General features: G+C 42.8%; 46 protein-coding genes and 16 tRNA genes (1 of these 62 running past the window's edge). 6 read left to right on the top strand and 56 right to left on the bottom strand.

Annotation, left to right across the window (positions count from 1 at the left end; all coding sequences use genetic code 11):
• Window positions 1-141 carry the 5' portion of a YqgQ family protein gene (locus RsY01_RS04060; protein ID WP_094784286.1) on the bottom strand. The gene continues 90 nt to the left of window position 1, outside the view, so 141 of the gene's 231 nt are visible here — the first part of the coding sequence; the start codon lies at window positions 139-141; the stop codon falls past the left edge of the window.
• 124 nt (window positions 142-265) lie between these two features.
• Window positions 266-805: a Dps family protein gene (locus RsY01_RS04055; protein ID WP_432205769.1), complete on the bottom strand. Its 540-nt coding sequence runs from the start codon at window positions 803-805 to the stop codon at window positions 266-268.
• 133 nt (window positions 806-938) lie between these two features.
• Here RsY01_RS04055 and RsY01_RS04050 point away from each other — a divergent pair, with 133 nt between their 5' ends.
• A complete protein-coding gene (locus RsY01_RS04050) occupies window positions 939-1,595 on the top strand; it encodes a prepilin peptidase (protein ID WP_094784284.1) in 657 nt (218 codons plus the stop codon).
• Window positions 1,596-1,597: 2 nt separating this feature from the next.
• Here the strand turns inward: RsY01_RS04050 and dinB are convergent, their stop codons facing one another.
• From dinB to RsY01_RS03975, 15 genes are all read right to left on the bottom strand, one after another.
• On the bottom strand, window positions 1,598-2,659 hold the full coding sequence (gene dinB / locus RsY01_RS04045; RefSeq protein ID WP_094784283.1) for a DNA polymerase IV: 1,062 nt from the start codon (window positions 2,657-2,659) through the stop codon (window positions 1,598-1,600).
• Between the two features lie 83 nt (window positions 2,660-2,742).
• Window positions 2,743-4,680 carry a DNA topoisomerase (ATP-hydrolyzing) subunit B gene (gene gyrB, locus RsY01_RS04040; RefSeq protein WP_094784664.1) on the bottom strand — a complete coding sequence of 646 codons (1,938 nt, stop codon included), beginning with the start codon at window positions 4,678-4,680 and terminating at the stop codon, window positions 2,743-2,745.
• Window positions 4,681-4,917: 237 nt separating this feature from the next.
• A complete protein-coding gene (locus RsY01_RS04035) occupies window positions 4,918-6,585 on the bottom strand; it encodes an FAD-dependent oxidoreductase (protein WP_094784282.1) in 1,668 nt (555 codons plus the stop codon).
• Window positions 6,586-6,788: 203 nt separating this feature from the next.
• Entirely contained in the window at window positions 6,789-8,438 is a 1,650-nt protein-coding gene (locus tag RsY01_RS04030; RefSeq protein ID WP_094784281.1) for an ATP-binding cassette domain-containing protein, read from the bottom strand.
• Window positions 8,435-10,144, bottom strand: a complete 1,710-nt coding sequence (locus RsY01_RS04025; RefSeq protein ID WP_094784280.1) for an ATP-binding cassette domain-containing protein — start codon at window positions 10,142-10,144, stop codon at window positions 8,435-8,437. The genes RsY01_RS04030 and RsY01_RS04025 overlap by 4 nt, the downstream gene beginning before the upstream one ends.
• 221 nt (window positions 10,145-10,365) lie before the next feature.
• A complete protein-coding gene (locus RsY01_RS04020; protein WP_094784279.1) occupies window positions 10,366-10,965 on the bottom strand; it encodes an HAD-IA family hydrolase in 600 nt (199 codons plus the stop codon).
• Window positions 10,962-11,867, bottom strand: a complete 906-nt coding sequence (locus RsY01_RS04015; RefSeq protein WP_094784278.1) for a DMT family transporter — start codon at window positions 11,865-11,867, stop codon at window positions 10,962-10,964. The genes RsY01_RS04020 and RsY01_RS04015 overlap by 4 nt, the downstream gene beginning before the upstream one ends.
• 33 nt (window positions 11,868-11,900) lie before the next feature.
• Complete coding sequence (gene abc-f / locus RsY01_RS04010) at window positions 11,901-13,379, bottom strand: ribosomal protection-like ABC-F family protein (RefSeq protein WP_094784277.1); 1,479 nt, start codon at window positions 13,377-13,379, stop codon at window positions 11,901-11,903.
• 276 nt (window positions 13,380-13,655) lie between these two features.
• A complete protein-coding gene (locus RsY01_RS04005; protein WP_031365240.1) occupies window positions 13,656-13,958 on the bottom strand; it encodes a PTS sugar transporter subunit IIB in 303 nt (100 codons plus the stop codon).
• 108 nt (window positions 13,959-14,066) lie between these two features.
• On the bottom strand, window positions 14,067-15,308 hold the full coding sequence (locus tag RsY01_RS04000; protein WP_094784276.1) for an FtsW/RodA/SpoVE family cell cycle protein: 1,242 nt from the start codon (window positions 15,306-15,308) through the stop codon (window positions 14,067-14,069).
• A 112-nt stretch (window positions 15,309-15,420) separates the two neighbouring features.
• Window positions 15,421-17,523: a heavy metal translocating P-type ATPase gene (locus RsY01_RS03995; protein WP_094784275.1), complete on the bottom strand. Its 2,103-nt coding sequence runs from the start codon at window positions 17,521-17,523 to the stop codon at window positions 15,421-15,423.
• A gap of 71 nt (window positions 17,524-17,594) precedes the next feature.
• The gene (locus RsY01_RS03990; protein ID WP_094784663.1) at window positions 17,595-17,795 is read right to left on the bottom strand and encodes a CopZ family metallochaperone; all 201 of its coding nucleotides are present in this window, start codon (window positions 17,793-17,795) and stop codon (window positions 17,595-17,597) included.
• Window positions 17,795-18,259 carry a CopY/TcrY family copper transport repressor gene (locus tag RsY01_RS03985; protein ID WP_094784274.1) on the bottom strand — a complete coding sequence of 155 codons (465 nt, stop codon included), beginning with the start codon at window positions 18,257-18,259 and terminating at the stop codon, window positions 17,795-17,797. The genes RsY01_RS03990 and RsY01_RS03985 overlap by 1 nt, the downstream gene beginning before the upstream one ends.
• Window positions 18,260-18,328: 69 nt before the next feature.
• Window positions 18,329-18,985, bottom strand: coding sequence for a thiamine diphosphokinase (locus tag RsY01_RS03980; RefSeq protein WP_157905775.1), 657 nt, complete (start codon window positions 18,983-18,985; stop codon window positions 18,329-18,331).
• A 44-nt stretch (window positions 18,986-19,029) separates the two neighbouring features.
• Window positions 19,030-20,994, bottom strand: a complete 1,965-nt coding sequence (locus tag RsY01_RS03975; RefSeq protein ID WP_094784272.1) for an NAD(P)/FAD-dependent oxidoreductase — start codon at window positions 20,992-20,994, stop codon at window positions 19,030-19,032.
• A 399-nt stretch (window positions 20,995-21,393) separates the two neighbouring features.
• On the opposite strand from RsY01_RS03975, the gene RsY01_RS03970 reads away from it, so the two are divergent.
• Entirely contained in the window at window positions 21,394-22,503 is a 1,110-nt protein-coding gene (locus tag RsY01_RS03970) for a lactate oxidase (RefSeq protein ID WP_094784271.1), read from the top strand.
• A 38-nt stretch (window positions 22,504-22,541) separates the two neighbouring features.
• Here RsY01_RS03970 and recQ read toward each other — a convergent pair whose 3' ends face one another.
• Complete coding sequence (recQ, locus tag RsY01_RS03965; RefSeq protein ID WP_094784270.1) at window positions 22,542-24,341, bottom strand: DNA helicase RecQ; 1,800 nt, start codon at window positions 24,339-24,341, stop codon at window positions 22,542-22,544.
• Window positions 24,342-24,464: 123 nt separating this feature from the next.
• Between recQ and RsY01_RS03960 the strand changes: the two genes are divergently transcribed.
• Window positions 24,465-24,815: an iron-sulfur cluster biosynthesis family protein gene (locus tag RsY01_RS03960; protein ID WP_094784269.1), complete on the top strand. Its 351-nt coding sequence runs from the start codon at window positions 24,465-24,467 to the stop codon at window positions 24,813-24,815.
• Between the two features lie 262 nt (window positions 24,816-25,077).
• Here RsY01_RS03960 and RsY01_RS03955 read toward each other — a convergent pair whose 3' ends face one another.
• The 12 genes from RsY01_RS03955 to metG form a co-directional block, all read right to left on the bottom strand.
• Window positions 25,078-26,013: a glycosyltransferase family 2 protein gene (locus tag RsY01_RS03955; protein ID WP_094784268.1), complete on the bottom strand. Its 936-nt coding sequence runs from the start codon at window positions 26,011-26,013 to the stop codon at window positions 25,078-25,080.
• Between the two features lie 188 nt (window positions 26,014-26,201).
• Entirely contained in the window at window positions 26,202-28,697 is a 2,496-nt protein-coding gene (leuS, locus tag RsY01_RS03950; protein ID WP_094784267.1) for a leucine--tRNA ligase, read from the bottom strand.
• A 77-nt stretch (window positions 28,698-28,774) separates the two neighbouring features.
• On the bottom strand, window positions 28,775-29,521 hold the full coding sequence (locus RsY01_RS03945; protein WP_133063188.1) for a helix-turn-helix domain-containing protein: 747 nt from the start codon (window positions 29,519-29,521) through the stop codon (window positions 28,775-28,777).
• Window positions 29,522-29,549: 28 nt separating this feature from the next.
• On the bottom strand, window positions 29,550-30,533 hold the full coding sequence (locus RsY01_RS03940) for a ribose-phosphate diphosphokinase (RefSeq protein ID WP_094784265.1): 984 nt from the start codon (window positions 30,531-30,533) through the stop codon (window positions 29,550-29,552).
• A 154-nt stretch (window positions 30,534-30,687) separates the two neighbouring features.
• Window positions 30,688-31,821 (bottom strand): signal recognition particle-docking protein FtsY, encoded by a 1,134-nt coding sequence (gene ftsY / locus RsY01_RS03935; RefSeq protein WP_094784264.1) that lies wholly within the window; start codon window positions 31,819-31,821, stop codon window positions 30,688-30,690.
• Complete coding sequence (locus RsY01_RS03930; RefSeq protein ID WP_094784263.1) at window positions 31,822-32,628, bottom strand: Cof-type HAD-IIB family hydrolase; 807 nt, start codon at window positions 32,626-32,628, stop codon at window positions 31,822-31,824.
• Between the two features lie 16 nt (window positions 32,629-32,644).
• Window positions 32,645-36,181 (bottom strand): chromosome segregation protein SMC, encoded by a 3,537-nt coding sequence (gene smc / locus RsY01_RS03925; protein ID WP_094784262.1) that lies wholly within the window; start codon window positions 36,179-36,181, stop codon window positions 32,645-32,647.
• Window positions 36,172-36,903: a ribonuclease III gene (rnc, locus tag RsY01_RS03920; protein WP_094784261.1), complete on the bottom strand. Its 732-nt coding sequence runs from the start codon at window positions 36,901-36,903 to the stop codon at window positions 36,172-36,174. The genes smc and rnc overlap by 10 nt, the downstream gene beginning before the upstream one ends.
• 63 nt (window positions 36,904-36,966) lie before the next feature.
• The gene (yqeK, locus tag RsY01_RS03915; protein WP_094784260.1) at window positions 36,967-37,593 is read right to left on the bottom strand and encodes a bis(5'-nucleosyl)-tetraphosphatase (symmetrical) YqeK; all 627 of its coding nucleotides are present in this window, start codon (window positions 37,591-37,593) and stop codon (window positions 36,967-36,969) included.
• Window positions 37,590-38,048, bottom strand: a complete 459-nt coding sequence (locus RsY01_RS03910; RefSeq protein WP_094784259.1) for a GNAT family N-acetyltransferase — start codon at window positions 38,046-38,048, stop codon at window positions 37,590-37,592. The genes yqeK and RsY01_RS03910 overlap by 4 nt, the downstream gene beginning before the upstream one ends.
• Window positions 38,049-38,084: 36 nt before the next feature.
• Complete coding sequence (locus RsY01_RS03905; RefSeq protein WP_094784258.1) at window positions 38,085-38,420, bottom strand: DUF1622 domain-containing protein; 336 nt, start codon at window positions 38,418-38,420, stop codon at window positions 38,085-38,087.
• A gap of 5 nt (window positions 38,421-38,425) precedes the next feature.
• On the bottom strand, window positions 38,426-40,423 hold the full coding sequence (gene metG / locus RsY01_RS03900; RefSeq protein ID WP_094784257.1) for a methionine--tRNA ligase: 1,998 nt from the start codon (window positions 40,421-40,423) through the stop codon (window positions 38,426-38,428).
• Window positions 40,424-40,678: 255 nt separating this feature from the next.
• On the opposite strand from metG, the gene RsY01_RS03895 reads away from it, so the two are divergent.
• Both RsY01_RS03895 and RsY01_RS03890 read left to right on the top strand, forming a co-directional pair.
• A complete protein-coding gene (locus tag RsY01_RS03895; protein ID WP_094784662.1) occupies window positions 40,679-41,506 on the top strand; it encodes an exodeoxyribonuclease III in 828 nt (275 codons plus the stop codon).
• Between the two features lie 15 nt (window positions 41,507-41,521).
• Window positions 41,522-41,989 (top strand): NUDIX hydrolase, encoded by a 468-nt coding sequence (locus RsY01_RS03890; RefSeq protein WP_094784256.1) that lies wholly within the window; start codon window positions 41,522-41,524, stop codon window positions 41,987-41,989.
• Here the strand turns inward: RsY01_RS03890 and RsY01_RS03885 are convergent.
• The 7 genes from RsY01_RS03885 to uvrB form a co-directional block, all read right to left on the bottom strand.
• Window positions 41,981-42,337 (bottom strand): arsenate reductase family protein, encoded by a 357-nt coding sequence (locus RsY01_RS03885; protein WP_094784255.1) that lies wholly within the window; start codon window positions 42,335-42,337, stop codon window positions 41,981-41,983. The two genes, RsY01_RS03890 and RsY01_RS03885, sit on opposite strands and share 9 nt — an antisense overlap.
• Window positions 42,334-43,515 (bottom strand): 3-phosphoglycerate dehydrogenase family protein, encoded by a 1,182-nt coding sequence (locus RsY01_RS03880; RefSeq protein WP_094784254.1) that lies wholly within the window; start codon window positions 43,513-43,515, stop codon window positions 42,334-42,336. The genes RsY01_RS03885 and RsY01_RS03880 overlap by 4 nt, the downstream gene beginning before the upstream one ends.
• Window positions 43,516-43,564: 49 nt before the next feature.
• Window positions 43,565-44,662 (bottom strand): 3-phosphoserine/phosphohydroxythreonine transaminase, encoded by a 1,098-nt coding sequence (serC, locus tag RsY01_RS03875; RefSeq protein ID WP_094784253.1) that lies wholly within the window; start codon window positions 44,660-44,662, stop codon window positions 43,565-43,567.
• A gap of 156 nt (window positions 44,663-44,818) precedes the next feature.
• On the bottom strand, window positions 44,819-45,643 hold the full coding sequence (locus RsY01_RS03870; RefSeq protein WP_094784252.1) for a transporter substrate-binding domain-containing protein: 825 nt from the start codon (window positions 45,641-45,643) through the stop codon (window positions 44,819-44,821).
• A 128-nt stretch (window positions 45,644-45,771) separates the two neighbouring features.
• Window positions 45,772-46,581, bottom strand: coding sequence for a transporter substrate-binding domain-containing protein (locus tag RsY01_RS03865; RefSeq protein WP_094784251.1), 810 nt, complete (start codon window positions 46,579-46,581; stop codon window positions 45,772-45,774).
• A 186-nt stretch (window positions 46,582-46,767) separates the two neighbouring features.
• The gene (locus tag RsY01_RS03860; protein WP_157905773.1) at window positions 46,768-47,247 is read right to left on the bottom strand and encodes a GNAT family N-acetyltransferase; all 480 of its coding nucleotides are present in this window, start codon (window positions 47,245-47,247) and stop codon (window positions 46,768-46,770) included.
• Between the two features lie 91 nt (window positions 47,248-47,338).
• Window positions 47,339-49,327, bottom strand: coding sequence for an excinuclease ABC subunit UvrB (gene uvrB / locus RsY01_RS03855; protein WP_094784249.1), 1,989 nt, complete (start codon window positions 49,325-49,327; stop codon window positions 47,339-47,341).
• A 71-nt stretch (window positions 49,328-49,398) separates the two neighbouring features.
• Between uvrB and def the strand changes: the two genes are divergently transcribed.
• Window positions 49,399-50,019, top strand: a complete 621-nt coding sequence (def, locus tag RsY01_RS03850) for a peptide deformylase (RefSeq protein ID WP_094784248.1) — start codon at window positions 49,399-49,401, stop codon at window positions 50,017-50,019.
• Window positions 50,020-50,105: 86 nt separating this feature from the next.
• Here def and RsY01_RS03845 read toward each other — a convergent pair whose 3' ends face one another.
• The 19 genes from RsY01_RS03845 to RsY01_RS03755 form a co-directional block, all read right to left on the bottom strand.
• Complete coding sequence (locus RsY01_RS03845; RefSeq protein WP_094784247.1) at window positions 50,106-52,394, bottom strand: ATP-dependent Clp protease ATP-binding subunit; 2,289 nt, start codon at window positions 52,392-52,394, stop codon at window positions 50,106-50,108.
• A 207-nt stretch (window positions 52,395-52,601) separates the two neighbouring features.
• On the bottom strand, window positions 52,602-53,702 hold the full coding sequence (gene rpoD / locus RsY01_RS03840; protein ID WP_432205768.1) for an RNA polymerase sigma factor RpoD: 1,101 nt from the start codon (window positions 53,700-53,702) through the stop codon (window positions 52,602-52,604).
• A 32-nt stretch (window positions 53,703-53,734) separates the two neighbouring features.
• Window positions 53,735-55,588 (bottom strand): DNA primase, encoded by a 1,854-nt coding sequence (gene dnaG, locus RsY01_RS03835; protein ID WP_094784245.1) that lies wholly within the window; start codon window positions 55,586-55,588, stop codon window positions 53,735-53,737.
• Between the two features lie 95 nt (window positions 55,589-55,683).
• Window positions 55,684-55,771: transfer RNA gene (locus RsY01_RS03830), tRNA-Ser, on the bottom strand.
• A 66-nt stretch (window positions 55,772-55,837) separates the two neighbouring features.
• Window positions 55,838-55,911, bottom strand: a tRNA-Ile gene (locus RsY01_RS03825).
• A gap of 191 nt (window positions 55,912-56,102) precedes the next feature.
• Window positions 56,103-56,173 (bottom strand) — tRNA-Gly (locus tag RsY01_RS03820).
• Between the two features lie 25 nt (window positions 56,174-56,198).
• A tRNA-Phe gene (locus tag RsY01_RS03815) sits at window positions 56,199-56,271 on the bottom strand.
• 23 nt (window positions 56,272-56,294) lie between these two features.
• Window positions 56,295-56,384, bottom strand: a tRNA-Ser gene (locus RsY01_RS03810).
• 9 nt (window positions 56,385-56,393) lie between these two features.
• Window positions 56,394-56,467: transfer RNA gene (locus RsY01_RS03805), tRNA-Ile, on the bottom strand.
• Window positions 56,468-56,483: 16 nt separating this feature from the next.
• Window positions 56,484-56,557 (bottom strand) — tRNA-Met (locus RsY01_RS03800).
• Window positions 56,558-56,586: 29 nt separating this feature from the next.
• Window positions 56,587-56,660: transfer RNA gene (locus RsY01_RS03795), tRNA-Pro, on the bottom strand.
• 183 nt (window positions 56,661-56,843) lie between these two features.
• Window positions 56,844-56,917, bottom strand: a tRNA-Arg gene (locus tag RsY01_RS03790).
• Window positions 56,918-56,951: 34 nt separating this feature from the next.
• Window positions 56,952-57,037: transfer RNA gene (locus RsY01_RS03785), tRNA-Leu, on the bottom strand.
• A 14-nt stretch (window positions 57,038-57,051) separates the two neighbouring features.
• Window positions 57,052-57,123 (bottom strand) — tRNA-Gly (locus RsY01_RS03780).
• A 20-nt stretch (window positions 57,124-57,143) separates the two neighbouring features.
• Window positions 57,144-57,216, bottom strand: a tRNA-Thr gene (locus RsY01_RS03775).
• A gap of 47 nt (window positions 57,217-57,263) precedes the next feature.
• Window positions 57,264-57,345, bottom strand: a tRNA-Leu gene (locus RsY01_RS03770).
• A gap of 4 nt (window positions 57,346-57,349) precedes the next feature.
• A tRNA-Lys gene (locus RsY01_RS03765) sits at window positions 57,350-57,422 on the bottom strand.
• A gap of 54 nt (window positions 57,423-57,476) precedes the next feature.
• Window positions 57,477-57,549, bottom strand: a tRNA-Asp gene (locus tag RsY01_RS03760).
• A 3-nt stretch (window positions 57,550-57,552) separates the two neighbouring features.
• Window positions 57,553-57,625: transfer RNA gene (locus RsY01_RS03755), tRNA-Val, on the bottom strand.
• Between the last annotated feature and the right edge of the window lie 46 nt (window positions 57,626-57,671).

Here is a 57,671-nt window from a genome sequence, read left to right as displayed (position 1 = left end):
GTTCTGATCTGGAATTAAGCCGGCATCATATAAAGTTTTCAGCTCTTGTGCCATGAAAAAAATAGCATCAAGTCGATTGCTAAACAGATTGATATAACCATGCTTTTTTAAAAATTCCTGAACATCATATAAAGTTTTCATCCTCTCACATTTTATCATATTTTGAAAACATTTTCAAACATGAATTGGCTGATTGATAGCGCTTTTTTTTAATATCAACAAGCACAAAAAAACTCGCCAAATGGCGAGTCAACTCATTCATGTCTTACAAACCCGGTGCTAAACCAAGTTCAGATTCTAACATCCAAATTGTTTTTTCAATGTCACCCTTAGCATCGGCAAAGAGACCATTTGTCACATCATCATCTTCTTCATCTGTCGCATGAACACCGTCTTGGAAAAGGTCTGATAGATATTTATAGGCTTTGACAACTTCCGTCAAACGCGCTTCCGTCGTTTTATCCCAAGTCGCTGTTTCAAGCTTGATATTTGACAACTCATCAAATTCCTTCAAAGTCGAAACTGGTGAGCCACCGATGGTAATCAAGCGTTCTGATAATTCATCTAAATGGCTGTTAAGGCTATCCATCAATTCATCCATTTTAGGATGTAATTTCATGAAACCGGGGCCACGTAGGTACCAATGGACTTGGTGCACCAAAGCTGCTGCTTTTGATAAATCGGCAACGGATTGATTTAACACTGCTTTTGTTTTTTCTCTTGACATTTTCTCTCCTCCATTAGGACTGATAACTACTTTTCTTATAGGACTGATAACTACTTTTCTTAGAAAAATGTTAATCAGCCAGTTGCTTAAACCAGAAACATTGCTCAAGGTAAGCACCAACCTAAATGATAGCGTTTACCTCAACAGTTTCATTATAGAAAAAAAGCGATAAATTATCAAATATTTAAGTTCTTTTTTCGTATAGATAAGTATGACAATTTTTTTAATTTTTACACTCGGCACCGTTTGGGGCTCATTCTTTGGTTTGGTAATTGACCGTTGCCCAGATGCTTCCATCATCAGTCCCAGATCTCATTGCGGGCAATGTGGGCAAACATTACGTTGGCGGGATATGCTGCCGATTTTATCACAGCTGCTTAGCCACTCCGAATGCCGCTATTGTGGGATTAAACTCCCCTACTGGTATGGCATTTTAGAGTTACTCTGTGGCGGACTGTTTGTTATCGCTTGGCTGGGAAAAATTGACCTGACAGTTTGTTTGATTTGCCTTGCGTCTGTGTTAATGGTTGGCTTTGACCTTAAAAGCCATGCTTTTCCATTGTGGGTCTGGCTTGTCTTTTTTCTGCTGCTTAGTTTCACGACGCCTTGCAATCCATGCGTTTTTGGCTGTCTCATCATCGCAATCCTGACTGAAATTTTAGACCTCAAAATGGGCAGTGGTGACTGGCTTTATCTAGGTTTGCTCTCTTTTTCTATTGACTTTTTTTACTTAACGCTTTGTCTATTGCTCGCAAGTCTAGGCGGGCTCCTTTATTACGCTTTAAATCCCAAGCAAAAAAAGGCAGAAATTCCTTTCCTACCTTTTTTATTGATTGGCTATCTGTGTACCTTATTTATTTTTAATTAACTTCAAAAACCAGTCACCGTCACACCTAAAAGTCGAATGCCGACAGTGTCACGCAAGGTTTCGTCTAATAACTTTTGCGCACATTGATCAATGGCATCAGCATCATCCACCTTATCATCCAAAGACAGGCGCTTGGTCAATGTCGTAAAGTCAGCATAGCGAATTTTGATGACGATAATATGGCCTTTCAACTTTTTATCTTGTAAACTGGTTGCTACTCTTTGGGATAATTTGCTGACTTCTGCCTTGATATCAACCTCCAAGTAGAGCAATTTGCCGTAAGTTTTTTCTTTACCGACTGACTTTCGAATGCGATTCGGTTTGACGGGAGACTGGTGGATGCCATTAGCTTTGAGATAGAGCTGCCAGCCAAAGACACCCAATTTTTCCGCTAGAAATTGAGGAGAAGCATTTTGAATCTCGCTTCCTTTGGTAATGCCTAAAGTTTCCAATTTTTCTGCGGTTTTAGCTCCAACGCCATGAAATTTTTCAACTGGTAAATCGGCTAAAAAAGATAACGCGTCCTCAGGCGGGATCAAGGTCAAGCCTCTCGGTTTCTCAATATCAGAGGCGATTTTAGCTAGAAATTTGTTATAGGAAACACCCGCCGAACTGGTCAACTGCAATTCCGTAAAAATATCATGCTGAATCATTTTGGCAATCTTGACAGCACTAGTGGCATTGATTTTATTGACCGTCACGTCCAGATAAGCCTCATCCAGCGCCATGCCCTCAACCTCATCCGTATAGCGATGAAAAATGTCATGCATCTGGCGTGACACCTCTTGATAATGGGCGTAGTTACCGGATACAAAAATCGCTTGCGGACAAAGTTCGTAAGCCTCTTTAGCTGACATGGCAGAATGAATGCCGTATTTTCTCGCTTCATAGTTAGCCGTTGAGACGACACCACGTCCGCCTGTTTCTAAAGGATTTCTAGCGATGACAACAGGTTTGCCTTTTAATTCTGGATTGTCCCGCTCCTCAATTGACGCAAAAAAGGCATCCATATCAATATGAATGATTTTACGACTGGTATCATTGATGAGTGGGAAAACTAGCATACTTTATTTTACCATTTTTCGTTAGTCAAAACAACTAACACGATATTCACCTAGCAAAAAATGACCTCAAAAGGTCATTCTCATTAAATATCAATCGTTGAATATTGCGCATTGGCTTCAATGAAATCACGACGTGGTTCGACACGGTCGCCCATCAACATGTCAAAGATTTGATCCGCTTCTGCGGCATCTTCGACGCTGACTTGCGCCATCGTCCGATGGTCTGGATCCATGGTCGTTTCCCAAAGTTGATGGTCATCCATTTCCCCAAGCCCTTTATAACGTTGAACGATTGGCTTACGATTACCTGTTGCCATCTCGACAACAGCATCTTGCAATTCCGTTTCCTGATTCACACCCGGCTGGATATAGGTAATCTTATCGCCTAGCTTAACCCCGTAAATCGGTGGCTGGGCAATGTAGACATAACCCGCTTCAACGACTGGTCGCATGTAGCGATAAAAGAGCGTCAAAAGTAGCGTTCTGATATGTGCCCCATCGACATCGGCATCGGTCATGATGACCAATTTTTGATAGCGTGCCTTAGTGACATCAAAATCGGCACCAAATCCTGTCCCCATCGCTGTGAAAAGGGAGCGAATTTCTTCATTGGCAAGAATTTTTTCCATGCTGGCTTTTTCAACGTTGAGAATTTTACCACGGATAGGCAAAATGGCTTGGAACTCCCGATTTCGACCAGACTTAGCTGAACCACCGGCCGAGTCTCCCTCGACGATGAAAATTTCAGTTTGTGTTGGATCATTTGATGAACAGTCCGCTAATTTTCCGGGTAGGTTTGAAATTTCAAGACCAGATTTTTTCCGTGTCACTTCACGCGCCCGTTTGGCTGCGATTCGCGCCTTGCTAGCTAAAATACCTTTTTCCACGATGCGTCTTGCGACCTGTGGATTTTCCAAAAGGAAAGTGCCGAACTCTTCACTAAAGAGTTTGTTGACAATCCCTGAGACTTCAGAATTGCCAAGTTTTGTCTTGGTTTGACCTTCAAACTGTGGATTCGGGTGTTTAACCGAAATGACAGCTGTCAAACCCTCACGTACATCATCACCAGTCAGATTTTCTTCGTTTTCCTTGAGGAGTTTGTTCGATTTAGCGTAGTTGTTAATCACGCGCGTCAAGGCTGTTCTAAAGCCTTGCTCATGCGTCCCGCCCTCGTGAGTACTGATGTTATTGGCAAATGACAAGACCATCGAGTGGTAGCCACCTGTGTACTGCATGGCAACTTCGACAGCGATGCCGTCCATTTCACCTTCCGTGAAAATGGCGGGTTCAAATAAGACCGGCTTTTCTTCATTGAGATACTCGACATAGGACTGAATCCCACCCTCATAGTGATAGTGGAGACTTTCAGCCTCGTCTGGGCGTTTATCGGTGATTGAAATGCGCAGACCACGGTTCAAGAAAGCCAACTCACGGACACGTTTGGCTAATTTTTGAAAATCAAATTCAGTCGTTTCCGTGAAAATCGTTGGGTCTGGTGTAAAGTGAACCGTTGTCCCATGACGATCTGTTTCGCCAATCATAGCCAAATCACCACCAACGACACCGCGATGGTATTCTTGGTAATATTTTTGACCTTGTTTGAAAACGGTCACATCGAGCTGGGTTGACAAGGCATTGACGACAGATGAGCCGACGCCATGCAGACCGCCTGAAACTTTATAGCCGCCACCGCCAAATTTACCACCGGCATGAAGCACGGTGAAAACAGTTTCGACGGCTGGACGACCCGTTTTTTCTTGGATATCAACTGGAATACCACGACCGTCATCCACAACGGTAATCGAATTATCAGGCTCAATAAACACCTCGATATGCGTCGCAAAGCCTGCCAAGGCCTCATCAATCGAGTTATCCACGATTTCCCAGACCAAGTGGTGCAGCCCCTCTGATGAGGTCGAGCCGATATACATCCCCGGACGCATCCGAACGGCTTCAAGACCTTCTAAGACTTGAATCTGGCTGGCATCATATTCCGCTGCTTTTTCTTTTTTATCTTGTATTGCTCGTAATTCTTCTGTTGTCAACTCTCGCCTCTTTCATTATATTTAATCCCTTTAAAAGTAACATCTAGCCATTTCAATCATGAAACTCAATTTGTGTTCAAATGACCTAAAGATGTCTAGCTTTTAAGGGATTCAAGATATAACACATTACTATAATTGTACCACAATTTACGATTTTTTGCTTGATTGACCGTTAATCATAGCTACCTTTAAAACAGAGGCGAAATAGCTTTCTTAATGCTCACGCTTGGCTTGCTTCGCAATCTCCTGATACTGTTCATGTCCCCCTGTTAAATTATAGACCGTTTTAAAGCCCTCATGTTGCAAGATATTTTGCGCCGCATTGCCCGCGACGCCTTTGTAACAATAAACAATGGTCAATTTATCTTTATCAAGGCTGGCAGATTCCTCCCGAAGAGCAGACACAGAGATATGAATGGCACCAGGAATATGTCCTTTCGCATAACTTTCAGCTGTCCGCGCATCAATCAGCGTCATCTCAGTCTGATTATCTTGTAAAGCTAGCAACTCTTGAGCTGTCATCAATGGCGCAGCATTTAAAGCATTGGTCAGCGCCATACCTGTATAGGCAACCACATCTTTTGTCGTTGAAAAAGGTGGCGCATAGGCCAGATCCATGTGGAATAAATCTTCGGCTTTTACGCCCAACGTCATGCTTGCCGCGAACACGTCAATGCGTTTATCGACACCTTGTGTGCCCATGATTTGAGCGCCTAAAATCCGATGAGACACCTTATCCGCAACCGCTTTAATGACCATGTCTTGCCCCGCCATATAGGCTGGCTTATCAGGCTTGATGTTAAATAAAACCGCCACATCATAGCCTTCATCTAGCGCCTCTTTTTCAGTCAAACCCGTTTGAGCAATGGTTAAGTCAAAAAAGCGTAGAATACCTGTTCCGAGAATGCCCTGAAAACGTAGCGCCCCACCTGTCATAGCATCGCCAGCAATTCTGCCCATTTTATTAGCCGTTGTCGCCATCGGCCGATAAATCGGCTTCCCTGTGATGACATGAAAACTCTCAGCCACATCACCGACCGCATAAACGCCCTCAAGATTGGTTTGCATAGTCTTGTCTGTCACAATCGCACCCGTTTCTCCCAGGGTCACACCGATAGAGGTGGCAAGCGCTATATTCGGTCGAACGCCTGTTGCGAGAATGTAGAGGTCAGCTTGAAGGACATTCCCTTTGGTCGTGACAGCTGTTTCAAGCCGCGTCGTCCCTCTAACTTCAGCAATCGTTTCTTCCGCTCGAAACTGAATGCCTTGCTTTTGCATCTCGTCTTCAATCCGAATCGCCATATCCCAATCCAAATGGGGCATAGGATGCTGACTGCGTTGCAAGACGGTCACATCAAGTCCTTGCTTTTTTAGCTGTTCTGCCATTTCAAGCCCAATATAGCCAGCCCCAACAACGACTGCCGTTTTAGGCTGTTGCCGATCGATAAATGACTTGATGACTTTACCACTGTGAATGTTTCTAACCTGAAAAACATTGTCAAAGGTTTGATTTTGAAAGACTTCTGGGGTCTGATAGCTGGCACCTGTCGCAAAAACCAGCACATCATAGTTATCCTCAAAAATCTCATCTGTCAAAAGATTTTTAACCAAGACAGTTTTAACCGAGTGGTCAATACTTAAAACTTCATGTGACGTGTGAACGTCAACGTTATGACGTGCCTTAAACCATTGGGCATCGCGCGGGGTCAACTCATCAAAGTCGCCAACTTCTCCACCAATGGCATAAGGAATGCCACAGACGGCATAGGAAATGTCGGTATCTTTGTCGTAGAGCGTAATCGTCGCACTTTCAGAATTGCGGCGCGCCTTGGTCGCGACGCTGGTGCCTGACGCAACAGAGCCAATAATGATAATTTTCATAGCTGTTCCCTTTCTTTTTCTTGTCTTTATCTCCAATGTAACCAATTACCGTAGGCTTGTCAAGAATTAAAATCCCCACAAACAGATGCCTTACACACGAATTTATTTTGTAGGACATACACATTGCTAAACCCAATTTTGTATGCTTCAACACTCAATTTACCAACTGAATATTATTCTAAAACGTGTATGAACTGGCTTCCTTACAGTAACTCTAAATTTATCTTATGTTCGACAAATTGAAGTGTGTCCTTCCTATGACTGACAACCATAATGGTCTTTTTCCCTGCATAAGAAGATAGCTTGTTAACAATTAGTTTCTCGTTATCCTTATCTAGCGCCGCAGTAGGTTCATCTAATAACATGATAGGTGAATCAGAAAGTATCGCTCTGACAAATGATAACCTCTGTTTTTCTCCACCAGATAAAAATTTCCCATTTTTGCCAGTCTTTTTTTGTAAACCATCCGGACCCTCTTTGGCATATTTGCCAAGTCCTCCTTGACGACAAGCGTTTATAATTTCTTCATCGGTAAAATTAGGATTTATCATCAATAGATTTTCTTTAATCGTGCCATCTACTATTAAGGGCTCTTGACTAACATAACTTATTATTTTAGCTAAACTATCTGGATCTATTTCTGAAGGATGCCAGTTGCCAATAGATAGTTTCCCGCTAGTTGGTAATAGTTTCCCTCTAATCATATTTAGTAAAGTAGACTTTCCAGAACCACTGCTGCCATAGATACCAATTGATTGACCAAAAGGTATTTTCAAGTTGACTGATTTAAAAATTTCTTTGTTTAGCGCATTTTTATAAGCTACATTGTTTAAAATAATATCTAAATCGGCCCCATCTTTGCTAATCGTAGTTTTTTCTTCAATGCCAGAAAACGCCATCTGGCTATGAGCATCCAGATAGTCTATTAAATCCTTTAAATATGGTGCTATGTTTGCTCTGTAGTCTATCAGATAATTTCTGATATTGTTAATTAAACCATTACACAAAATATAGTAATTAGAAAACAAAATCAATTCTGCTATGTTCAATTGTCCGTTAAGTACAAAATAACCCCCAATTAAATAGATAAACATTAGCTCTAAAAGAAATTTATCCGTAGCGTTTTGTATTGTAAAAAAAAGTTCTATTTTTTTCAAATTTGCAAAAGCATGATTCTGTCTTTCCCAAATACTGTTTTGTTTATCAATAAATTCCGATTGTAGATGACTTATTTTAAGCTCCGCATAGTTATCTAAAATATCCAGTTCACTTTTTTGAACTTCTTTATCTAAATTTCTGTATGCCTCCCCCACCTTGCTTAACTTTTGGGAAACCATTTTTAAAAGTAGAAATGATGTAAAAGAAATAATGATTGAAACAACTGTTAATTGGGGTTGTATCTTAAAAAGTAGAAACAAGATACAGATTAATTCTAAGCATTCGATAAATAAACGCGATAGAATTTTTTCCAACCAATTATCAACTGCAACTATATCTCTAGAAAGTAAATAGTTAATATCAATACTTTTCTTATCGTCATCAGTCAAATACAGTTGATTCAATAATCTTTTTCTCAACGATTGATGGTATTTTTTCTCAATTCTGACCATTACGATTTGTGAAAGATAGTTAATGCCAGATTGTATTGATAATAAAGCGATTAACCCCAACAGAATTAGAGATAGAATTTTCATTGTCAAATGACCATCTGTCAGATAATGAATAAAGATATAATTTAAATATGGAAATATCAAGGAAATGAGCATGGCTAGTAAATTAAAGCCAAACAAAGATAGCGCAGTCTTCTTATTGAAAAAGATATCATTTCCTAAAAAAGCGATTATTTTTTTCATATTATAGATGCCTCATCAACTATTTTTCCTTCACTCATGTGAAATAGCCTTTCTCCATTTTGGATAATTGATTGTTCATGTGTACACAAAATCACAATTTTCTCTTTTGATTGACGCTTAATGAAGTCTAAAACAATTTGTTGATTTTGGGCATCTAAACCGGCCGTAATTTCATCCAGTAGAAAAATTTTTGCTTTTTTTAAAAACGCCCTAGCAATAATTAATCTACGCAATTCTCCTCCTGAAAATTTCTTCTTTATATGGTTCAAGTGTTCATCCAAACCATGTTCGAGTAGCCGTATTCTTTCACCTAAATGTAACTTTTCTAGAAGTTGAAAGATTTCTTCATCAGAAATTGACTTATTTCCCAGGGTCATGTTAAAGCGTAGTGATTCATCAAAAAAATAATTATTTTGATGGGCGAAACTCAATAAACCTCTATAAGCAACAATATTGTCGCTATCAATCAGACAATTATTATAGTAAATACTCCCTTCATGATTCAATAAGCCAGATAAGCCAATGAGTAAGGTAGATTTGCCACTGCCACTCTCACCAAATAAAATATTTAAGTTGCCTGAACTAAATTGCGTACTGATATGATCTAGTATTTTGGAAGAGTTCCGAATAACGGTAAAGTTGCATACCTGTAAGCATTGTTTTTCACGCTCTTCTATATTTAGATGATGGCTACTTTCAAGAGGTTCCTGATCTAATTCAATTAAAGCATTGACTCTCTTTTTTTCAGCAGTAAATTTTCCAATTAGACTTGATTGCGTATTAAGATCGGAAAAAATTTCAATCGCTGATTCCATATAGGCAAATACTGCAACAAATTCACCTAAAGATAAAGCTTTAAATCTAAATAATAGGAATGATGTTCCCATATACAGAATTCTTAACAAGGCTGATAACAATTGCGTTAGACTCTTTTGGATCCAATCTGCTTTGACTTTTTGCTCTTTTACATCGAAGTACTCATTTGTCGTGTTTCTAGTCTTACCTAATATATAGGCTTTGACTCCCAAATCTCTTAAACCTTCAATAGCATCTGAAAATTCAATTATCCAGTTCATCAATTTGTTGTTTTTCTCGATAAATTTTGTTTCAAATACACTTAGAATTTTTTCTGTCTGTTTATTGATTAAAAGATAAAAAGGGAATGTCACGACCGTTACGACTAGATACCAAGGATTAATAAAAGTGATAAACGCAAGTAAAACGATAAACTCAACATAATCGCTGACCCTATATATTTTGGAATAATAGAGTTCATTGAGATAAGCGTTTGAATCTTCATTCAGTCGTTTAATGATATCTGCGTTTTCCATACTATTAATTACTTCATAACGCCCAAAACAAACTTTTTTCAGTATTTTTTTCTTGATATCAAAAGTCAGCGAATTGTTGAGAGAGATAAAATTTAAAGTTCCGATTGCTCTGAATAGTTGATGTGCCATGAAAAATAATAGAAAAATGACTGAGTACTTGATGACTTCCCGAAATTTTCCCAAATAGTAAATCGCGTCAATTATTTTTCCTGTTAAAAAGGGATAAAACAATCCTAAAATTGTGGTACATACAATGGCAAGCGCCATCACATATATTCTCGCTCTATAGTGATGTATTGTGTTTCTTATGACTATCTCTTTTTTATTAATAAGCTTTTCTTCCTTTAATATATTTCGTGTGTTTTTTATCTCCATACTAGCACTTTCAAAAATGCTTGTCAAGCGTTTTTATTAAAAAAGTGCACTTTTTAAACAGAAGCATAATCCCTTATTTAGACAGATTTCCTATTTAAATAAATATGCAAATACGGTAGGTTTTATGTTATTTTGAGTAGTATTCCTTAAACTTATTTTGGGGCATTTTCATTTTAAAAATCAAAACATCATGCGCCCTTGCACATGATGTCCCAATCTTTTTATAAGTCTAAAATATCAATTAATTTTCTGACATGATGTGTCGCTTTCACTGTTTCTTGATTTTCTGGCGCAAAGTAAATCGTATCAATTTCCGCATTTTGACCAGCGAACATATCAATATCCCGATCCCCAATCATCACAGGTTGGCCTGGCGCATACTTTTCGAGTAAATAATGAATGGAATCTGGACTCGGCTTTCTGGCAAAGCCATTACTAGACGTTACGACCTCTGTGAAATACTCCGCAATCCCTGCCGCCGCAAGAATTGTCAGAACCTGATCATTACGATGTGAAATCATAAAATTCCGATGCCCACTTTCGACAATGGTAGCAAGCACACGCTCAGCGTCAGGAAACAAAACTGGCGTGGTCAGGGTTTGCGCCTCTCTTTTTTTGTAGATGGCTGTAAAATCTGGCAGACCAGCTGCAAACTGATAGACTGCAAAGTCTGTCGATACCCGAAGTGCAGCGTAGACTGCCTGATAGTCGACATTGACCCCGAAGTCTTCTAATAAGACCTCGTGAAAAGCTGTCGCTGAGGTTTGATAGTTGTCAAGGAGCGTCCCGCCCAAATCCCAAATGTAATCTGTATAACTCATGCTTTTCCTTCCTCTAATGACAGTAAAATAACGCTGACTAAGGTCACCAGCATCGAGATGCCAACCACTACGTCAAATGGCATATCGAATAAAAAGATACTAAAAACGGCTGCTAAAATCGGCTCCATAGCCGCACAGACTTCTGCCACAATAGCCGAGACGTACTTAATCGCGATCATGTTAAACATAAAAGCGATGGCTGTGCCAATGACTGCGACACCAAGCGCTAGCAACAAACTTTCCGGCGTGAGCTTAAAGTCCAGATGCCAGACAGGATGGACACAGTTCATGACAATGCTAGCGATCAGCATCCCCCAACCGGTCACGTTCATGACATCATAAGTCTGCAAAAGGCGCTTAGGAATGAGCGAATACGACACCACTGCAACTGCTGATAAGCCCCCAAGGAGCAAGGCGAGTGGCGATAAAGCCATCGTCGAGATATTCCCATGGGTTGTCAAGAAAAAGATACCTGTCATGGCAATCAAGACTAAAATCAGCGACTTGAGATTGGGTTTCTGACGCCGAAAAATTGCCAAATAAGCCAGTAAGAAAATCGGCGATGTAAACTGGAGCACTGTTGCAGTCGCCGCTCCTGCAACTTGAATACAGGCGTAAAAAGTCAGCTGTACCATTAAGACACCAAAGATGGCATAGCCAAATAAGGGGACGTAATTTCTCTTATCCTGCCAAATCGCTAAAAATTCGGACGGTTTTTGGATTAAGGAAAGCGTCAGTAAAATAATCCCTGCGACAGTTAAGCGAAAAGTTGTCATCCATAGCGCGTTCCCACCATATTCCTCAAAAAAGAGTTGACCAAAGACGCCAGAAAATGCCCATAAAACACCTGCTGAAATGGCATAAATCGTGCCTTTAAAAATATGAGAGTTGCTATTTTTCATTCTTTTATTTTAACATAAATTTTGAGTTTTTTTTCACTGACTTGTCTCATTCTTGAATGGTCTGAGTTCTATCATCTGATCAGCGACATTTTTGACAAAGGTGACATCGTGCTCGACGACAATTAGCGCTGGTTTCACGGTTTGTAATAAGGTTTCAATCTGTTCATGGTTGAACACATCGAGATAATTCAGCGGTTCGTCCCAGATGAATAGCTCAGCTGATTGTGACAGAGATTTAGCCAGCTCTACCTTTTTTTGCTGCCCCATGGACATGTCTTCGATTTTTTGATGGAAGACAGTGCGCGCCATGCCAAGTTTTCTGAGATTATTGAGAAAGGCTGTATAATCTAGCTGATGTTGGTCTGAAAATGACTTTAAATCGCCTTGATTATCATCATAAATCTGACGGACATAAGAAATATTCAGGTGTTGACTTTCAGCTAAGCCAATTAATTTTTTGAGTAGTTGAGATTTTCCTACCCCATTTTCCCCTGTTATCGCCGTGATTTGTCCGGCGTTTTGTTGCAGATTGATGGGCGTAAACAAGGGCTGACCGTCAAATGCGACGGTCAAATCTCTTTCGTCTAGTAAGCGTTGATGGTGGCTAGGCTGATAGACCATACTCAAGGTGTCAACTTTTTCGATATTCTTGAGTAATTTTTCTTTTTCAGAGATTTCTGACTGCATGCGGTGTTCCAGAACTTTGGCTTTCTTCATTTGACGGGCACTTCTTGCCCCGATAAAGCCTGTATCAAAAATCCCACCACTCCCTTTTTTGCGTGGGTCGCCATACTTCTCTTTTTCACGCCCTCGCGACCAGTCAGCCTTATCGCGTGCTGTTTGTTTCAGCCGACCAATCTCTGACTTGAGTTTATCATTTTGCGCCCATTCAAAATCATCGCGCTGTTTTTTCTGTGTTTCATAGGTCGAGAAATTCGCTGCTAATAGTTCAAGCCCATTGCGCTCAATGGCAAGCAGATGATCTGATACCTCATCTAAAAACTGACGATCATGGCTGACGACGATATAGCCTGATTTACTGCGTTTCAAATAGTTAGCGATTTTAGCGCGACTGGCCGCATCCAAGTGATTAGTCGGCTCATCAATCAAGGGGAAATTGCCCTCATCTAGGAAAAGGCCAGCCAGCAAAACTTTAGTTTGTTCACCACCTGACAGCGTTTCAAAGGGGCGCCATAAAATATCCTCTGGTAAACCCAGCAAGTTCAATTCTCTCTGAATTTGCCAATCTGGCGCGTCGTACAGGTCATCCAAAATGAATTTAGTCAGCTGCATCTTGTCTGCTATCGTCTGTGGAAAATAGACAAAATTCACATCAGACTGAATCCGACCGGCATAGGGTAAGTCGCCGAGCAGTAATCTCATCAGGGTTGTCTTTCCCCGACCATTTCGCCCGACCAAGGCAAGTTTCCAGCTGTTATCAAATGTCACAGAGACATTTTCAAAAATTGTTTTATCATCATAACCAAAGCTTAGTTGTTTGATTGCTATCAAAAAAGCACCTCCATTTGCTTAATTCCTTAAGCTGAAAGTGCCTTAAAAAGCCTTGTTTTATCTGCAAAATCACCATCACAAAATATGCCATGATGGCTTTGCTATTCAAGGTAAAAAGTCCGCACAAATAAGCTTAAGAAAAAGTCGTTAAAAATTTTCAATCACTTAAATGCGCAATGGCCCTCACCTCATCAACGTTTGAACGCCGATACCTTCATTATTTTTTATCATTCTAACACAAAAAAACCACCTTTTCAAGTGATTTTCTTACAATTTTTAGCCTTTAAGTTCGATTGCAAGATCAAGACCTTTGTCACCTTGCATCAAACCGTACATTTGCATTGGGATATCTTTAACTGGTGTTTCAGGGAATTTTTTAGTCACTTCATCAACCATGTAACGGGCTTGTGGGCCAATCATGATAACGTCTGCTTTAGGCCCTTCTGAGTCAACTTCTGCAAGTCCGTAAGCTTTAACATCATAGTCAAGACCACGTTTTTCAGCTTCTTGTTGCATTTTTTGTGCAAAAAGTGATGTTGACATGCCTGCTGAGCAGAATAATTTTACTGTAGTTGTCATTTGTGAGTACCATATTCGTTTGCCATGTTTCTTTCATTGCAAACGCTTTCCTTTATTTGATATCTTAATTATATATTAAAAACACCACTTTGCAAAGTGGTATTTGATTTATTTGTTATGAGACAGTTTATCTGTTCTATATCTTTTAGCTGTATTGGACTGTTTTTTGATGCGTTCTAATGGAAAATTCGGCTCCTGATTATACTTCATGGATAGCACTAAGCCTATCCCAATCAGGTTACCGATGAGTGAGCTACCACCCTGAGAGATAAAAGGCAGTGGGATACCGGTCAATGGTAGTACACCAATATTGGCACCAATATTTTCAAAAACATGGAAGAGAATCATCATCGTAATCCCAGTTGACACATAAATATAAAACTGATTATTGGCACGAATGGTCACGCGAATCATCCGATAGATGAGAATAAAATATAGTAAAATAACAAATGCTGAGCCTAGGAAACCGAAATTCTCACCGATAACCGTGAAAATCATGTCAGACTCACGCACGGGAACGCTGATATTGGCAATATTAAAGCCTTTACCAAACAAGCCACCCGTTCCAATCGCAAGTAAGCCTTGTGCTTGCTGATAAGTCGAGCCTTGCGCATTGGCAAAGGGATGGCGCCAGGCATCAATCCGCAAAATTTGATAGTTACCCATACCAACTGATTTTAAAAAATCGCGTCCAGCATCAAAAGTCGTGAGATAAATAATCCCACCCCCAACTAAAGCAACGACAATCACAACTGGTAAAATCAGTCGCCAAGAAACACCCGATACCACAACAATCCCTGCAAAAATAGCCATAAAGACAAGCGCTGTCCCGAAGTCTTTTTGTGCCGCTAAAAGTCCCATGACTGGTAGTGTCACAAAAAACATATACAAAATCAGCAAGATATCATCTTTCAATAAACGTTTCTTCAAGCGATTTTGGAAGCTCACGACAACTCGTGCCATGAGTAAGATATAGGAAAGCTTCATAAATTCAGATGGCTGAAACACATTGCTACCACCCAGATAAACCCAGTTTTTAGCACCTGTCAATGAAACTGTCAAAGGATCATAGAATTTTAAGGGTAAAATCATGAGCACAATACCCAGACCATATAAAATAGGTGTCAATTTCCAAAGTATCTTGGCATCGAAATGCATGACGATAAGCGCCACAATCACGCCAGCTATCCCCCAAGTAATCTGCTGGGTCATAACATTGGTCACGCGCGCTGGATAATCATGACTGGTCGCAATATAAAGCACCAGCAGTCCAATCAAATTCAGTAAAAACGCTGGTAAAATCAGGGCATAATCTATTCGGCTATCAAAAGTTAATGTTTGTTTTTTCATTATGCTTTATTATATCACACCGCACTCAGCAGTCCAATACCAGACTCAGTAAAATTTCCTTAACAATTTGCTAGGCACTTTCATGCTTGAAAACAAAAAATCCGACACAGCGTCAGATTTTTTTCGTATTCAGCAAGAGCGAGCTGACAATCACACTCACACTCGACAAACTCATGGCAAGCGCTGCAAACATGGGGTTTAGCAAACCAAATGCCGCAAGTGGAATCCCCACAAGATTGTAGATAAAGGCCCAGAAATAATTTTGATGAATCTTTCTGACCGTCTTTTGAGACAGACGAATCAAACTGATAATTTTCGCCAGTGAATGTTCAGATGTGATGACGACATCTCCCGACTGCATGGCAATATCGCTGCCTGACCCCATGGCTACACCAACTAAGGCACTAGATAAGGCGACCGAATCATTGATCCCATCCCCGACCATCATGGCATTCGGCGTGCTACTTACGACTTGCGCTTTTTTGACAGGATTGGCCTGCGCGATGACCGTGTCCACCTTGACTAGCGCATTGATTTTAGCGGCTGCCGTGGCATTATCTCCTGTCAGCATGGTCGTTTTGATGCCCATGCGGGCAAGGTCGGCTATCGTTTGCGCAGCGTCTGTTTTGATTTCAGATGAAAAGGTTGCGATACCTAGTAGACGTGTCGCAGTTGCTAGATAGATACTCGTGTCTGAGGATGCGGCGACGTCTATCCCCTGCTCTGCCATCAAGGCAGCATTTCCCGCAAAATAAGTTTGATTTTGAATCTTTCCTGTCAGACCACGTCCAGCCAATTCTTGAAAATTTGAAACGGATAATGGCGCTGTTGCTTTCAAGGCTTGTGCCAAGGGGTGGTTAGAGAAACTTTCCAGACTTACCAAAATTTGAAAGTCTGCATCAGACCCTGACCAATTCGCCAGCTGGAACTGACCTGTCGTTATCGTGCCCGTCTTATCGAAAATCACAGTCGAAATTTGTTTGCTGCGTTCAAGTGCGTTGGCATCTTTTATCAGAATACCGTTTCTCGCGCCCAGACCCGTTGCAACCATCATCGCTGTCGGTGTCGCTAAACCTAGGGCACAAGGACAGGAAATGACAAGGACACTGGTCGCGTGTAAGAAGGCTTGGCTGATGTCTTTGGTGAGGATAGCTGTCAAGATGAAGGTCACGAGCGCAATGCCTAAAACGACGGGTACAAAGACTGCTGAAATGCGGTCTGCTGTTTTCTGAATTTCCGGCTTGGTCGCTTGCGCCTCTGCCATGGCCGCCATCATTTGCGAGATGGCAGAGTCGTCCAAGGTGTGCATGACGCGCGCCGTGATGATGCCATCTAAGTTGACCGCGCCTTCCATGACCGTCTGCCCCACTGTTTTCGTGACGGGCACTGCTTCGCCAGTCAGGGAGGATTCATCAAAACTCGCCTGTCCTGTCAAAATTTCTAAATCTAGTGGCACACGCTCACCAGGTTTAACGAGAATGATTTGATTTTCAGCAATGGTGGCAACTGGCGTGTCAATTTCTTGCGTATCTTTTAGGAGATGAACCGTTTTAGCCTGTTTTTTTTGCAAGCTATCAATCGCTACTGACGTATTTTTCTTGGCGCGATTTTCTAGATTTTTACCGAGCAAGACTAGCGTGATAATGACTGCAGCCGATTCAAAATTAACTGCTACTGTGTTGCCCATAATCAAACCGAAAACAAGACTGGAAACATAGGCAACCGTTGTACCTAGCGCGACAAGGACATCCATATTAGCTGACTTATTTTTCAAAGCCATATAGGCACCTTTGTAAAATCTCGCCCCAAAGATAAACTGCACAGGTGTCGCGAGCAGAAACTGGATCATTGGATTATGAAAGATCATCAAACGATGCACGTGCATCGTGCCTGCAAGCATCCCCAGTAACATGGGCAGGGTTAAAATCGCAGATAGGACAAACGACCAGAAAAGTTTTTTTTCAGCGCCTTGTTTGGCTAGGCGAATTTTTTCGCGGTGTGCCTTGTCATCGACAATCGCGCCATAACCTGCCTGACGAACTGTCTCAATCACTGTTGCAAGGTCACAGTCATCTTGCATGACGACCTTGGCTTTTTCTGTCGCTAAGTTGACACTGGCCTCTATGATTTGGTCAGCGCTATTTAGCGCCTTATCTACGCGCATGGCACAGTTGGCACAGGTCATGCCTGTAATGACAAAAGATTGTGTTTTCATGGCAAACGTCTTTCCTATTTTCAAAAAAGCGCTGGTCTAAACGAGAGCCAGCGCTTTGTCACGTTATCAGATTAAACAACTTGATAGCCAGCAGATGAAACCGCTGCACTTAGCTGTTCAAGCGATGTATCTTCTGATTTTACGACTGCCTCACCTTTTTTGAGGTTGACTTTCGCTGATGTGACGCCAGGAACAGCTTCAAGTGCTTCTGTTACGTGTGAGACACAGTGTTGACAGGTCATCCCTTCAATTTTCAAATGTGTTTTAGCCATCATACGCTCTCCTTTATTCTCATATCTTCAGTTATGTGATTGTGATTACACGCACACTCACTGAATTTCTCTAAGCAATCACAAGCCACATGACAAGCTGGTGTTTTAGCCGCTAAGGCTTTCGAAATCAGTTGCAGATTTTCTGCCGTTAGCTTGGCATCGTCGATTAACTTTACCAAGACATCGACATGTTTTTTAGCACAGACCTTGTCCAGTAATTCTTGCCCCATCAAGCCGACTGCCTGACATTCTGACAAGGTCGGCGTGTAGATAAATTTTCGACCTGATTTTGTCGTGGCAAGCATCTCTTTTTTCACTAAACGCCCTAAAAGGGTCTTAATTGTTGCGACAGACCAGTCATTAGACGCCGCGATTTGACAGGCTATTTGGTCAACGGATGCCTGCTCCAATGTCCAAATCGCCCGCATCACAATCATCTCTGAGTCTGATATATTGACTTTCATATCATCACCTCTAACTATAGTTTACAATTGTAAATTATAATTGTCAAGCTAAACTACTCCTTACTTTACTTAATCCCTCGACTGAATGACGGCGACTATCCCCGTCTCGAAATCAATGGTAACAGGATTTTCAGCAACAAATTCATTTGAAGAAAGTGAAAAATTTAACGGAAAATCAGTCTTTTGTAGCTCGTACTTAGCTGCTTTGATTGAAAAGCCAATCACGGGGGTCAAACTGGCAAAAGCCAAATAAGTCATCTCAGGTAGCTTCGTCAGAACATGATGACCTGCCCCTACAAATTTAATCACATTCTGAGCATCTAACAAAGTAATTTTAGATAAGAGTTTAGAAAATCTAGCCTGTAAAACCAGATAAAAAATCTGAATGCCATGGTCAAAACGACCACCCAATCCACCTAAAATCAAGATTTCACTCGCATTTGGAAAGCGTTCAGTCGCAGTCAACACAGCAAGCTCTAAATCTGTATCATCTTTTTCAGCAGGGGATTGTTGGAGGTCCTCCGCATAAGCTTGGACTTCCAGAAATTCTTGCGCTGTCAAACTATCAAAATCACCAATCGCCAGATGGACTGGCAAACCAGCCTGCATCAAACAATAGGCACCTCTGTCAACGCCGACAAAAAAAGTATCTGTGCCTTCTGTATGCTCAGCAATCAATTCCTCAAAATTTTCGGCAGGCCCCCCTGCTAGAATGACTATTTTCATAATTCTCATTATACCAAAAAAACACCGAAGCGTTTTTAAATCGTTTATTTATACAGTGATTTAGATTTGCCATACCACCAACCAAAGAAATGTTTTTGTAGCCATGGCTGAATCCATTTATCGAGACCAAATGCGCGGCCTGATCCATTCATCAGGGCGATAGCGGCGAAGATGAACCAGATGTTGACCCAGTAGAACATGCCTGAAAGGGAGAACATGACGGTCAAGGCTGCAGTTGCAGCTGCAGCAAGCCAAGTGAAAGCACCGACAATCAAGGCAAGGGCAAGCGCCACTTCGACGATTGACATGAATTTCTGCATGAAGAGGGCGACTTCTTTGTTGGGAATCATGAATTTGAAAATCGGTTCCAACCAGTTTGGTACTTTGTCGAGAACCGCCAGCGGTTCATGACCGTATGAGTAAGACAGGCCAAATTCAGCGGCTGATTTAGTCGCTTCAGCTGCGCCAGAACTTGCAGCACCACTGGCTGCTGCCGTGGCATCCGCTGCCTGCGTCGCAGCTTCTGTAGAGGCACCAGCTGCCGCATCTGCGGCAGTTGTCGCTGTTTCTTTGAGCCAAGCAAATGGAAAATGGAGGTCATTGGTGAACCATGACCCTTTACCAAACCAAGTTGAGGGGTTCAAGAGTTTGCCATCACCGACCCACTTAGTAGAGGCTTCTGTCAACCAGACAAAACCGTAGAAAATGCGCAATGGCACTGACCAGAGGACATTGCCTAAACGTGACGTGTGACCACGGAAAAGGTTGCGATCATTTGGCGTGTGGAAGAACTCATTTTTCAGGTAAGTGAAAAAATACCAAAGGCTACCGATTTGCAAGGTATAGAGGATATAAATCAAGTGTTTGACAAGCATGGCAAAGAAGCCTGACAAATGCAGTTTGCCCATGAGAGAGGCAACACCCCATTTAGAGCCGACTGAGACCATGGTCCCTTGGTATTTACCGACAAACTTGTGCTTGTCGCCACCTGTCATATCTGCGATGATATTTTCAGATGCTGTATGCGCTGTTTGTTCAGCTGCTTCAACGATTTGCGGTGTTGGGCGACCTGTTGCTTCTTCGATGAAACCTGACACATCACCCGCGACATAAATGCCTTGACCTTCAAAGCCTTGCGCTTCCATGTAGGCATTGGCTGTTAAACGATGTCCGCGTTCACTCTCAGCAAGCCCATAAGCCGTGGCTTGGGTATTACCTTGCACACCAGTTGTCCAGATGAGTGTATGGGTTGGAATGTCCGCACCATCTTTAATTTTGATATGGTCAGTTGCGACTTCTGTAATGGCATGATTCAAGAGCAGGTTGACGTTTTTCTTGCTCAGATATTTGACCACTTTATCCGCGTCAGAACGGTCTAATGTGTTCAAAATCGTTGGCATCATTTCAACGACATTGAGCGTGATGTCTGACGCATCAAGTTTGTAATCACGTGCCACAACTTGACGCCAGTCGATTAACTCACCGACCATTTCGATCCCGGTAAAACCAGAACCAGCAACGACAAAATTAAGCAAGGCTTTGCGTTTGTCGTCGTCATGTTCAAGTGACGCTTTTTCGACCACGGTTTCTAAATGGCGCTTGATTTTAAGCGCATCTGCCATTGACCACAAAGTGAAGGCATTTTCTTTAACACCCGGCACGCCAAAGTCGTTGGGCTCGCCACCAATGGCTACGATAACATAGTCAAAATCAAGCACACCGCTGGCTTTGGTTGTGACTTTTTTGTTTTCCTTGTCCAAACCAATGACTTCGTCTGTCAAAATTTGCACATTTTGACGGTGGGCAAATAATTTATGCAAATCGTATTGGGCATTCGTGAACGGGACACGACCCGCTGCAACTTCGTGCAACTGTGTCATCATCGTATGATAGCTATGTTTATCAATTAACGTAATTTCTGCTTCATTTTTAAGCTTTTTCGATAAGGTTTTGGTCGCCTTGATACCAGCAAAGCCAGCACCAATGACGATAATTTTCTTCTTAGACATTTAACGTCTCCTAATGTTATAGTATACTCAATTAAGTAAAGAAAGCGAACGTTTTGGACTATTTTCCGTCACTTCTTCGTTGACAAGTCTTGACGTACACCTGTACGCCTTATCGCCTCGAATTGACAAAAAATATCTCAAAAATGTTGTACACTTTCTTTACTTAGAATGAATATAAGTTCTATTTTTGTGTCAAAACGTATAGTCTCATTATAGTTCATTCAGACTTAAAAGTAAAACTAAAGTGAGTTAATTTTTGAAATACGAGACAAATAAGCGCATAATAAAATTGTAAATATTTGTTGCGTCTGTACGCCTTTTTGCAAGGCGCACTAAAGCCTGTGACAGCTTGTCACAACAACTCGCGTCTGTCTATTTTATAGAAAAAAGGAGCACATCATGAGCTACATTACCTCAACACAAGAACGCCACATTGACATTTTGGATATCCCATCACTTGAACCAAAGGTCGGTGCCAATATGGCAAAAGGTGCTTTCGGCTATCTTTCTGGCGCTGCCGAAGATGAGTTGGTTTTAAAAGCCAATCCGCTAGCTTTTAACCATAAATTGATTGCCCCACGTGTCTTGCAAGACATTGAAAATCCTGATTTGACGACTGAATTTCTCGGGCTCAAACTTTCCGCACCGATTATCGCCGTACCGATTGCGGCACACGGTCTGGTTCATGAAAAGGCTGAACTCGATACGGCCCAAGGTGTTGCCGATGCGGGTACTATTTTCAGTCTATCGACTTATGGCAATGCGACAGTTGATGATGTTGCTAAAGTTGTGCCTGAAGCGCCTAAATTTTTCCAACTTTACATGAGTAAAGACGATAACTTCAACCGCTGGATTCTTGACAAAGCTGTCAAAGGTGGCTATAAAGCCATTATCCTGACTGCTGATTCGACACTTGGTGGCTACCGCGAATCTGACATCGTCAACAACTTCACTTTTCCAAATGTCATGCGCAATCTCGAAGAATGGTCTAAACTCTCTTCTGACGGTGAAACAGGTTCTGGCGAAGGCATCGCAGCCATCTATGCCAAGGCAAAACAAGCCTTGAGCCTGAAAGATATCGCCTTTATCAAAGACTACACGCATCTGCCCGTTTTCGTTAAGGGTGTTCAATCGCCGAAAGACGTTGACCCGTTAATCGCCGCTGGGGTTGATGGCATCTGGGTTTCTAACCACGGCGGGCGTCAATTAGACGGTGGCCCTGCTAGCTTTGATGTCTTAGCTGACATTGCCAAAGTCGTCAATAAACGTGTCCCAATCGTCTTTGACTCTGGTGTCCGTCGTGGGCAACATATTTTCAAAGCCTTGGCAAGCGGTGCTGATGTTGTCGGTATCGGTAGACCCATGCTCTGGGGACTTAACCTCGGCGGTCGTCAAGGCGTAACCGATGTCTTCGACCATTTCAAAAAAGAACTCATGATTACCATGCAGCTTGCGGGGACGCACAATGTTGCTGAAATTAAAGCAACAGAACTGATCGATGCCAAATAGACGACAGAAAAATGCCTTCTAGCGATAAGAAGACGTCTTTAACCCAGATAATTTTGAATCACTGCTAGAAAAGCTTGACCAAATTGGTCGGCTTTTTTTTCGCCAATGCCTGAGACATTGAGCATATCGGATAAATTTAAGGGTTTGGCATCTGCCAAGTTCATCAAAACTTGGTCTGAAAAGACCATAAAAGGTGGGATGGCCAATTCTTTGGCAAAGGCTGTGCGTTGTTGCCGTAAGAGTTCAAAAAGTTCACCACCGACTTCCCGTTTCGTCGAACGGGATTTTTCTAGCGTTTCTTTGACTTTTATTTCGCGCATGGTAACTGTCAGCTGACCTTTTAAGACTTGGACGCCATTTTCTGAAACACTGAGACCATTGTACTCGCCCGCAACATCCAGATAACCATCAGCCACCAAGTAATCGACAAAACTGTTGAGTTTTTTGAGCGACCAATCCGCCATAAGCCCGTAGGTTGAGAGTGTGTCAAAGCCAGTCCAGCGCATTTTTTCTGGCAATTTACCACGCAAGACGTTGACGACTTGGGTTCGAGAATAACTGCCGTCGCGAAGTTGACTCATGCGAACAATGTTTGATAGGACTTTTTGGGCATCAACGGTCACGTCAATCAACTCTCGATCATCAGTACAATTGGAACAAATCCCACAATCCGTCATTTCTTCGCCAAAGTACTGGATAATATAGCGCTGTAAACACATCTGCGTGCTGGCAAATGCCGTCATTTCCTGCAATTTAGCCAGTTCTTTGTGGCGGTAGTCGGCAGCTTGATTTTCAGCCAGATCAATGAAATAGCGCTGGAGCTGAATATCACGCGCTGAGTATAAAAGAACACTCTCACTCGGCAGACCATCACGTCCCGCTCGCCCAATTTCCTGATAATAGGCTTCAATCGCACCCGGCATGGTCAAGTGCAGGACATAGCGGACGTTGGTTTTATTGATCCCCATGCCAAAGGCGTTAGTGGCGACGATGACTTGATAGTCGTCATAGAGAAAGCCATTTTGTGCCGTTTCACGCGCTTGATCGGACATGCCCGCATGATAACGACCGGCTGAGAGACCCGATTGGTTGAGCAATTCCCAAAGCTCATCAACCTTTTTTCGAGTTCCGGCGTAGATAATCCCGACATCATCTGGATGATTTTTGACATAAGAGACCACATATTGCCGCTTTTCAGCGTCGGTCAGACCTTTTTCGATTTTAATCGCGAGATTGGCTCTGGCAAAACCGGTGACAATCGTTTCGTCAATGTTTAAAATGCGAACCAAATCGGCTTGTACTTTTTCAGTCGCTGTGGCCGTCAGTGCCATGACATTAGGGTGATTGCTCAAGTTTTCTATCAGACCAACTGCTCTGAGATAGGCTGGTCTAAAATCATGTCCCCATTGGGACAAAACATGAACTTCATCAATGACAACCAAACTGAGATTGAGAGACTGGATAAAATTGTAAAAGTAAGGGTCTTCTAGGCGCTCAGGCGCGACAAAGAAAATCTGATAAACGCCTTGTTTAATATCATAAGTCCGGTTTTTGATGTCCTCAAAATCAAGCGAACTGTTGATCATAGTCGCTGAAACACCCGCCGCAACGAGTTCATCGACTTGATTTTTCATGAGTGAAATCAAGGGCGAAACGACCATAGTCAAGCCATCTGATAAAATCGCAGGAATCTGATAAGTCAGCGATTTCCCGCCGCCTGTGGGCATAATGCCGAGCGTTCGTTTGCCAGCTAGAACACTGTTAATAATCGCTTCTTGTCCATCGCGAAAGCTATCATAGCCATAGATGGATTTTAATATGTCGTGTGCTGTTGTCATCTTTTTATTATAACAAAAAGCCTGATGTCTGTCAGAGCTACTCGATTATTTTACCTTAACTTCAGTCGCTTTCCTTTGTAAAATAGCGATGAGAGGGGTATAATAACCCTAGGAGGTATTCTCATGAAAATTACATTTGACGAACAAATACTAGCTCGGTTGGCTGACTGGTCTAATGCCGATCTCGTTTTAGATTTTGACAACACCCTTGGCGAAACAGGTCGCCCAGTCGAAGGTTGTTCCATTGGCACCAACTATCGCTTGATTGCGATTGCTAAAGGGACAGTGCCTGATGTCTTTGATATCGTCATTGACTCAAACTTTGCCCCCCTACATTTTAAAAAGTACGGCGAAATGTTCCTCGAAAATGGCATGACCATCACTGAAAATACTGACAAACGCGTCCAACTCAAAGCCGCTGGCGAAGTGATTGATAGCAACGTTCAGATTTTGGACTATCGACAAATTAAATAAACTGCTGAACAGCCCTTCAAACTGAAAGGCTGTTTTATGATGCTAGTATTTGCTACTGCTAATATATTTTTTTGCTATAGCTAATACAATTTTTTATTGTAGCTAATACAACTTTTGGCTACAGCTACTGTAAATTTTTATTACTGCTACTGTAAAAAACTTTTACTGCTCGTGTAAGCTGTTGACAAGAGGTAACAAATGACAACCATCAAAAAAACAAGCCGCTTTAATCGGTGGCTTGCTGGATACCTGATGGGGCTAACTAATCCTCACTTTTACAATGACTTTCTTCAATAATATAATTGGGACGTTTTTTGACTTCTGTAAAAATTTTCCCAATGTATTTTCCAACAATCCCTAGACAAAATAGTTGTAAACCGCCCAAAAAGAGAATGATGCAAACAAGAGAAGGCCAACCTGGCACTTGATTTTGTTTCAGTAGACTAGACACAAAGAAATAAATCATCGCTAGCATCGAAATGATACAGCTCCCTAACCCAACAAGTGTTGAAAAAATGAGAGGTGCTTCTGAAAAATTGATAATGCCTTCAAGTGAGTATTGAAAAAGCGACCAAAAATTCCAGGTTGTTTCCCCTGCTGAACGCTCCCTATTCTCATAGGAGATGTAGTAAGTATTAAAACCAACCCAGCTAAAAATTCCCTTAGAAAATCGATTCACTTCAGTTAGCTCTAAAACGGCGTCAACCACTTGACGCGTCATCAAACGGAAATCACGCGCGCCATCGACCATCTCTGTATCAGAAATACGATTGATAATTTGATAAAATTTCTTGGCAAAAAAAGAACGTATCATCGGTTCACCAACACGATTATAACGTCTTGTCCCAATAATATCATAACCTTCTTGTATTTTTTCGTACATTTCTGGTAAAAGTTCAGGTGGATCTTGCAAGTCAACATCCATGACCGTAATCAAATCCCCTGTTACAGCCTCTAAACCAGCAATTAATGCCGCTTCTTTACCAAAATTTCTTGAAAAAGAAATGTAATTCACATTTGTATATTGATTTGCTGCTGCTTTTAAACGAAGTAAGGTGTCATCTTTCGAGCCATCGTTCACGAATAAATATTCGAATTCAAGTGACATGTTTGCCTCCACTTGTTTCATTTCTTGGAGATAGATGTCAATTGTTTCTTGCTCATTGTAACAAGGTACAATGATTGATAATTTTTTCATGCGCTATTCTTTCTGCTATATTTCATTTACACTGATGCCAAATCCACCCAATGTTGTCTTAATTATAAAGCATTTTGATAACTAATACAAATCTTTAAGGAAAGATTTGTATACCAAAAAATCGCCTAGGAAATTTTCCCAGACGATTGATTACAGAACCATTTTTTCAGATGGTTTTTTCTTGACGCTTAATTCGCCACAATATTCACTAATTTATCAGGAACTGCAATCACTTTACGGACTGTTTGACCTGCGATTAAGTCTTTGACGACCTCATTTTCAAGGGCAATTTTTTCTAATTCGTCTTTTGAAGCACCTGTTGGCACCATGACTTTGGCTTTGTTTTTGCCTAAAACTTGGAGGACGATTTCGACTTCATCATCTTGAAGTTTGCTGTCGTCAAATGTTGGCCACGCGACATAAGAAATACCTGTTTCGTCTGTCAAGGTTTGCCAAAGTTCTTCACCCAAATGCGGTGCGAATGGTGCTAACAGCTGAATAAAGCCTTTGGCATAATCAAGTGGCAATTCAGGTAATTTATTCGCGGCATTGACAAAGATCATAAGCTGAGAAATCGCCGTGTTGAATTTCAAGGCATCTAGATGCTCAGTCACTAATTTAACCGTTTCATTGTAAACACGGTCGAGTTTACCGTCGTTTTCAGCCGTGATTTTTTTCTCCGTGATTAAACGATAGACACGCTCAAGGAATTTATGCGAGCCTTCGAGACCTTCTGTTGACCACGCAATGCTGGCGTCAAGTGGCCCCATGAACATTTCATAAAGACGCAAGGTATCCGCGCCGTACTGCGCCACGACATCATCCGGATTGATCACATTCTTCAACGATTTCGACATCTTGGCAGGCCCTTGCTCGAGTTCTTCCCCATTTTCTAAGTTAAAGAACTTCCCATCACGCGCCTCAACCTTATCCGACGCCACAAGCGCCCCACGACCATCGCGATAGCTTGTCCCCAAAATCATCCCTTGGTTATAAAGTTTTTGGAACGGCTCTTTCGTCGGCACCACGCCAATGTCGTAGAGGAATTTATGCCAGAAGCGGGCATAAAGCAAGTGGAGGACGGCATGCTCGGCACCACCGATATAGATATCGACCGGTAGCCACTCTTTTAAAAGTTCTAGGTCAGCCAACTGCTCGCTGTTTTTCGGATCGATATAGCGCAAGAAATACCAGCTAGATCCCGCCCATTGTGGCATGGTATTGGTCTCGCGCCGCCCTTTGACACCGTCTTCACGTGTTACTGACAACCAGTCTGTTAAATTGGCAAGTGGCGATTCACCTGTCCCTGACGGTTTAATATCACTTGTTTTTGGTAAAACAAGTGGTAACTCTTGCTCTGGTACAGCAGTTGACGTCCCATCTTCCCAATGAATGATTGGGATGGGTTCACCCCAATAACGTTGGCGGCTAAAGAGCCAATCGCGCAAGCGATAAGTCACTTTTTCTTGACCAACCTTATGGCTTTCCAACCACTCGACCATTTTAGCAATGGCTTCTGCTTTATCCAGACCGTCTAAAAAGTCTGAGTTAAGGTGTAAACCGTCTTCTGTATAGGCTGCTGTTGTCACATCCCCACCAGCAATGACCGGGATAATCGGTAAATCAAACGTTGTCGCAAAATCCCAGTCACGTTGGTCGTGAGCTGGCACCGCCATAATCGCACCTGTGCCGTAACTTGCGAGGACATAGTCTGAAATCCAGATGGGGATTTCACGACCATTGACTGGATTAATGGCATAAGCACCTGTCCAGACGCCTGTTTTTTCCTTGGCAAGGTCAGTTCTCGCTAAGTCAGATTTGAGACTGGCTTGATGTTGGTAGGCTTTAACAGCCTCAGCTTGCTCAGGACTTGCGATTTGGTTGACCAAGTCGTGTTCAGGGGCTAAAACAGCATAAGTTGCGCCGAAAAGCGTGTCAGGGCGTGTCGTAAAGACGGTGAAGTTTTGGTCAAAGCCTTTGATTTTGAAAACAACATTAGCACCGACTGATTTGCCAATCCAGTTGCGTTGCATGTCTTTGACGGACTCTGGCCAGTCGACATCTTCGAGGTCATTTAAAAGACGTTCGGCATAGGCTGTGATTTTCAGCATCCATTGGCGCATGGGTTTGCGAACGACTGGATAGCCACCACGCTCTGATGTCCCATCAGGCAGGACTTCTTCATTTGAGATGGCGGTACCGAGTTCTTCAACCCAGTTGACCGCCACTTCTGCTTCATAGGCGAGACCTTTTTCATAAAGCTTGGTAAAAATCCACTGCGTCCATTTATAGTAGTCTGGATCCGTCGTGTTAATCTCGCGCTCCCAGTCATATGAAAAACCAAGTGAATTAATCTGACGTTTGAAAGTCGCGATATTTTTCGCAGTGAACTCGGCAGGATCATTACCTGTATCCATGGCATACTGCTCAGCTGGGAGACCAAAAGCATCCCAGCCCATTGGGTGGAGAACATTGTAGCCTTGCGCTCGACGCATACGGCTAAGAATATCCGTCGCCGTGTAGCCTTCTGGGTGACCGACGTGGAGACCAGCACCACTTGGATAAGGAAACATATCTAGGGCATAAAATTTCGGTTTGTTCTTGTCAGTACCCGTTTTGAAGGTCTGATTGTCAGCCCAAAAAGCTTGCCATTTTTTTTCGATTGCTTGATGATTAAAGGTCATAGTATTCTTTCTGTTGGTTAGTGTATTTCTTTATTTTACGATAATTTTGGCTATTTTTCAAATGTCGCTACAGCTCATCAAATCAAACTGTACAGTAGCACCAAATCACTTCCGTTCAAAGTCAAGCCGTACTGTCGCTCAAATTTTTTGATTTTCTGCGTTAGGGTATTGCGGTGGATATACATGGCCTTGGCTGTTTTCAGCTGATTACCGTCATTTTTGTATAGTTGCGTGATTAAATCTTGCGCCTCGATATCAGTCAAAAGTCCTTGCTTGATTTTGGTCAATGGCGAACTGGTGATTTGGTTCAAACCTGCTTTGATGAGCGACTCTGAAAAACTAAGTCCCTGATTAAAGTTGCTTTGCTCAGTCGGATAGAGGGTGCTGAGTTCTGTCTGGTCTGCAAACAACCCCAAATAATAGTCACATTTCACCCCTAAATCCTGAGTTAAAGTCCCTAGGACTTGCTTGATTTCTCCCTCACTCAGGCGGTCAGACGACATTTTTTCAATGGCGATGCCGGAGGTGGCTGAAAGCTGTTTGACCCTCACGATACCTGGAAAAATCAGGGATAAGTTTTCAGCGATGTCAGCAAAACCTTGAGATTTGAACTGAATCACACGGTAGGTACCGTGCGATAGCTGGTCGAAATCAAGGGTTTGGGCTTGAAATAAGACATCGTTAAAAAGACTGATTTCTCGTGGTGTCAGCTCATTTTTCGCGATGTGAAAAGCCTGACCGTCGCTTTCAAAGTTGAGGTCAGCGGCATCTTGACTTGCGCCTCTTCTAATGGGAAATAGTTTGGCTAATGCTTCTATCTTCATGACTTTACCAAAAAACGCCAACTGGCGTTTAAACAATATCTTCTGCTTTGACACGCATGGCGAACAAGGGTGACAAAGGACGATTTTCGTGAATGCGGACAATGGCGTCAGCGATTAAGGCTGAGATTGAAATTTCAGTAATTTTTTCAGATTGGCGAATGCTATCTGGCAACTCGATTGTATCTGTGACAACCAATTTCGTAATCGCTGAATTTTCAATGCGTTCAAGTGCTGGCCCTGACAAGACACCATGCGTACAAGAGGCATAAATCTCAGTTGCGCCAAGCTCTTTCAGAGCATTGGCAGCAAGGGTAATCGTCCCTGCGGTATCAATCATGTCATCAATGAGGACACATTTTTTCCCTTTGACATCGCCGATAATATTCATAATCTCAGCCACATTGGCACGTGGGCGACGTTTATCAATAATCGCAATCGGTGTTTTCAAGAAATCTGCCAATTTACGCGCTCGTGTGACACCACCATGGTCAGGCGAGACAACCACAACATCACCATTGGCACCGGTCAACCCCATGCGCTCAAAGTAATCTGCAATCAGTGGGGCACCCATGAGATGGTCAACTGGAATATCGAAGAAACCTTGAATTTGTGACGCATGGAGGTCAATCGTCACTAGGCGGTCAACGCCTGCTCTTTGGAGCAAGTTAGCCACCAATTTTGATGTGATGGGTTCGCGTGGGCGTGCTTTGCGGTCTTGACGGGCATATCCGTAGTAAGGCATGACGACATTGACCGAGCCAACAGAGGCACGTTTCAAAGCATCCACCATAATCAATAGCTCCATCAAGTTCTCGTTGACCGGGCTTGATGTTGATTGGATCAGAAAGACATGACTGCCACGAACTGATTCCTCAATATTGATTTGAATTTCACCGTCACTGAAAGTTTTAACATTGCATTTTCCGAGATCGAGTCCCATGTTTCTAGCGATTTTTTTGGCCAGTTCTTGGTTTGAGCTGAGTGCAAATAACTTCAGGTTTGCGTACGACATGTCTTCCTCCGAGATTTTTGATACCTTGCCAAATGGCTTGCTAACCATGGACAACAGGTATGGGTTAAAATAAGTTGAACACTATCCCACTATAGGATACTCTCCCATTTTACTATTTTTCAAGTGTTTTGTAAACGATGTTAGTCAGACTAGACTAAATTAAATCTTGGAATAAACCTTTGACAAATAGCGCTTCATCAAAGTTTTCCAAGTCCTGAATGCCTTCGCCAAGTCCCACTAATTTGACAGGAATTTGCAAAATTTGTTGAATGGTCAAGATGATACCACCTTTGGCTGAACCATCCAGTTTTGTCAAAACAATCCCGGTCAATGGTGTCACATTTGAAAATTCCTTGGCCTGAGAAATCGCATTTTGACCTGTTGTTGCGTCCAATGCTAACAAGGTTTCATGTGGCGCATCTGGCAACTCACGCTTGATGATTTTGCCCATTTTTTCAAGCTCTTTCATCAAGTTATCTTTATTTTGCAAGCGCCCCGCTGTATCAATCAATAGGACATCAAATTGTTCTGTCCGCGCTCGTTTGACTGCATCAAAAACAACAGAGGCTGGATCAGAATTTTCTTTCCCAACAACGACATCAACACCACTACGACGCGCCCACTCAACCAACTGGTCTCTTGCCCCAGCACGGAAAGTGTCCGCTGCTGCGAGGAGGACTTTTTTACCTTCAGTTTTAAACCGATTTGCGAGTTTGCCAATCGTTGTTGTTTTGCCAACACCATTGACCCCAACGAATAGCATGACAGTCAGACCATCTTGGAGATTGAGCGCCGTATTCAGACCTGATTCCCCAAAATTATCAACCATTTTCTCGATGATGACACGTTTCACATCGTCTGTTGATTTGGCATTTTGGAGTTTGACTTCCTGACGCAACTCATCTGTCAACTGTGTCGCCACATCAACACCGACATCACTCATGATCAGTGTGTCTTCTAGGTCTTCGAAGAATGCTTCATCAACTGAACGGAAATTCGCTAGAAATTCATTGAAACGGGCGCCAAATGACTTGCTCGTTTTTTTCAGTGATTTTTCATATTTGGCTTCGATTTCTTGTGGCGTTTCAGGTTCGAGTCCAGGCTCTGGTACAGTCTCGACTTCCTGTTCAGTTTCTGTCTCAACTTCGTCGCCTACTATCTCAGGATCAGTGACTGTTTCTGATACTTCCTCAGATTCTGATAAATCAAGTTTAAAAATATCAGCTGAGGCATTTTCTTCGAGTTGTTCTGCAACTTTTTTACCAAAAATTTTATCAAATAAGCCCATTTAATCCTCCAAAATATAGGTCTGAATTGCCCAAGCAACCCCATGCTCATCATTTGTAAACGGTGCGACAACATCTGCTAAGGCTTTGACTTCTGGTGTCGCATTTTTCATGGCGATGCCAAGCCCTGCCCATTCTAGCATCGCCAAATCGTTTTCTTCATCGCCCATGGCCATGACATTGCACTGCTCAATGCCTAAAATAGCTATTAATTTTTCAAGCCCAAATGACTTGACCACACCCTTGGGCATGATTTCCAGCAGAATATCCCGAGACTTGAAAATCTCGTATTTTGCCTTTAAAGCGACTGGTATTTTAGGAATTTGTTGATCCAGAAAATCCGCGTCAATGGCGCTGACCGCCTTATTGAAAATAATATCACGTGGCATCGTGTCAAATGGTCCCTCGACAAAATCAAGAAAAGGACTAAACCCCTGATAGAGCGAGCTCGGGTTGGTTTCATAAGCGACCCCTTCAGAAATAACATCCAACGGCAAGTCAAGTGCTGTTAGCGCCTCGTGAATGGCCACTAAATCATCATAAGAAAATGTTTTTTTCGAGAGAATTTCACCGTTATTGCGCTGAACCAGACCACCGTTAAAGGTAATCGAGTATTCGGAAGCCACCAGCAAATCGAGCTCTTTCAGGATATGCTCGATGGCTTTCAAAGGGCGCCCCGTTGTAATCACCACATGAACGCCCGCAGCTTGGGCTTGCTTAATGGCTGCCTTATTTTCGGCCGAAATCTGCTTATCGTGGGTGAGCAAGGTGCCGTCTAAATCAAGCGCTAATAATTTTATGTTTGACATGTTAAGCATCTCTTTCTTATTTTTTATCTTCCGCCACAAAATCTTTCAGCTTAACTGAAACGATTTTCGAGACGCCGCCTTCTTGCATGGTCACGCCATACATGGCTTTAGCTGCCTTCATCGTGCCCTTTCTGTGGGTCACGACGATAAACTGACTGCTCTCATCAAAGCGCGTCATGTAATCCCCGAAACGTTTGACATTGGCCTCATCTAGCGCCGCCTCAACTTCATCGAGGACGACGAATGGGACAGTCCGAACCCGTATGATGGCGAAGAGTAACGCAAGCGCCGTTAGGGATTTTTCCCCCCCACTCATGAGGTTGAGACTAGCGAGTTTTTTACCGGGTGGCTGAACAGCAATCTCAATCCCAGCATCTAACAAATCTTCTGAGGTTAAAATCAAATCAGCCTGACCACCGCCAAACATCTGCGTGAAGGTCGTTTGAAATGACGTCCTGATGGCTTCAAAAGTTGATTTAAAGCGGACTTTTACCTCATCGTCCATGTCAGTGATTGTTGATTCTAGTAAGGCTTTGGCTTTGAGCAAGTCTTCTTTTTGCGTATTGAGAAATTCACGGCGCTCATTGACTTCATCAAATTGTTCAATCGCGGCTAAGTTAATCGGCCCGAGTTTTCTGATCTGTAGCTCCAATGATTGGAGCTGACGTTCACTTTCTGCCAGACTGTCTAAGTCTTCTGCCTGTGCTTGTGCGGCATCAAAACTCATCTGATAGTCATTGACTAGTTTATTTTGGCGACTTCTCAAGCGATTTTCAGACGTTTCAAGGAACAATTCCAGTCTTGTTTTCTGAGCTAAGTATTCCTGACGTTGCTTGATATTGACAACATTGGCATCATCCAAATCTTCGATTTGGGCAGTCAAATCTTCGCGCTCGAAACGTAGGCTGACCAGTTTAATATTAGCTGCCTCTAGTTTGTCCGCAACTTGGGTGAGATTTGTCGTCAGACTTTCGAGACGCGTTTCCTTGTCTAAATCAGACGCATTGCTTTCATTTTGACTGGTTAAGGCCTCAATTTCAGCGTCTAGATTGGCTTGCTCAGCAGTTAAGCGCTTGATTTCACCTGTTTGGTAGCGTCTATCCGACGTGATTTCAGAAAGTTTCAGTTGACTGTCTTGCAAGTCTTGACGCAAGTTTTCCGTCAACGTTTTGACTTGTGACTGACTACTTTTGACTTCAGAAATGTCGGTGTTAAGCTGTGTTTTTTGTTCTTGAATGGCAAGGAGAGAAGATTCATGCCCTGCATTTTCAAACGTCAGCTTGTCAATGATAACTTGTTCATCAGATGCATTGGACAATGCCAAACGGCTTTCCAAATCTTGCTTGCTTTCCAAGAGCGCCTGTTCTTTTAAGCTATATTCTTGACTTTCTAAACGTGCCGCTTCGCCTTTTTGACGCAAGTCAGTCAGAGATGTCGTCAAGGTCGTTTTCTGATGTTGCAAGTCCTGCAAGTCTTTTTCAAAACCACGAACAGTCTGATCCAAAACGGCAACTTTTTGCGTCAAATCATCAATTTCGACATGGGTAAAAGTCGTCGAATTTTTCTTATTGGCACCACCTGAGAAAGACCCGCCAGGTCTAATTTCAGTGCCATCTAGGGCAACAATTCGTGCCGTGAAATTCAGCGCCCGCGCGATTTTTGTCGCGTTATCATTCGTGTCAACAATCAAAACACTGCCTAACAAGTTTGAAATGGCGGGTGCGATATTGGCATCATAAGTCACCAAATTCTGTGCTGTATCAATGAAACCGGACATATTAACCACTTGATTTGTCTTCCCAAAATGACGCGGTTTAATCGTCGTCAAAGGCAGGAAAGTGGCTCGTCCGAGACGCTGTGACCGCAGGAAATTAATGGCAGATTTAGCCGCTTGTTCGTCTGAAACGATGATATTTTGCGCACCACCCGCTAGAGCAATATCCATGGCAGTCGCATACTGCTTGTCAAAGCTGACCAAATCAGCCACAGCTCCGATAATCCCTGGCAATTTATCTGAGGCTTGCAAAACAGCTTTGACCCCCTGATAAAAATTAGCATGGCTGGCTCGGATATTTTCCAAACTTGTCAAACGCGCCTTGCCTTTATTCAGCTCATCCATGGCAGAAAACAGCCGATTTTGAGTTTGTGTAATATCTGTTTCTAAGGTTTTAAGTTGGTTATCAGCCGTACTGTACTGGTTTAAGAGCTGTTCTAGCTCTAATTTCAAGTCCTCAGAACGTTCTATTACTGCTGCTAACTCAATCTTTAAGCTGGCATATTTTTCAGATAAGGCTTGATTTTCAGTTGACTTACTAGCGGCGTTGGCTCTGATATTGTCTAACTCTGAGGTGTTTTTGGTAATGGCATTAGACAGTTGCGCTTCTTGATTGACTAAGTCTACAAATTCTGCCCGCAAACGCTCAATCACTTCATCAGGATTTTCTGAAAAATTAGCTAACTTAGCTTGCAGGGTCTGAATTTGCGTTTCTAAGTCTGTTTTTAAAGCTTGATTTTGCTCCGTCTTGGCGGTCAACTCTACCAGCGCATCAGAAATCTCCATGACTTTAGTCGTAAGACTAACAATCCGTGCCTCACGCTCTGCCGCAGACTTTTGTGACATTTGCGCTTGACTATGGAAGATATCAATTTTAGATTGGAAATCAGATTTGGCAGTTGTCAGCTGTAAAATCTCTGCCTGTAATTTTTCTTGCTCATTTTCTACGGCTGACCGCTCTTGCTTTAAGACCAGCACATCACGTTCAAAGACTTCCTGCGCTGCATCAAGCTGAGCTAAAGTCTGCTCAACCTCTTTAAATTGCGCTTGCGCCCTTTCATAGCTGATTTTTTCAGCAATGATTTGCGCGACCAAAACCGAAATTTCAAGTTTTGAGCGTGTCTCATCCAAGTCACGGAATTTCAGGGCAACATCACGTTGGGCGCGCAAAGGCGTCAACTGACCGTCTAGCTCATAGATGATATCATCCAAGCGATCCATGTTTTCCTGCGTCGCTGACAGCTTAGACTCTGTTTCCTTTTTACGATTTTTGTACTTTAAAACACCCGCAGCCTCTTCAAAAATAGCGCGGCGTTCCTCAGGTTTGCTGTTAAAAATCGACTCAATTTTCCCTTGGGAAATGATCGAAAAACTGTCACGCCCGAGACCCGTATCCGTGAAGAGTTCATGAACGTCTTTTAAGCGCACTTTTTTGCCGTTGATTAGAAACTCACTATCGCCATTGCGATACAGCCGGCGCGTAATCACGACTGTTGCCTCGCTCGGCAGATAACTATCGGCATTGTCAAAAGTCACGATGACTTCGGCATAGTTGAGCGCACGGCGTTTTTGCGTGCCCGCAAAAATAATATCAGGCATTTTCGCACCACGCAGGCTTTTAGCCGACTGTTCGCCTAGCGCCCAACGCAAGCTCTCTGTAACGTTTGACTTCCCAGAACCATTTGGTCCGACAATCGCCGTCACACCTGTGTCAAAAGTAATTTTTGTTCGATCAGCAAAAGATTTAAAACCGACCATTTCGATTTGCTTCAAATACATGCTGATTGATCCTTTTGTTGATTTTTTTGCTTTAAGAAAGCTGACCGTGCGGCATCTTGCTCCGCAATTTTCTTGGACTTTCCTTTACCGTGGCCAATGGTGCTGCCTTCAAAGACGACATCAACTTCAAAAACAGGCGCATGAACTGGCCCACTTTGCCCCACGATGACATATTCGAGTGGAATTTTATTATTTTGATCAATCTGACCTGCTGTATAAAAAATCTCTTGCAAGGCTGATTTATAGTCCGTCACTTTGTCATAAGACCCATTTTCAATCTCAGGAATCATCACATCATAGATAAATTGCTTGACCGCAGCCAAGTCTTTATCCATTAAAAGCGCGCCTAGAAAGGCCTCAAATAAATTTTCGAGATTGGCATCATTTTCACGCCCGCCACTTTTTTCTTCGCCATTCCCCAGTTTCAGATAGTGATCAAACCCTAATTTACGCGAAAAGTCCGCAAGAGATTCTCTGCGAACGATTGAAATTTTCTTTTCAGTTAAAACGCCCTCACGCTCATGCGGATAGGCTTTATAGAGGTATTCGACAATGATAAAACCGAGTGCCGCATCCCCTAAAAATTCCAAGCGCTCATTATGAAAAACGCTCGACTCTTTATGTTCAAAATAATAAGATTTATGTGTAAAAGCCTCTTCTAATAACTCAGGCTTATTAAACTGTATCTGATAGTCTCTTAATTTTTCTTGTAAAGTTTCCATTGTTTCTATTATATCAAAAAGTCCCGACTTTCGCACTTTCCCACCAATGCTGATGCTGATTTTTCATCTCGCTACCTTATCAAAGTAAAAACTATGCGCTTCAATCAACCATGGATGTAGGACTAATAAATCACTGTGATACAAATAATCGATAAAAAATTTTGTCGCCGCATCAAGTGAGTGATGAAAAGCACGCATTAAGTCTATTAGATAAGGCGGTGTGCCGTCCCCATCCCATTTGACCTTGTCCGCCAGACAAACGACTTTTTCGAGGTCTGTTGGATTGGCATGGAGGGTTGTATGATAGGTAATGGCGCTCAAAATTTCTGGTGCTGTCACACCAAACATATCTTTGGCAAAATAAGCTGAAAATTTGCCATGTAAAAGCATGGGCACTCTGCGTTCCTCTGGCAAAACATCCATCCCAAGCGCCTCAGCAAGTGCAACTCTTTTGCTATTCGGCACTAGCCCACCGATATCATGCAATAACCCAGCCGTAAACGCGGCGTTTTCATCCAAGTTAAAGCGTTTAGCCAAACTTTTCGCCTCATTGGCGACATTGAGCAAGTGCGACCAAAGGTAGGCATGGGTTGCTTGATTGGCGTCACAAACATTTTTGACATCCGCAAACACATGACCAGTCAGTGATACATTAAAATAATCAGCTTTTATATCATCGTATAAAGTCATTGACCTAACCTCATCACTACTTGATTGCGCAATAATTGACCATTTTCATAAATCGGGTCAGCATAGTGGTCAATAAAATAATCCTTGACCACGTCAACAATTTTAAAGCCGACGGATTCATATAAACCAATCGCCTCAACCGTCAAATCGCCCGTTTTGATCCAAATCACGGCTTGGGTATCACGCGCCTGGATGTCCGCAAACGCAAATCTCATCATCGATCTGCCAATCCCTTGCCTAAAGTGCGCTGGGTCAACAGACACATTCATGATTTCATAGTGGTGGTCTTCTGGCAATGCCATCAGCACCAACACGCCTAAAATCGCCTGATCACCATTTTCAGCGACAAACACACGAGACTTTGCCATATAAGTGGCGACAATCGCACGATCTGGGTCAGCATTTAATAACAGCGTCCAAGGCAGTTCTTCGCCCTGTTTCAATTCTCTCATCATATTTATATACCAAAAATAAGGAGTCGCCTCCTTATTTCATCTACTCTCTATTTCCTGATCAATTTCTTTACCTAAAAAGTAAGAAATGACCGTCCGAATTACCACTAAAGCCGCCAGTTTGCCAATATCTTCAAAGGTTGGTTTGATGATACTTTCAACGATGTCCGCCGCAATCAAAATTTCTAGCGAAAATAGGACGTAAGCACCCAGCTCATTTTTGATAATGCGCAAAACACTTGCCTTATCAGCATGGCTCACTTCATTTTTGACAAACTTGACTGTTGCTTTGACCACACCAGAAATCAAGACCAAAACGGCGACCGTACTCATGGCCAGAATCAGCAACTCACAAATTTCAGTGATACTTTTCATGTCACTTAACCTACAATGCTACCATTAGCAACCTCTGGTGCCACTGTCAAGAGGGTCAATTTATCGTCAGATTCTGCTGACAAAATCATGCCTTGTGAGAGCAAGCCCATCATCTTACGCGGTTTCAGATTGGCGACGATTTGCAATTTTAAGCCGACCAATTCTTGCGGATTGGGATAGAATTTCGCAATACCAGACAAAATTTGACGGTGGCCTTCATCGCCTGCATCCAGTTCAAATTTCAAAAGTTTGTCTGACCCTTCGACTTTTTCAACCGCAATCACTTCTGCCACCTTGAGCTCAACTTTTTCAAAATCATCAAATTTAATGGCTTTTTTCTCAGAGACTAAAGTCGTTGCTTCTGGGTCAAATTCTGTCGTTTCAGCGACTGGCGATGTCGCTTGCATTTGCGCCTTGATATAAGCGACTTCTTCTTCCGCGTCCAAACGTGGGAAGATTGGCTCACCCTTGCTGACTACTGGTGCTATAAACTCGTGACCAAATGCCAAATCTGTTAATTTCGGCTCCGTCAAGTCAAGACCGAGTTGCGCAAAAATCGCTTGAGATGTCGCACGCATAAAGGGTTGCAACAAAACAGCAACGATGCGCAAACTTTCAGCTAAATGGTACATAACACTATTTAACTCAGCTGATTTGCTTTCATCTTTAGCTAAAATCCACGGTGTTGTTTCGTCAATATATTTGTTAGAACGTGAAATAATCGTCCAGATTTCATTGAGCACAACATTGAACTCCATCTTATCCATTGCCGCATGATAGTCCGCGATGGCTGTTTCAATGACAGCTTGCAGTGTCTTATCAAAGGCTGTCTGTGCTTGTGGCGTCTGGATGTCACCCGCTTGATACTTGTTAATCATGGCCACCGTCCGGTTAAGGAGATTTCCTAAGTCATTTGCCAAGTCATAATTGACACGGTTGACAAAATCTTCCGGTGTAAAAATGCCATCACTCCCAAATGGTACAGCACGCATGAGATAATAACGCAAAGCGTCGAGACCGTAACGTTCGGCCAACATTTCTGGGTAGACGACATTGCCCTTAGATTTAGACATTTTGCCATCTCTCATGAGCAACCAGCCGTGTCCGAAAACTTGCTTAGGCAATGGCAAACCAAGTGCCATCAGCATGATTGGCCAGTAGATGGTATGGAAACGCACGATTTCTTTACCAACCATGTGGACATTAGCAGGCCAGAATTTATCGAAATTCGTCGTATCATCACTACCATAGCCGAGCGCTGTGATATAGTTGGTCAAGGCATCAAGCCAGACATAGACGACATGTTTCGGATTTGATTTAATTGGAATGCCCCAAGTAAAGGATGTCCGCGACACTGCCAAATCTTCCAGACCCGGCTTGATGAAGTTGTTAATCATCTCATTTTTGCGAGATTCAGGCTGGATAAACTCTGGATGTTCGTTATAATAAGCGAGCAAACGCTCAGCATATTTACCCATGCGGAAGAAATAAGATTCTTCCTTGACCCACTCGACTTCGTGACCACTCGATGCTTTCCCACCTGTGACATTACCCGCCTCATCATGGAAAACCTCAGCAAGCTGCGACTCTGTGAAAAACTCTTCATCTGAAACAGAGTACCAGCCCGCATACTCCCCTAGATAGATATCATCTTGCGCCAGCAACTGCTCAAACATATCTTGAACCGCTTTTTCATGATAGTCATCCGTCGTGCGAATAAAATGGTCGTAAGAAATATCCAGCGTTGCCCACAATTTTTTAATATCAGCTGCCATGCCATCCACATATGCCTGCGGTGAAATGCCTAGCTCTTTTGCTTTTTCTTCAATTTTTTGACCATGTTCATCTATGCCAGTCAAATAAAACACATCAAAATCCATTAATCGTTTATAGCGCGCCAATACGTCACAAGCAATTGTTGTGTAGGCATTTCCGATATGGAGTTTACCAGATGGATAATAAATCGGTGTGGTGATGTAAAAAGTTTCTTTTTGGTTAGTCATTGTAGCCCTTTCAATCGTGCAAATGATGCGACGTTTTTGAAAAATTCGTCCTTATAATTATACCATATTTTTAGCGGTTAGACAGGTTGAAAATAGTTGATAAAAGATGCGCATTGAGATTATGAGTAAGCTTTCCCACTGCTCAACAACGTTTATAAAGTCTTCCTTGATCGATTCTTCTCCTCAAAAATCAACTCTAAAAAGCGACAAAACCAGTCAATCCCTTCAATTTCTGGTATAATAAAACCTATGAAAATGAAATTTATCTCATGGAATATTGATTCCCTAAATGCTGCTTTAACCAGCGATTCCCCACGCGCCCAACTCTCGCAAGCCGTCCTAACAAACCTCGCAGATTTGGAAGCTGATGTCATCGCCTTGCAAGAAACCAAACTCTCTGCCAAAGGCCCGACCAAAAAACACCTAGAGATTCTCGCCGACCGCTTCCCTAACTATGCCGTCGCTTGGCGCTCATCCGTTGAGCCAGCTCGTAAAGGCTATGCCGGGACAATGTTTCTTTACAAACAAGATTTGTCTGTTACCATTGAAACGCCAGAAATCGGTGCCCCTTCGACAATGGATAGTGAAGGTCGCATTATCACGCTTGAATTTGATCATTTCTACTTGACCCAAGTCTATACGCCCAATGCGGGTGACGGCTTGAAACGCTTGGCAGAACGCCAAATTTGGGACGAAAAATACCGCGATTATCTCCTTGAATTGGACGCAAAAAAACCTGTCATCGCGACAGGCGACTATAACGTTGCCCACTTTGAAATTGACTTGGCGCATCCTAATAATAACCGCAATTCTCCAGGCTTTACCGATGAAGAACGTCAAGGCTTCACTAACTTGCTTGCTGCAGGTTTTACCGATACCTTCCGCCATGTGCATGGGCAAGTGCCAAATGTCTATTCTTGGTGGGCGCAGCGCTCTAAAACCAGTAAAATCAATAATGCAGGTTGGCGGATTGACTACTGGCTAACGTCAGCAAGCATCGCTGACAAAGTGATCAAATCAGAAATGATTGACTCCGGTGCCAGACAAGATCACACGCCAATTTTACTTGAAATTGAGATTTAAATCTAGAGAAAAAATATGACTGTCAAATTAATCGCCCACTCACTCATCAAGAAAGATAATCAATATTTACTAATCCAAAGAACGGATATTAAAAGAGGGAAGAAAAATGTTTATCCTTCTTACTGGGACATTCCTGGTGGTAGTGTGGAGCCGGGTGAAACACCGCAACAAGGTGCGCAACGTGAGGCAATGGAAGAGGTTAATTTAACCATTGCCTTAGGCAAAATCATTCATGAGGATAGTCATTATGATGTGCCTCAAAAGACTGTTTTCACGAGATTAGTCTACGACGCAACGATAAGCGCCTGTGAGACACTTAATATCAAGCTTGATCCAGAAGAGCATCAAAACTATATTTGGCTGTCATCACTTGATGAACTTAAAAGCGAGAAGATTGTGCCTTATGTGTATGACATTCTCCCACATCAATATAAAATCGCAAGAAATCAACGTTTTCTTGCGATTTTCTATTTTTTAGTTTAACAAGCTTTCATATGGCGTCCGATAACCGATTTGTAAAATCTTACCGTTTTCATCTAGTAAGATTGGGCGTTTGATTAACATCCCATCAGAAGCTAATAAGTCTGCTGCCGCTTCAAGTGAGAGAGCTGCAATCTTATCTTTCAAGCCAAGTTCACGATAACTAATGCCAGACGTATTGAAAAATTTCTTTTTATCAAAGCCTGAATTTTCAAGCCACGATAAGATGAGTTCTGACTTTGGTGGCGCAGTTTTTAAGTCAATGTCTTCCACCGTCACACCAAGCGCGGCTAATTCCTTATGCGCTTTTTGACAAGTTGAACATTTGGGGTACCAGTAAAATGTTTTCATGATTTTTTGATGATCCTAACTTTCACGATATTGTCTGAGCTATCAAACTCAGCAGCAAGTGCTTTCACTTTCGCTTCATCTGATTCATCCAAATCAAGCAAAGTATAGGCGTGGTCGCCTTTAGAGCGATTAATGATATTTGAAATGTTGATGCCTGCTTCCGATACACGCGTCGAAATACGTGCAACGATATTCGGCACATTACTGTTAATTAAGGTAATTCGGAATGGCGATGTCAAGTCCTGCTTGACATTCGGGAAATTGACAGAATTGATGATTTCACCTGTTTTCATGAAACGACGAATCGTTTGACCTGCCATAATGGCACAGTTAAGCTCCGCCTCTTCAGTCGAGCCACCGACGTGGGGTAAGACAGTGATGTTTTCTTGATTGAGCAAGTCTTCTGTTCCGAAGTCTGTGATATAGCGCTTGACAACACCTGTCTCAATGGCATCAAACAAAGCGTCATTGTCAACCAGCTCTCCACGCGCAAAGTTGATAATCGTCACGTCTTTCCCCATAAGATCAAACGCCTCACGGTTAAATGTCGCCTTGGTTTCATCTGTCAACGGCACGTGAATCGTAATATAATCACAATTTCTGAAAATATCCTTGATGTCATTGACCCGACGGACGTGGCTTGAAATATTCCAAGCAGTTTCAATCGACACATATGGATCGTAACCGTAAACGTGCATACCTAAACGATAGGCATCATTAGCAATCCGACCACCAATCGCCCCAAGACCAATCACACCAAAGTTTTTGCCTGTGATTTCAGAGCCGGCAAATTGTTTTTTACCTGCCTCAACTTGTTTCGGCACATCATCACCAGTCAAGCCATTGACCCACTCATTAGCGGCGATATAATCACGGGCACTCATTAGCGTTGAGGCAATCACGGCCTCTTTCACGGCATTGGCATTCGCACCCGGTGTGTTAAACACGACAATTCCTTTTGCCGTCGCCTCATCAATCGGAATGTTATTGGTTCCGGCACCCGCACGAGCAATGGCTTTGAGATTTTCTGGAAAATCAGTGCCATGCAAGTTCTCAGAGCGAATGATATAGGCATCGGGATTGTCCTTATGATCGCCATCAATTTGGAAGGCATTGCCAAGCTCACGGAGCCCGATTTTATTGATATTGTTGTAAGTTTTTACTGAAAATGTTGTCATCTACTTGCTTTCTATTTTTAACTGAACTGCGCCATTAACGCAATCAAACTTAGCCTGAATTTCTAGCCTCAAATGCTTTCATAAAGGCGACCAATTCCTGCACCCCTTCAAGTGGAAAGGCATTATAAATCGACGCACGCATGCCCCCAACTGAGCGGTGACCTTTGATATTTTTGAAGTCATGTTCCAGCGCTTCTTTGTTAAACAGCTTGTCCAAGTCATCTGACGGCGTCACAAATGGAATATTACAAATGCTACGGTCAGCTTTATTGGCAACGGGATTAGAGTAAAACTCAGACTGATCGATAAAGTCATAAAGCAAGTTAGCTTTTTCGATATTTTTAGCTTGCATGGCATCAACTCCACCAAGGCTCGCCACATAGTCAAAGACAAGACGCGCCATATAGATGCCGTAAGTCGGTGGGGTGTTATAAAGCGAGCCGTTATCAGCTTGAATGCGATAGTCCAGCATGCTTGATAGCACTGGTTCATCGTTGAGCAAATCTTCGCGAACAATCACAATCGTCACACCAGCTGGCCCGATGTTTTTCTGTGCCCCAGCATAAATCAAGCCAAAGTCAGCAACGTGATAACGAACTGCCAAAATATTGGAACTCATATCCGCCACAATTGGCACACCATTCGTCTCAGGCAAGTCATAAATCGTCGTCCCCTCAATCGTATTATTAGTCGTCAAATGGACATAAGCCGCCTCTGGATCAAGCCTTGCCGCATCAAAAGTCGGAATCTGATTATAAACAGTTGCCTCTGAAGACGCAAGCAACTCAGGCTGGAAATCAATCGTCTTCGATAATTTAACAGCCTCTGTATAAGCTTTTTTGCCCCAAGAACCCGCCACAACATAATAGGCTTTTTTCTTTTTCTGTGCCAAATTCAAAGGCAACATTGAGAATTGGAGCGACGCCCCGCCCTGTAAGAAAAGGACTTTATAGTTATCTGGTATTGCCATCAAGTCACGCAAACGCAACTCAGCAGCCTTGATAATTTCATCAAACTCGGAGGAGCGATGGGACAGTTCCATCACGCTCATACCACTTTCGCGGTAGTCTAGCATTTCTTTTTGTGCCTGTTCCAGTACGGCTTTTGGCAAGACTGCAGGTCCTGCTGAAAAATTATAAACTGTCATTTGGTAAAACCTCCGATTTATTTTAGGGATGAGTTCATCATTAAACTCGCCGTAATATTTAGAATTAACTAAATATTGATACTATTATATCATATTGTGAAAATTTGTACACAAAAATCCCTTATTTCAGAGAAATTTTTAGGGATTGTTCGTGTTTTATTTGGTTGCTTTTTGAGATAATTCAAAGTTTGTTTCGACAAAAGTTTCGATTTTACCCTCAGCTTTAAGTTGCGTAATCACTTTATCGATTTCTTTTTTCAGATTGCCCGAATTTTTAGGTAAGGCAATCGCATAGCTATCTGATTTTGAGGAATCAAAGTCAATGCTTGACACAATCGTCAAATCCGGATTTGCTGCCACATAGGCTTTGGCGATTGGCTCTTCAAAAACAACGCCTGAAACCGTGCCATTTTTAAGCTCATTAATCATCTGCCCGTTCTTGGTCAAGCTGACAAGCTTGCTCCCCTTGACCTGTTCGGTCACGATATTTTCCTGAACCGTCCCTTTTTGCGCGGCAACTTTCTTGCCGTCAAATGCTTGCAGGCTTTGATAAGCGTTTGCTTGCGACTTTTGAACGATCATCACATTTTTCGCTGTATAATAGGGCGTTGAAAAGTCATAAGCTTTTTGACGTTCTGGCGTTGCTGAAATCCCTGAGATGGCAATATCTGCCTTGCCAGATTCGACTGAGGCAAGGACATTGTTAAAGTCCATGGCTTGAAATTTGACTGTTACCCCCAAAACCTTACCGATTTCATTTGCCAAATCAATATCTGATCCAACAATCGTATTTTTACCGTCTTTAATCACTTGAAACTCAAAAGGTGCAAACTCAGGATTTAAAGCGACCGTCAATGTCCCTTTATCCTTAATTTGATCAACATAGTGATTGGATTCAGCTTTTTTACTTGACCCACAGGCTGCTAAAGTCAACATAGCAGTCGCAACAATAAATCCTAACATAACTTTTTTCATCTTCATCTCTCGTCTCTTTTCTGTATATTTATCAGTTTATAGTATAATTATACATTTTATTACCTATATGTCAAGCGTTCTGGTATAAATATTTAAAATAAAAAACATCTACTCAAAAATAGATGTCCATTCAATTATTTAGCTTCTTGTGCCAGTTTAAAATTTTTGGCAACCGATTTGTTAATCGCATCTGTTGCTTTTAATTTTTGGATCACGGCATCAATTTCTTTTTTCAGTTTATCAGATTTCTTCGGCATTGCCACACAGTAGCTATCCGTAGCTGATGAATCGAGTATTACACCAGATAAAGCAAGGTCAGAATTCGCTTCAACATAAGACTTCGCAATCGGTTCTTCTAAAACAACCCCTTCAACAGTCCCATTTTTCAACTCATTAATGGCTTGACCCGTTTTGATTAAAGAAACAAGTGACGCATCTTTGATTTGCTCAGTTGCCACTTTTTCTTGGACTGACCCTTTTTGGGCTGCGACTTTTTTACCTTTAAAATCAGCAATCGTCGCGAATTTGTCATGATGTTCTTTCTTCACAACGATAACATTATTCGCCTTGTAATAACTTTCTGAAAAGTCATAAGCTTGAGCCCGATCAGGATCAGCAGAAATGCCTGAAATTGCAATGTCTGCTTTACCACTCGTCACACTAGCCAAGACATTATTGAAGTCCATGGCTTGAATATTCACTTTCACGCCTAAGGCCTTGCCAATTTCATTTGCCAAATCAACGTCTGACCCGACGATTTCATTTTTACCGTCTTTTATCATCTGAAACTCAAACGGCGCATAGTCAGGGCTCAAAGCCACAGTCAAAGTCCCTTTATCCTTGATTTGCGTCAAAGTATCTTTTGATGATGATGCACCACAAGCCACCAAAGTCACGATAGAAGTCAACGCTACAAGTCCCAAAGCTATTTTTTTCAAGTTCATGTGTTCTCTTTTCTGCATATATATTATTTATCAGTATAATTATACATTATTATAAATAAATGTCAAGAATTACGTTCAATAGGATTGATTTAGCACATCAAATTTTCAGTTATTTAAGCACAAGATTATTCCTACCAATGCAACCACACCAGCTTGTATTCGCTGAGCAAGATAGTCTTACCGTTTTTAGATGCTCAAACTCTTTTTCATAAACACTAGCGCCATCAGTTCGCTAAAAATTTTCGGTTCACCCTCTCGACAGTAGCCCAGCTTCTCATATAGGTGCAAAAGGCGAGGTTCTTGCAGGATAGTGTCAAGTTCCCATGTTTCGGCTTGAGGATAGAGAGATTCCGCTAAACGAATCGCCTGTTGCCCGATGCCTTTGCCCTGATATTCAGGCAAAATCGAAATCCCGCCCAGACGATATTCCCCCGTTCCCGTCTGCCATACGATACGAATTGTACCGACAATCGTATCATCATCTGCCACAATCAAAAAATGGTCACAAAAGTCTGTAAATCGACTTCGTATCTTCTCAACCGTTTCACAGGCGGGGTTGATATCAAAGTCTTGGTATTTATCAAGATAGACTTGATTCGCCGCTTGTTGCAGCTTTTGTATTAACTCAGCATTATTTGGCGTCGCCTTGCGTAAGGCTATGGTCATAAAATTGGCCTCCTGTTTATCAAATCTTTTACTTATACTTATTTTAGGTAACATTTACAAGCTATAATAACTATAGAGACAGGCTATCCTACTAATCCATCGCCTTAATCTCCAAAATCGTATCCCGAATTTGCGCCGCAAGCTCATAATCTAAGTTACCCGCTGCTTCATTCATCTGCTCAGTCAGTGTTTTAACTGCTGCCTTGCGTTCTTTGCGATTCATGGTGTCATAATCCACTTCAACCACTTGCCCATCATCCGCAACCTTGGTCAAACCAATCTTATCACGAATTTCCTTGATAATCGTCGTGGGTGTGATACCATGTTCAAGATTATAAGTCATCTGCGTTTCACGACGACGAGCGGTCTCATCAATCGCCTTGCGCATGGACTCCGTCATCTTGTCGGCATACATAATCACGCGCCCTTCCGAGTTCCGTGCCGCACGCCCAATCGTCTGAATTAAGCCACGCTCATTGCGCAGAAAACCTTCCTTATCAGCATCTAGAATTGCCACCAAGGATACCTCCGGCACATCAATCCCCTCACGTAGCAGATTAATCCCGACTAGCACATCAAACACGCCTAGCCGCAAATCACGCAGAATCTCCGTCCGCTCCAGCGTCTTAATGTCCGAGTGCATATATTTGACCTTGACGCCCATTTCCTTGAGGTAATCACTCAAATCTTCCGCCATTTTCTTGGTCATGGTTGTGACAAATGTCCGTTCGTTGCGCTCAGCGCGCAAATTAATCTCGCCTAGGAGATCATCAATCTGACCCATGATTGGGCGAACCTCTACGATTGGGTCGAGTAGACCCGTGGGTCGAATGATCTGCTCGACAATCGTATCCGTCTGTTCCAACTCATAATCACCCGGCGTCGCCGAAACGTAGACAATCTGATGGACATGGCTTTCAAATTCTTCTCGTCTGAGCGGTCGGTTATCCAAGGCACTCGGCAAACGAAAACCATAATTAACCAGCATCTCTTTACGTGACCGGTCACCATTATACATGCCTTTGATTTGCCCCATGGTCATGTGACTTTCATCAATCATGATCAAAAAATCATCTGGGAAAAAGTCCAGCAAGGTATAAGGTGGCTCACCCTCACTCCGACCGTCCATGTGCCGTGAATAATTTTCGACCCCGTTGGTATAGCCCATCTCACGCAACATTTCGATGTCATAGTTGGTCCGTTGCTCCAAACGCTGGGCTTCTAACAGTTTACCTTCTTCGTTAAAGTGTTTGAGTTGACCTGCCAGTTCCGTTTCGATTTTAGCAATCGATTCTTCCATATGATTGTCATTGGTCACGAAGTGAGTCGCGGGGAAAATCGCCAAATGCGCCACTTCGCCCAAGACATGACCGGTCAAAGCCTCAATCTCACGAATCCGCTCGATTTCATCGCCGAAAAATTCCACACGAAAGGCATTCTCATCACGAGAGGCAGGGAAAATTTCGACGACATCGCCACGCACTCGGAATTTACCACGCTGGAAGTCAATGTCATTGCGCTCAAACTGGATATCTACCAAGCTATTGAGCAAATGATCTCGTGAAATTTCAAGCCCCGGTCGCAAGCTGACGACATTATCAGCATATTCCTTGGGATTCCCCAAACCGTAAATACAGCTGACCGATGCGACGACGATGACATCATTGCGCTCTAAAAGCGAGCTCGTCGCACTGTGGCGGAGCTTGTCGATTTCGTCATTGACCGAGCTGTCTTTTTCGATATAGGTATCAGAACTGGGCACATAAGCCTCTGGCTGATAATAATCGTAGTAAGATACGAAATACTCGACCGCATTGTTCGGAAAAAACTCCTTGAACTCGCCGTAGAGCTGACCGGCAAGCGTTTTGTTGTGGGCGATGACCAGCGTCGGCTTATTCTCACGCGCAATGACCTGACTCATGGTATAAGTCTTACCTGTCCCTGTCGCTCCCAGCAAGATTTGCGCCTTCTCACCATTTTCGATGCCCTCGCACAGCGCCTCAATCGCTGTCGGTTGATCTCCAGACGGCTCATACTTTGAAATTAACTCAAATTGTCTTGACGTATCTTTTTCTATCATAGCTCAATTTTACCATTTTTGACCCCTATTTTGTGGTATAATGAATGTGAATTCATTAAAAAGAGGTTATCATGTCAATACAAGAAAATTTAATCAAAGCTAGTCATTTAATCGACATGGACGATATCATTCGTGAGGGAAATCCGACGCTCCGCGCGGTAGGTGCCGACGTTGCCCTACCACTCTCTGACGAAGATATTATCCTAGGCGAAAAGATGTTGGAGTTCTTACGAAACTCTCAAGACCCCGTCATGTCTGAAAAAATGGGGCTACGTGGTGGTGTCGGTCTCGCTGCCCCACAACTCGATGTCTCTAAAAAAATCATCGCTTGCCTCGTGCCGAAAGAATTTGAAAGCGAAGAGGCGGCTGAAAAAGCCAACGAAGCGTATAGCTTAGCTACAATCATGTATAACGCTAAAATCGTCGCCCATTCCGTCCAAGATGCCGCACTTGCGGATGGCGAAGGCTGTCTCTCTGTTGACCGCGATGTCCCCGGCTACGTCGTCCGTCACGCGCGTGTCACCATCGACTACTTCGACAGAAACGGCGACAAACAACGCCTCAAACTCAAAGGCTATGATGCCATGGTCGTCCAACACGAAATCGACCATACCAACGGCATCATGTTCTACGATCGTATCGACGAAGCTAATCCTTTCGCGATTAAAGATGGGATGTTGATTATTGAATAAAGATAAAACCGTTCTGACAGATTTTGACTGTTAGAACGGTTTTTTAAACACCAAAAAAGAGCTCATCCAGCTCTTTTTTCATCTATTTAAGCATCAACATCGCCTGCATCTGCTGCTGTTTCTGCAATTGCTTCATCTGTTGCGACATCATCAGACTGATTGACAATGACGATTTGATCATCAATGACATCTGCTGCGAGCATTTTATGTTCGGGATGTTCGATATAGAAATCAGCGATGGCATCTTCGATATGATCTTGAATCGTCCGACGCAGTGGCCGCGCACCCATTTTCGGATCATAGCCGATGTCGACTAATTTTTCTTTGACCGCTTGGGTCACGTCCAAATGAATCTCATTTCGCGCAATCTGAGCATTCACATCCGCCAACATCAAATCAACGATTTTCAGGAGATTGTCTTTGCTCAGCGCTTTGAACTCAATGATACCGTCGAAACGGTTCATAAACTCAGGGCTGAAGAAATCACCGAGCTGACCCAAAACAGAGTTTGTCGTCCCTTCACGTGCTGCGCCAAAACCGACATTGGCCTCGGCTTTGCCCGTACCAGCATTTGAGGTCATGATAATAATCGTGTCCTTAAAGCTAATCGTGCGACCTTGTGCATCTGTCAGACGACCGTCGTCCAAGATTTGCAAGAACATGTGCATGACATCTGGATGGGCTTTTTCGATTTCGTCCAGCAAAATCAGTGAGTAAGGATTGCGACGCACTTTTTCAGTCAATTGACCCGCTTCTTCATAACCCACATAGCCAGGAGGCGCACCAATCAATTTAGCTACGCTGTGTTTTTCCATGTATTCACTCATGTCAAAACGAATCATACTGTCTTCACTGCCAAAAAGTTCCAGCGCGAGTTGCTTAGCGAGTTCCGTTTTACCGACACCAGTTGGGCCGACAAACATAAAGCTACCGATTGGGCGATTAGCTTTACCAAGTCCCACACGATTCCGACGCACCGCTTTAGAAATCTTGTCAATGGCATCATCTTGACCGATAACGTGTGCTTTCAGGTCATCTGCCAGATTGATTAGCTGTGTTTGTTCTTTTTCTTTCAAATCACCGACAGGAATGTGCGTTTTCTCTTCGATAATCGCTTCAATATCTTTTTCAGTAATCACTGGCGTTTCTTCATCAGTTAATTCTTGCTTAGATAATTCGCGCAATTTGGCGATTTGATCACGAAAATGGGCAGCTTTTTCGAAATCTTCCGACCGCAAAGCGTCATTTTTAGCGTCTTCAGCAGATTGAATCCGTTTGGCAATTTCCTGAGGATCAACAAATTTCAAGGTCAGATTTTTCTTAGACCCAGACTCATCTAAGAGGTCAATGGCTTTGTCAGGCAAGAAACGATCTTGAATGTAACGATTAGACAAAATCGCTGCCTGCTCAATCGCCTCATCCGTATAGGTCACATGATGATAGTCTTCATAGCGTTTTTGAATGCCACGTAAAATGGTAATCGTTTCATCGACAGACGGTTCTTCGACTTTAACAGGTTGCATCCGACGTTCGAGCGCCGCATCTTTTTCAATAATCCGATATTCATTCAGCGTTGTTGCACCGACTAGTTGTAAGTCCCCACGTGCCAATGCGGGTTTTAAAATATTACCTGCATCCATATTGCCATCGCCAGCAGAACCAGCACCCACAATTTCATGGATTTCATCGATGAAAAGAATCACATCATTGCGATCAGAGATTTCTTTCATCAGTTTTTGCATCCGTTCTTCAAATTGACCACGAATACCAGTGCCTTGAACCAGGCTCACCACATCCAATCGAATCACTTCTTTATTTTGCAATTTTTGTGGGACATCGCCATCGACGATTTTTTGGGCTAAGCCTTCGACAACAGCGGTTTTACCAACACCGGGTTCGCCGATTAAGACAGGATTGTTTTTAGTCCGGCGATTGAGGATTTCAATCACACGGGTAATTTCTTGATCTCGTCCAATAACTGGGTCAATCTCGCCTTTACGCGCGCTTTCAGTCACGTTAAAACCGAAGTCTTCCAGCATGCCTTTAGCTTGAGCATTGCCTGCACGACCACGAGGCGGTTGTCCGCCATTGCCACCACGACCAGACTGTGTTGGCGGTGTGGCGTTATCTGGGCGACCATTAGGACGATTCAGGCTATCGCCTAACGTCCCAAAAAGATCATCGAACGGATTGTAGTTGGCATCTGATTGGTTGGTTGCGCCTCGGCTAACTTCACCACCGAAAAGATTGGTCGGCCCACCAGCTTTCATGATTTGGTAACAATTTTGGCAGAGATCATTTTGTTTTTTGACACCATTTACATTGGTGTAGAGGTGAATCGTTGCTTCATTTAATTGACAATTTTGACAGAGCATAGATAGTAACTCCTTTACAATTTGCAAGACTTTCTTAAAAGTTAAAGTCCTGATTATTTTGGATTCATATAAAGGAAAAATAGTGTTTGACCATTTTTGACCTTTAATCTTATTATATGCTTATTGTAATCTATTTTCAAGAAAAATGCTCATTTTAAATCATATTTCGATGCAAAAAAAGAACGCCGTTTGACGTCCTTTATCATGTTACATAAAATCGCGTAATTGTTTACTCCGTCTTGGGTGACGTAGTTTTTTCAAAGCCTTGGCTTCAATCTGACGAATCCGTTCGCGTGTGACTTTGAACTGTTTGCCAACATCTTCAAGGGTGTGCATCCGACCGTCGTCTAGGCCAAAACGCATCCGAAGGACATTTTCTTCACGGTCAGTCAGGGTATCCATGACTTCGTCAAGCTGCTCACGCAACATGACACGGTTGGTGTAATCAACTGGACTTTCAATCGCATCATCCTCGATGAAGTCGCCCAGATGCGAATCGTCTTCTTCACCGATTGGTGTTTCAAGCGATACAGGTTCCTGAGCAATCTTCAATATTTCTCGCACGCGTTCCGGCTTGATATCCATTTCAGCACCGATTTCCTCAGGAGAGGGGTCGCGACCCAAATCTTGCAAGAGTTGGCGTTGAATCCGGATTAATTTATTAATCGTTTCGACCATGTGGACTGGAATCCGAATCGTCCGTGCCTGATCGGCAATGGCACGTGTGATAGCTTGACGAATCCACCATGTGGCGTAAGTCGAGAATTTGAAGCCTTTGGTGTGGTCAAACTTATCAACGGCTTTCATCAAGCCCATATTGCCTTCTTGAATTAAATCAAGAAATTGCATGCCGCGACCAGAGTAGCGTTTGGCAATAGAGACCACGAGACGAAGATTGGCCTCAGCAAGCATTTGCTTCGCCATCTCACCCTCTTCACCTCCAGCTACAATCGCCTCAGCCAAACGTGTTTCTTCATCAAAAGTCAACAGTGGGAAACGACCGATTTCTTTTAAGTACATCCGAACCGGATCATCGATACGGACATTGGTCACGATTTCTTCGACTTCTTCTTCCGCTTCTTTTTCATCGATTTTAGTCGATTCAAGTGCCATCACAGATGGTTCACCTTTTTTGTCAACGATTGAGATACCCGCATCCTGAATTTTTGTCAGTAAGGCTTCAATTCCTTCAGCATCCAACTCAAATTCTGTGATGAGTTCAACTGTAATATCATCATCGACAGCTTGACCTAATTTCTTGTGATCGCGAACAAATTCCGCAACTGCGACATCAAATGCTGAACCGATTTTTTTATTATCTTTTTTTGTTTCTACCAATTTTATACCCCATCTTGTTGTTTCTGAGCAATGATTTGCAAGGTTAATTGTAATTCTAAGGCTTGATTGCCCGTTTGCTTGGCTTGTTCAAGTTGTTCTTGTAGCGTCTGCAAATGCGTTCCCTTAGCTGCCTTGACGAAATTTTTTAATAAATCGTCAATTTCTTGGTCCGATACCTCATCTGGCACATTGACGGTCGATAAAACCTCATAAAATGTTTCTGAGTCTTCTCCCGTCAGCTGTGTCATCAAACTCGTTTCATCTACCTCTCCCAAACGTGCCATCATTTCAAACAGCTGCTGATACCGCCGATGCACAAATTGAAAATTAGGCGCTGCCACCACACGTGTCAAAACACTGGGATGATAAATCATCCGATGTAGCAACTGCAACTCTGACAACTCAATCTGAGACAGTTTCTTAGCTCCCATGACCGGAACAGGTGCCACGGGTGGCAAGACTGCTTGCTCAGCAAAGGAATAGCCATCGTCCTCAGGTGGCGGAGGCGCCATGCCATCATCAAACATAAAGGAATCGTCATAAGTTGGCTGTGAGGCCACCACATTTTCCCGTCTTTGATTAACGGCAGACTCTACTTGATTATACTCGAAATCCGGCAAAATCTCAACTAATCGCTTGATATACGCATCTTGCGCCGTCAAAGAATCAATCGCTGCAATTTTAGGCGCAATTAGCGCAATAAAATCTAATTGGGCTTGCAAATTGCTTAAATTCGCTGGCCGTAAATGATCCATCAAAAACTCAACAGGCGCCATCCGACCAGTCGTCATCAAGGTCCCAAGCGCACCTGGATAAGCTTTATTGTACTCATCTGGATCTAGACCATCTGGTATCCGAACGACTTCAACATCATCCGAAGGCAACAAATTCAAAGCCTTGAAAATCGCATTTTGTCCAGCCTTATCCCCGTCATAAACGAGAATAAATTTCTTAGCAATCGCTCGAAGTTTACGAACATGTCCCTCCGTCAACGCCGTTCCCATACTCGCCACAGCGTTGCTGATGCCATTTTCATAAGCCGCGATGACATCCATGAAGCCTTCCATCAAATAAACTTCATGCGTTTTTTTGATGCTTTGGCTCGCCCGGTCAAGGTTGTACAGCGCCTCAGATTTGTTAAAAATTGGTGTGGTCGTAGAGTTTTTATACTTCGCTAATGTTTTGTTGGCAAGGTCTTCTGAGCGCCAGATTCGCCCAGAGAAAGCGATGACCTGACCATGCGCATTATTAAGCGGAAACATAATCCGTCCGCGGAAACTGTCAAAAATGTGATTTTCAGCAAAGGTAATCAAACCAGAATTTATTAAAACAGATTCTTCAAATTTTTGTTTGACACTTTGATATAGAAAATCATTGTCAGATAAGCTTAAGCCGATATTGAATTTCTCGATTATTTCATCAGAAATGCCACGATTTTGAAGATATTCTCGAGCCTTAGCCCCCTCTTCGGTCGCGGTTAGGACGGTGTGATAAATCCGAGCCGCTTGATTGTGTAAATCATAAATCGCTTGATTTGGCTTATCTTGCACAGATCGCGTGTCAATTTCAAGCGGAATGCCTGCTATATCAGCAACTTCCTTGACCGCATCACGAAATGGAATTTGCTTGTAATCTTCTAGAAATTTAAAGACATCACCAGATTTACCACAGCCAAAACAATGATAAAACTGCTTTTGCGCATTAACATTAAAACTAGGCGTCTTTTCCCCATGAAATGGGCAAAGACCGAGGTAGTTCGTACCCGCTTTAGACAAGTGCACATGCTGTGAAATCACGTCCACAATATTGACACTGGATCTGATTTCTTCTATCTTAAGTTTATCAAGAAGTGCCATGCTACCTCCAATCTCATCCTTACCAGACGTCATTAATATTGGCTATCGCCATCACATAGTCAAAAAAACGTCTATTCAACAATAGACGTATGTAACGGAGAAGACAGGATTCGAACCTGCGCACCGGTTTCCCAGTCTAACGATTTAGCAAACCGTCCTCTTGAGCCTCTTGAGTACTTCCCCAACTTCTTTATTATATCATTTTTCGAATCATTTTGAAAGATTTATCACTTGATTAGCTTTCAAAAATGGGCACAAGTGGACTCGAACCACCGACCTCACGCTTATCAGGCGTGCGCTCTAACCAGCTGAGCTATGCGCCCTAAGTTTACACAAAACATAAAAATGATTCATATACTCAGGTTGCTAGAGGTTTGATACTGCTGCCAAGAGGCACCCTCAGCAAAATCATCTACTAGATAATTTTGCTTCGATTTCGCAAGCTCAACACTCTAACCAGCTGAGCTATGGGCCCTAATTTTAAATTAGGAACCATTTTCAATAAAAAATGGTAAGCGGGTGACGAGAATCGAACTCGCGTAGTTAGCTTGGAAGGCTAAGGTTCTACCATTAAACTACACCCGCAAAGTCTTATAGTTAAGACATATTATGGCGCGAGACGGAATCGAACCGCCGACACATGGAGCTTCAATCCATTGCTCTACCAACTGAGCTACCGAGCCAAGTGTTTAGATAAACTAAACAAAGGAGGATGTGGGATTCGAACCCACGCACGCTTTTACACGCCTGACGGTTTTCAAGACCGTTCCCTTCAGCCGGACTTGGGTAATCCTCCATAAAAAAGTGGACCTTGTTGGGCTCGAACCAACGACCGCTCGGTTATGAGCCGAGAGCTCTAACCAGCTGAGCTAAAGGTCCAACTGAAAAAATAAAATAGCGGCGAAGGGGATCGAACCCCCGACCTCCCGGGTATGAACCGGACGCTCTAGCCAGCTGAGCTACACCGCCTAAGTGTAAGTATGATGGTTGACCATCAATCGGGAAGACAGGATTCGAACCTGCGACACCTTGGTCCCAAACCAAGTACTCTACCAAGCTGAGCTACTTCCCGAACTTCTGATGTATTGAGAACTTGCCTCCCAATATATCTTTTCACCTATCCTGTGATATGTTCAATAGTTTGTCTTATCACTGTTAAGCTCACTATGTTCGGATTGCTGACGCAATCACAAACTATTTCACATCAAAATTTCTTCGCTTACAAAAGCAAGCTTTTGACACTTCGAAACTTTGATGCACCCTGCAGGATTCGAACCTGCAACCGCCTGATTCGTAGTCAGGTACTCTATCCAGTTGAGCCAAGGGTGCTCTTTAAAATAAAATCCACCGCTATCTCTAGCGATGCCGAGGACCGGAATCGAACCGGTACGAAGGTCACCCTTCGCAGGATTTTAAGTCCTGTGCGTCTGCCAGTTCCGCCACCCCGGCTTACCTCTAGCATAAGCGAAAGACGGGGTTCGAACCCGCGACCCCCACCTTGGCAAGGTGATGTTCTACCACTGAACTACTTTCGCATATCTATATATTCTATTAATGCCGGCTACATGATTTGAACACGCGACCCTCTGATTACAAATCAGATGCTCTACCAACTGAGCTAAGCCGGCTAGGCTATTTAACCTAAGTCAAACTTGTGTCCAACCTAGTTAAACAATGCGGATGAAGGGACTTGAACCCCCACGCCGTTAAGCGCTAGATCCTAAATCTAGTGCGTCTGCCAATTCCGCCACATCCGCTTGATGACCCGTGCTGGGCTCGAACCAGCGACCCATTGATTAAAAGTCAATTGCTCTACCAACTGAGCTAACGAGTCAATTACTTGGTACCCACATGTTCATGTGGGGTTTAAAGCACTTTCATGCTTTAACGGTCTCGACGGGACTTGAACCCGCGATCTTCGCCGTGACAGGGCGACGTGATAACCACTACACTACGAGACCTAATGGGAGTTGAGGGGTTCGAACCCCCGACCCTCTGCTTGTAAGGCAGATGCTCTCCCAGCTGAGCTAAACTCCCAAGGGATAGGAGTTCAGCCCAACTGCCCTGTTTCTACGGTTGCGAT

This window comes from Pseudolactococcus reticulitermitis, from assembly GCF_002260845.1.
GTDB classification, from domain to species: domain Bacteria; phylum Bacillota; class Bacilli; order Lactobacillales; family Streptococcaceae; genus Pseudolactococcus; species Pseudolactococcus reticulitermitis.
The sequence above is the reverse complement of the archived record's forward strand: the minus strand, read 5'-3'. Positions and strand labels throughout refer to the sequence as shown.

Bases quoted from the DNA above. Each gene is read 5' to 3' on its own strand.
- RsY01_RS03940 (WP_094784265.1), bottom strand. From the start codon at position 30,533: ATGTCGTACGCAAACCTGAAGTTATTTGCACTCAGCTCAAACCAAGAA.
- RsY01_RS03990 (WP_094784663.1), bottom strand. From the start codon at position 17,795: ATGGCTAAAACACATTTGAAAATTGAAGGGATGACCTGTCAACACTGT.
- RsY01_RS03890 (WP_094784256.1), top strand. From the start codon at position 41,522: ATGACTGTCAAATTAATCGCCCACTCACTCATCAAGAAAGATAATCAA.
- RsY01_RS03870 (WP_094784252.1), bottom strand. From the start codon at position 45,643: ATGAAGATGAAAAAAGTTATGTTAGGATTTATTGTTGCGACTGCTATG.
- RsY01_RS03880 (WP_094784254.1), bottom strand. From the start codon at position 43,515: ATGACAACATTTTCAGTAAAAACTTACAACAATATCAATAAAATCGGG.
- def (WP_094784248.1), top strand. From the start codon at position 49,399: ATGTCAATACAAGAAAATTTAATCAAAGCTAGTCATTTAATCGACATG.
- recQ (WP_094784270.1), bottom strand. From the start codon at position 24,341: ATGACAACAGCACACGACATATTAAAATCCATCTATGGCTATGATAGC.
- yqeK (WP_094784260.1), bottom strand. From the start codon at position 37,593: ATGACTTTATACGATGATATAAAAGCTGATTATTTTAATGTATCACTG.
- RsY01_RS03960 (WP_094784269.1), top strand. From the start codon at position 24,465: ATGAAAATTACATTTGACGAACAAATACTAGCTCGGTTGGCTGACTGG.
- RsY01_RS03955 (WP_094784268.1), bottom strand. From the start codon at position 26,013: ATGAAAAAATTATCAATCATTGTACCTTGTTACAATGAGCAAGAAACA.
- ftsY (WP_094784264.1), bottom strand. From the start codon at position 31,821: ATGGGCTTATTTGATAAAATTTTTGGTAAAAAAGTTGCAGAACAACTC.
- RsY01_RS03985 (WP_094784274.1), bottom strand. From the start codon at position 18,259: ATGAAAGTCAATATATCAGACTCAGAGATGATTGTGATGCGGGCGATT.
- RsY01_RS04015 (WP_094784278.1), bottom strand. From the start codon at position 11,867: ATGAAAAATAGCAACTCTCATATTTTTAAAGGCACGATTTATGCCATT.
- RsY01_RS04020 (WP_094784279.1), bottom strand. From the start codon at position 10,965: ATGAGTTATACAGATTACATTTGGGATTTGGGCGGGACGCTCCTTGAC.
- RsY01_RS03910 (WP_094784259.1), bottom strand. From the start codon at position 38,048: ATGATGAGAGAATTGAAACAGGGCGAAGAACTGCCTTGGACGCTGTTA.
- smc (WP_094784262.1), bottom strand. From the start codon at position 36,181: ATGTATTTGAAGCAAATCGAAATGGTCGGTTTTAAATCTTTTGCTGAT.
- dnaG (WP_094784245.1), bottom strand. From the start codon at position 55,588: ATGGCACTTCTTGATAAACTTAAGATAGAAGAAATCAGATCCAGTGTC.
- RsY01_RS04030 (WP_094784281.1), bottom strand. From the start codon at position 8,438: ATGAAAAAAATAATCGCTTTTTTAGGAAATGATATCTTTTTCAATAAG.
- RsY01_RS03945 (WP_133063188.1), bottom strand. From the start codon at position 29,521: ATGAAGATAGAAGCATTAGCCAAACTATTTCCCATTAGAAGAGGCGCA.
- rnc (WP_094784261.1), bottom strand. From the start codon at position 36,903: ATGGAAACTTTACAAGAAAAATTAAGAGACTATCAGATACAGTTTAAT.
- metG (WP_094784257.1), bottom strand. From the start codon at position 40,423: ATGACTAACCAAAAAGAAACTTTTTACATCACCACACCGATTTATTAT.
- RsY01_RS03865 (WP_094784251.1), bottom strand. From the start codon at position 46,581: ATGAACTTGAAAAAAATAGCTTTGGGACTTGTAGCGTTGACTTCTATC.
- RsY01_RS04005 (WP_031365240.1), bottom strand. From the start codon at position 13,958: ATGACAACTACAGTAAAATTATTCTGCTCAGCAGGCATGTCAACATCA.
- serC (WP_094784253.1), bottom strand. From the start codon at position 44,662: ATGACAGTTTATAATTTTTCAGCAGGACCTGCAGTCTTGCCAAAAGCC.
- RsY01_RS04035 (WP_094784282.1), bottom strand. From the start codon at position 6,585: ATGAAAATTATCATTATTGGCTCTGTTGCGTCAGGCACCAGCGTCGCG.
- RsY01_RS03995 (WP_094784275.1), bottom strand. From the start codon at position 17,523: ATGAAAACACAATCTTTTGTCATTACAGGCATGACCTGTGCCAACTGT.
- RsY01_RS03970 (WP_094784271.1), top strand. From the start codon at position 21,394: ATGAGCTACATTACCTCAACACAAGAACGCCACATTGACATTTTGGAT.
- RsY01_RS04025 (WP_094784280.1), bottom strand. From the start codon at position 10,144: ATGGAGATAAAAAACACACGAAATATATTAAAGGAAGAAAAGCTTATT.
- RsY01_RS03930 (WP_094784263.1), bottom strand. From the start codon at position 32,628: ATGTCAAACATAAAATTATTAGCGCTTGATTTAGACGGCACCTTGCTC.
- RsY01_RS03975 (WP_094784272.1), bottom strand. From the start codon at position 20,994: ATGTCTAAGAAGAAAATTATCGTCATTGGTGCTGGCTTTGCTGGTATC.
- RsY01_RS04000 (WP_094784276.1), bottom strand. From the start codon at position 15,308: ATGAAAAAACAAACATTAACTTTTGATAGCCGAATAGATTATGCCCTG.
- dinB (WP_094784283.1), bottom strand. From the start codon at position 2,659: ATGCTAGTTTTCCCACTCATCAATGATACCAGTCGTAAAATCATTCAT.
- RsY01_RS04050 (WP_094784284.1), top strand. From the start codon at position 939: ATGACAATTTTTTTAATTTTTACACTCGGCACCGTTTGGGGCTCATTC.
- RsY01_RS03905 (WP_094784258.1), bottom strand. From the start codon at position 38,420: ATGAAAAGTATCACTGAAATTTGTGAGTTGCTGATTCTGGCCATGAGT.
- RsY01_RS03885 (WP_094784255.1), bottom strand. From the start codon at position 42,337: ATGAAAACATTTTACTGGTACCCCAAATGTTCAACTTGTCAAAAAGCG.
- RsY01_RS03845 (WP_094784247.1), bottom strand. From the start codon at position 52,394: ATGCTCTGTCAAAATTGTCAATTAAATGAAGCAACGATTCACCTCTAC.
- RsY01_RS03860 (WP_157905773.1), bottom strand. From the start codon at position 47,247: ATGACCATAGCCTTACGCAAGGCGACGCCAAATAATGCTGAGTTAATA.
- uvrB (WP_094784249.1), bottom strand. From the start codon at position 49,327: ATGATAGAAAAAGATACGTCAAGACAATTTGAGTTAATTTCAAAGTAT.
- RsY01_RS03980 (WP_157905775.1), bottom strand. From the start codon at position 18,985: ATGAAAATAGTCATTCTAGCAGGGGGGCCTGCCGAAAATTTTGAGGAA.
- leuS (WP_094784267.1), bottom strand. From the start codon at position 28,697: ATGACCTTTAATCATCAAGCAATCGAAAAAAAATGGCAAGCTTTTTGG.
- RsY01_RS03895 (WP_094784662.1), top strand. From the start codon at position 40,679: ATGAAATTTATCTCATGGAATATTGATTCCCTAAATGCTGCTTTAACC.